Genomic DNA, 51,419 nt, shown 5'->3' with positions numbered 1-51,419 from the left:
TAGAGGTTGCGCTGGATGTGCTGGGCGAGGCCGTAGCAGTCGAACTCGTCCGGCCCGGCGGCACCGAGCCGGTAGCTCTTGCCGATGAGCCCTTCGAGGAAGGCAAGGCGATCGGTCATGCGAAACTACCCGCAGTGCCGAATGTCTTCCTGCGCCATCATCGAGAGCTTCTCGATCGACCTGGAGAGCTGCGCTTGGCCGCCCCGGATCGTATCGTCGACGAAAACTGTGAGCCGGGCGGTCTGGTCGTCGATAGTCGTCGTCATGCCATAGGCACGAGGGCCGATCTGAGCATGCGGGGTGATGATCTCCACAACCCGCAAAGTGCGCGTCGGGATTGCCTGGATCGCAGCTAAGACAGGAGCGGCCACCGGGGCGAGCCCCAGTAGCTTCAGGATGGATCGACGGTTCATGCTGCCTCCTACGCCCCGGCCGCCACCATCAGCGCCGGGAACCTGGCTTGGTCGTAGATCTCGCGGAGCACCCTGAGCCTCGTCGGATCGGCGATCGTCAGCGTGCCTTCGAGCCGGGACGCCTTGCGCTTCACGTTGCGCAGCAGGAGCTGGTAGGGCCCGTGCCCGACCGTGTCGGGATCGCTCTTCAGGTAGCCCCGGAAGATCACCCTGACGCTCTCGTTCAGCGCGGTGGCTGGCTGCAGGTAGCGGCCAACTTCCCGGTTCACGTTGTCGATCCAGATCCCCGCCTCGGCGCCGAGCTGCCCGATGCTCGGGTACTCGATGCCGAAGGGGATAGCCTTGAACGTCACCATCTCGCCGGCGTTCAGCGGCGCGTTGCCATCGAGCCGGAACTGCATGTCCTCCGTGTTCATCACAGCCCGGATCGGCGCCGGCGCGCCGTTCTCGACGAAGACGCTGTGGACGAACTCCAGGGTGACGAGCATGCGCTCGGTCACATCGACGGTCGCCGCAGCCTCTTCCCAGGCACGTGTGGCCGTGATCGGCATCAGAGATTGCGCACGTTGAGGGTGAACGACACGAGTGTCTTGGTGTCGGCGAAGGGCTTCTCGCTCACGCCGTTGGCGCCGTCCTTGATCTGGACCGTCCGCGGTTGGTGCGTGCGAGTGGTGGCGATCCAGACCGGCATCGTGAACTCGGCGGCCCCCTCCCCCAGCGTGTCGACGAGGAAGGATTGCCAGATCGCGAGCTGCTCCGGCGTGAAGAAGATCGCCATGTCCATCGCGGTGATCCGCAGCGTGAACTGCGGCCGCTGCCGGACCTTGCCCGACTGCATCTCGCTCCTGGCGAGCGGGAGCCCGAAGTTCGGGATCCCATAGTTGTCTCGCAGCCCCTCGTAGGGGAGGTTCGCCGGCCAGGTGATCGCCACGCTACTTCCCCACCAGCCGAGCGCCGCTGATCTGTTTCAGAGCGGTCCGGGTCGAGGGGCCGCCCATCAGGACGGCCGCCACCTTCTTGTCGATCATGACGTCGGTGCGGACGCCCTGTGGGCCGTTGGTTTGGGTCACCTCGGTCCGATCGCCAGCGTGGATGTGCAGTTCGGGCTTACCACCACCCACAACACCAGCCGTGGCAGCGGTGAGCCCGGCGATGGTCCTGGTTGCGCTTCTGCTCATGCGCTCGGTCAGCACGCGCTCACCGGCCTCCAGTACCGCGGGGAATTCCCTGCCCGTGAGGCCGGAATGGAAGCGCGGCGCCGAGCGGATGACCGAGACCGGCAGCCTGCGGCGGGCCACCCCATGAACGCCGACGATGCCACCCTCGTGGTGCATGGAGGCTGGCAGGAACGGACCGATCGCATCAGGCGCCTGACCGGCGAAGTTCGATCCGCCCGACAGGCCACCCGAGAACAGCGAGCTGATGTTGAAGCCGCCCTCTCCGAGCTTGGTGAAGATGTTCGTCAGCGCGGTCTGTAGCGGCTTGAAGGCGGCATCGAGCGCGAGATCAATGACCTTCTTTTTGAAGGTCGCCAGGGCGTCCGCCATCGTGGCGGTGCCGTTGGCGACGCTCTTCACAAGATCGGTGACCGCCGACGTCGCGCCGCTCGCCCACTCGGGTGCGGCCTTTTCTCGGATCTTCGCCTGGATCAGTTCGAGGTTGTTGGCGATCTCCGGGCTCTTCTCGGCCGCGGCGCGCACCGCTTCAAGATCCTGCGCGAGCTTGCGCGCCGGGAAGATCTCGTCGAGCGTGGTGCGGGCGAGCTTGCTACCCTCCAACACCTTCATCTTCTCATAGATCTGCTGCATCACCGGGGGTACGCCGGACAGGTCCCCCGATTTTGCAGCGTCGATGAACGCCTGGATGTTGTCCTTGGCGACCTTCGCACTCTGGGCGAACTGAACGGTCTTGCGATCGAAGTCCGAGAGCATCGCGATCTGAGCCTGCTGGTCCAGATCGGTGATCTTATCCTCAGTTTTTTCGGCGTCTGTCTTCTTCGGTTTTCCGCCTTTGCGTCCCTTTTTGTTATTCGCCGAGATCTGCTCCTGCAGCTTCTCCTGCTGCTCGAATTCGCGGGTGGCCTTGGCGATGTCGAGGCCGGGGTTGGACTGCTTCGCCTCCATGGCGGAGGCCAGGGCGGTCTTGCCGGCAGCCTGGAGACGGAGGTTCTGGGTCTTGGCCTGCAGCTCGGTCAGGGCTTTGTCGCCGGCCGCAGCCTGGTCCTCGATCTCTTTCGCATCGGCCGCCTTGATCGTGCCGATGCTGGTCGTCTTGACCGTGATGTTGATGGTGGCGGATTTTCCGTCGAGAGCGTCGACCTGCGCGCCTACATCGGCGATCGTCGCCGATGCCGTGAGCGCCTTTTGGTTTGCTTCGATTAAGCTATCAATCATCGGCCTGAAATTAGGCATCTTCTCGCGTAGTTCGAGCAGAGCCTGAGCGTATTCCTCTGCGCTCATTTTGCCATGTGAGAACTGAGCAACGACATCCTTAAGCTCTAATGGTACATAGACGCCGGAGAGCATGGTCGAAGCGTTCGCCCGGACGTTGGCGATGTCCTGCACCGCGGCCTGGAGCTGGTTGCGCAGCTCCTGCAACTCGGGGAAGTTGTAGCTCCCCTCCCCGATCTTCATCAGGCTGTCGCCGACGCTCTGGGCGTAGGTCTTGATCTCGTCGAGCTGACGTTTGGCGCGCTCGGGGTCCACGAAGTCGCCTCGCGAGAGCGGGCCGCCCTCGTCGGCGTCGTAGACGGCCTTGCGGCTGCGCAGCCGGCTTTCCAGATCGCGCTGCGCCGCCAGGGCATCGGCATTCGCCCGGACCTTCTTGGCAGCCTCCTCCTGAGCCGCGGCGAACCGCGCGACCTCGATAGCGCGCTCGGCATAGCGAGGATCCGCCTTCGCGGCTTCGAGCATCACGTCGGCGAGCTGCCGCGTGGCCTTGGCCGCACCTTCCGAGGCCGGGTCGAGCTGGCGCGCGTTTCGGGCCGCCTCTGCGAGATTGATCCCCAGGCGGGCAGCGGCGCGGTCGAGATCGTTCTCTGTGGTGCTGCCGCCCTCGACCCCATAGCCGGCCCGGCGCATCGCGTCGCTGGCGGCCGAGCCGAAGGCATCCAGTGCCTTGCTGCGCTGGTCGACGACGCCACGCAGGGCCTCCACCTGGAGCCGGTTGTCCTGCTGTTGCTCGACCGGGGAGCGACCCTCGCCGCGCTTGGTAAGGGTGTTCAGCTCTCTGGTGCGGTCGATGACCTTGCCGAGAGCATCAGCATGCTTCTCCGCAGCCGCGGCGGCGCGGGCCTGGTATAGCTCATAGCCGATGAAGCCGACCGATGCCGCGGTGATGGCTGCCCCGAGGGGACCGCCGAGCAGGTTGATCAGGCCGCCGAACGCCGCGCGGCCCACGTTCGCCGCGCTGCCGAGCGCCACCTGCAGCCTGCCGGCACGCCGCTCGGCGTTGTCGACTGCCTCCGCGGTCTGCGTGACAGAGGCCCGAGCCTGCTCCAGCGACCGAGCAGCTAGGACGGCGTCGGCTTCGGCAGCGGCCTGATTGCCGGCGGCAGAGTTCTCGACCGCGCGCCGCGTGGCGGCGACGCCGCGCTCGGAGAATGCGCGGGCCGTGGCGAAATCACGCTGGCGAGCCGTGAGGGCGGAGATCTCCTGGTCGACGGCGGCGAGGCGCTTCACCTTCTCCTGCTCGGACAGGACCAGGCTCGCGTTCGTCTCGGCGCGGCGCTTCTGAAGCACCTGCTGCTGCGCGACTGCCTCCGCCTGGGCAGCAGCCAGCTTCTTATCGGCTTCGATCGCCGCCTGCGCTGCCTTCTCGCGCGCTGCCGCACCCGTCTGGCGCAGGGTCTCCTCGCTGGCGTTGATCGTGGTCAGCTCGGTTGCGAGCTGGCCTGCGATGCGGTCGCGATCCGCGACGGCCGCCTTCAGGTCGGCGTTGAGGCTCTCGCGAAGCGCCTGGGTCTGGGCATCCTTGGCGAGCGAGGCACGGGCCTTGGTTCCGATCACCGCATCGATCGCGTCGCGGTCCTGCTGGAGCGCAGCGACGCGCCGAACAGCCTCGTCGTACTGAGGGGTGAGCGCAGTCCTGGCCTGCCGGGCAGCCGACAGCGCCTTGTACTCGGTCGCGGTCAGGGAGCCGGCGGCGAGGTCCGCGGCCTGGATCTTCTTCAGGTAGTCATCAGCCAGAACGTTGCGGGTCGCCAGCGCCTTGTCGAGGGCGATCTGAGCATCGACCTCCTTCTCGATCAAGCTCATCACCTGCGCGGCCGAGCGCGCCGGTGCGTCCTGGCCTGGAGGAGCGCCAATCCGGTCGCGCTCACGCTGCTGCAGGTTCACCTGCGCGGCTCGAACGGTCGCCTCGGCGGCCTCCAGCTTCCTCTCCGCGGTAGCCGCCGAGGCGAGCGCCTTCTCCCGGGCGGCGTTGTTCACCTGCCGGAGCTTGTCCTCGCGCGCCTCGATCTCGCGGCCGGCGGCGTTGAGCTGCTGCCCAAGACGGTCGCGCTCCGCCACCTGCTCGGCAAGGGCTTCGTTGTAGGCGTTGAGCGCCTCCTGTTTCCGGCGAGACGTCGAAGCCGCAGCCGGCCGCTGCGGGAGACCGGCGATCTGCGCTTGAATGTCCTCGACACGCTGCTGCGCCGCGGCGGCTTGGGGCTGCAGCAGACCGCGCCGGCCGATAGCTGCCTGATAAGCCTGCTCCTGCTTCTTGGTCAGCGCGCCGGTCGCCATCTCCGCCCGCAGAGCAGCGGACAGCCAATCGGCGGTACGGCTCTCGACAGCCGCATTTCGCTTCGCGAGGGCGGCCTCGGCAGCGGCCTCGGCGTTGATGGTAGCCTTGGATGCCGTAACTGCGGCAGCAGCAGCTTCGGCCCGACGCTTCTCGGCAGCACTGACCTTGTCGGTGGCACCAGCCAGGGCTGCGCGAGAGCCGACGAGATCCTTCTCGGCGGCTTCCAGAGCCTTGATTGTGTCGGGCTCGGCGAGCGCGAGCGCCGGCGCGGCTCGGGCCTCCGCGACCTTCTCTTGCGCCTTGAAGTAGCGGTTGAAGGCGGCTTGGCGCTCGAACCTGGCCTGGCGCTGCGCCTGCTGCGCGGCCAGGAGATCGGCCTGGCGCTCGGCGCTCACGGCTCGGATCGGCGAGACGGCGCGCTGGATCCCAGAGGCCAGGAAGCGAGAGGCGATCGGCCCGGACAGCGCCGCGACGGCAAGCAGCACGCTGTCGCCGATCGAGTTCATGTTGTTCGCGACGAACCCCAGGCCCTGGGTCAGCGCCTTCGTGGCGCCGATGCTCTTGTCCAGGTTCCCGAGGTAGTGCGTGAGGGCGTTGTCGATCTGCTGGATGCCGGCGGCGATCGTCGGCGTCGTCCGGGCGAAGACCTCGTCGACCTCCTTGCCCGCGTTCAGGATCGCCTTGAACACGCGATCGGCTGTCAGCTCGCCCTGGGAGCTCAGATCATTCAGCGCGCCGACGGCGACACCGAACTCGCGCGCGATGGCCTGGATCAGGACCGGGCTGTTCTCGGCGATGGAGCGCAGCTCGTCACCCTGCAGCCGGCCGGAGCCGAGCGCCTGGGTGAGCTGGGTCGCGATCGAGGCCGCTTCCTGGACGGTCGCGCCGCCGGAGACGAGCGCCTTCTGTGTGGTCTCGACGACCCGCAGGATCTGCGTCTGGCTGGCACCGAGCTGGGTCGAGGACAGCGTCAGGCGGCTGAAGAGGTTCGCCGTCGCCTCGTAGGAGGTGCGGGTCTTCTGCGCCGTGTCGAAGATCTGCTGGTCGACCTGCAATCGCGCTTGGGCGTCGGGGATGGTGGCGCGCAGCCGGTTCTGGATGTTCGTGTAGGTGTCGGCGTAGTTCTTCAGCGCATTGGCCGCGACGCCGCCGGCGAGGCCGCCGACCGCGGTGCCGAGCAGGGTGAAGGCGGACGACAGCGCCTTGACGCTGGCCTCCGCCCGCAGAGCCGAGAAGGCGACCGAGTTGATGGCCGAGTTCGACCGGCTCAGCGCTGAGAGCGAGGTGGCCGCCCGGTTCGAGGACTGGCCGATCTCGTCCATCGAGCGCGAGACGCGCGAACCCGCCTGCTCGGACTGCGAGGCGGCACCCCGCAGATCCGACTGGAAGCGCTCCACGCCGATCAGGCGCAGAGTGGCTTCGATGCTGGCGACCTGGGCAACCATCAGGATCTCAGTGTTTGACGATCTTCACGCCGTCGAAGCCGGAGAAGAAGGCCATGAGGTCGGCGGTGGTGGCGGGCTTGGGCTTCTCGGGGAAGCACTTCTCAAAGTCGGGGACCTGCGAGAACCCGGTGAGGCGAGCCGTCATCCATGCGAGCCGTTGCAGCTCGCGGGTTCGATAGTCGGACCGGGCCTGGGCCACGGCGTAGACCTCGGCGGGGGTCATGCCGAGGATCTCGTCGGTCAGGAGACCGCAGGCGTATCCGACCTGGACGGCTCGATCGATGAGCCCGCCATCTCCAGGTCCGGCAGAGGGTCCGGATCGGGATCGCGGTCAGCCGCCTCGCGGCGGTCCTCGACCAACTGCGCGTAGGAGCGGCCGGTGATCGCGAGGGCGATGGCGTCGATGATCTCCTGGGTGACGTCCTGCACGCCGAAGGGGAGATCGTCGTAGTCGACGCCCTTGTTGAGCGGTTTCCGACCGTCCGCCTGCTTCAGCCCCGAGCGCAGGCAGAAGACCATGCACTCGGAGGAATTTCCGATCAGGCGGTTCGTGATCTCGGTCGTGAACTGCTGACCGTACTTCTGCTCCAGCATGATCAGGTCGGCCGTGCGGTAGCGCAGGACGACCGGGTTATTCGCGTCCCCGAGGTACGGGAACGGAACCTTGTTTGTCGGGTCGGACATGGGTCACCGTCAGGTGCGGGCGTTCGCCTCGGTGATCACGTCGGACGACAGGCGGCCGGTGAACATGCGCTTGGCCGGGTCGCCGCCGGTGCCGTGCATGATGTCGTGGCCGAGCAGGGTGTAGTTGAACCGGAACTGCGATCCGGTGCCGGCCGGGGGCTGCACGATGATCTCGACCGTCGAGTTGCTGTCGTAGAGCGCCTTGAGCCCGGTCTGGCTCGTATCGTCGCCGAGGAAGAAGCAGGTGATGTCCATCGTCTGCCCGTCCTTCAGGCCGCCGATGTAGCGGACCGTATCGGACTTCAGCGGGGTGGCGGTCACCTCGTTACGCCGCTGCGACAGGTTGCCGAAGGTCTCGACCTCGTTCAGCTCAGTCCCGGTACCCGACGCGCCTACGGCCTTGTAGAGCACGATTGTGCCCGCGCCGATGTGGACCTTGTCCGGCATGTCTCTCTCCTGATGTGGGATGCGCGGGAGGCTGGATCGTCACCGCGGCGCCGCGCACGCCGGTGCGGAATGGGTCAGCGAGACCGGCCGAAGATCGATTGCGCGAGGGACCGGGCGGCCTCCTCGACGATCTCATCCTTGGTCTCTTCGTAGGCCGGCCGCATGAAGGGGGATGGCCGGGCACCGGGGTGCCACTGCCCGCCGTTGCGGTTCGGCTGATAATGCGGCGCGGTGCCGAGTTCGACGAGAACGCCGACGCTCCAGTGTTTCTTGCCCTTGATCGGACCGGCGGCACTTGTGTCCTTGGTCTTCTCGGCGATACCGAGCGCCCCACTGAGCTGACCGCTCTTGTTCGAGCCATTCGCAGCGAGGTGCGAGCGAGCTGCCTCGACGAAAGGCCCTAGGCCAGCGTGCCGAGCCTGCTTCTGCTCGGCTTGGGTCGGGTGCCGGGCGATCTCGCGCAGCAGACTGGCAAACTGATTGAACGAACCCATCAGGAGTACGTCACGTAATAATCGCTCATTCTCCTGAAGATCGACATGTCGTCGTTGGTGTCGCCGACGTCGGAGACGCCCTTCAGGAACACGCAACTCTTGCCGGCGAAAATGCCACGCCGGTTGCGCAGCGCTTCCTTCACCGCGACGGCGAGGTTCTCGACCTGCGTGGCCGAGCGCGCCCGCATCTCGATCGTCACCCGGGCCTGCGAGAGGTCGGTGGTGCGGGACACTCCCTCATAGCTCTCGTCGGTGACCTGATAGACGATGATGTCCGGCCACTTCGTGCCGCCGGAGATCGGCCCGATACGATCCTCGACGATCGCCGTCACCGTCGGCGAGGCCAGCAGCGCCTGGATGGTCGCGAAGGTAGCGCTCATCAGTTGCAGATCACTCGGACGGTCGAAGCCGTGCCGCTATCGGCCTGCCGGAAGGGTGTGCCCGAGAGGGCGAGCGTACCCTGCGAAACCTTCACTGCGACGGTCGCGCCCGAGAGGGTCTGCGAGGTGACGCCGCCGGTGACCATCTGCTGCACGCCGCTGATGGTGAGCCACCCCGGGATCACATCGACATCCGGCGCCGTGCTGCAGGTGGGCCACGTGAAGGTGGCGACGCCGGAAGTGTTGGCAGGTTGGGTGTAGCGCTCGACACGGCGAGGCGCGCCGGCGGCGCCGGTCGCTCCCTGCGCACCTGTGGCTCCCGTGGGGCCGTTCAGCCCTTGCGGGCCTTGCGGCCCCACGGCGCCGGTCGCGCCGCTGTTTCCCATCGGGCCGGCGGGGCCTTGGGCGCCGGTGGCCCCGGTCGGTCCAGCGGGGCCAGTGTCGCCCTTCCCGCCTGTGGCCCCGGCCGGACCAGGCACACCCTGAGATCCAGGGACACCCTGTGGTCCAGCGGGCCCCGCGGGACCGCGCTCGCCATTCTGTCCAGGCGGTCCAGCCTCTCCAGGAATTCCTCTCTCACCGGGTTCTCCTTTCGGCCCGGGAGGACCTTGCTCTCCACGAAGGCCGGGCAGCGCCGTGCCGGGCGGCCGAGCGAGCGCCGGTGCGGTCGAGAAAGCGAGAGCGAGCGCGATGCGTAGAAGGGCGCGCATCAGCCGCCATTCCCGTACATGATCTCGTACTCGCAGGTCATGCTGGAGAGGTCCGCGGGGTAGCCCGGGATCGCAACAAGCATGGTCGAGACGATGCGCTGTGAGCCGCTCGTGGGGTTCGCGGCGCTGCCGAGGGTCTCAGGGCCGCGGGTCATCCGGATGCCTGAGAAGCGATCGATGACCTCGGTCTTCGAGGTCACGCGATCGACGCCCGGGTAGCCGGTTGGTTCGGTCCTGAGCGGCTCCAGGGCGGAGACGGTCATGATCCGGACGTCAGCGCCTGCGCAAGGATTGAAGCCGCGGTAGGTCGTCGCCCCAGCGGGCTGCGTGTAGACGAATTGCTGCGGCGCCGTCGTCACCGGCATCATGAAGGAGTTGCGCACCTTCCGGGTGAAAGGCGCGCTCATCACCTGCAGCGGCGAAAGGAGACCGCCGCAGGGCACCACATTACGGCCCTCGCCGGTCGCGCAGTGGATCACCGTGCTGGACACGTTCTCCCGGTTAGGGCCGAGCCAGGGCATGTAGACCTGCGCGAACGCCGCCCCTCCGCCCAGCAGGCCGAGCGCGACGGCCCATGGAGCAAAGCGCTTCATGTCAGCCTCGAACGATGCATGTTGAGTTACCGCGCGCCTTCGCCGGCGACGCACTCAAGACGAACCTGCATGCGCAGGTCGTTGTCCGTAAGAACGGTCTTGATGTCCAAGATCTGCTGCGGGATGCCCATCACAATCCGCATGCCGGGCGTGACATCCTTCAGCTCCAGCCAGTCACCCTTGAGCACCTGAATGGTCTGGCTGTAGCGGGAGCCGGTCTCGAAATACTCGCCGCCGCGGCGGACGTCGATCGAGACCCATGCCTTGCGGAACAGAGCCCAGGTCTGCACGGGCTCGTTCGACACAGGATCGCGGGCCTCGGTGGAAGTCTGGATCTCCACCAGCGTGGAGGCGCGGCCGGCGGCGAGCGGCATCAGGAGTGGTCCGGCTCGATGCGGTAGCGACCAGCGAGGCTGCGAACCCCGAGCTGCACCTCACGGCTGACGTTGCTCACGCGCGGATCGGCGATCGTCGCCTCACGGTTCACGTACCAGTGGGCGGCCAGAAGCTTGATCGACTGCTTCAGCCCTTCCGGGATCGTAGCCGGATCCTCGTGCCCAGCCTTGAACCGGATGCGGTAGCGGCGCGGGTCTCGCGCGAAGGCTGGAGGTGAGACCAGCGACGGCTGCAGGCGCGCCAACATGCCGAAATCGCCGGAGTTGGTGAGGATGTAGGTCGCTGCGTCGATGTCCGCGTAGGTGTCGATGATCGCGTCCCGTCGGGCGAAACCGACCGTATCGCCCATGAAGGGCCGCACCGGCAGCTCGAACACGTCGACCAGCGTCTCGACGTAGACCTCGAACTCCTCCTCCAGGAGGCAGTAGCCGTTCGTCCACCCCTCTGGCCCGGACAGGTAGTCGTAGGCCGTCGCGATGTAGCTCTCGATCAGGTCGTTCTCCTCGTCGTGCATGACGCGCGCCTGCGCCTTCACCTCGGCGAGGGAGACGACGTCGAGCTTCTGGGCCCGCGTCAGAGGAGCGGAGATCCGGCGCAGGTCCATGACGCTCACTTCGTGAAGTAGCCCTTGCCGCCGGCCGGCGTGACCATCTTGTCGGGATGGCGACGCACGGTCTTCGGCCCGAGATCAGGGCGGTCCTGCGCGGGCGGCCGGCTTTCCGGCTTGCCGCCCTGCTCCTGCTTCTCGCCGGCCATCACGAGGTCGGCAGCGAGGACATGGAGACCGCGGATGTTGCGGGCTTGCGGCGGCTCCATTCGGTCTCGACGATCTGCTCCGCCTCCGCCTTCGTGTCGACGTTGCGGCCGGCGAGCTGGCTCGCGATCTTCATGAGCGGCAGGTGGTGCATGGTGCGCCAGTCGTCCGGGATGGCGATCTTGCTCAGCCGCTCGGCCTCGGTGTTGGTGGTGACGACCTTCTCGTCGGGCTTCACCGACTTGAGATTGCCGACCGGCTCGGCCCAACCCTCGTCGTGCAGGCGCTTGGCGACGTGCGGGTGATAGCCGGCCACGTCGCCGATGCTCTCGGTCGAGGTGTGCTTGATGTTCTTCATGGGCACCAGGCCGGTGCGCTCGTCTGCCAGCGCGGCGTAATCCTCGACCTTCATGTCCTTCGCCATCGTCGTGTTCTCTCACCTGTCAGGGAAAGCTCACCGGACTATTCCGGTGAGCATCGGCACCGTCAGAGGTTAGGGAGCGCCCCAGCGGACCTTGGTGAGGGTGGCGACGGCCTTCGACTGGTCGAGGGTGACGTCGTGCTCCATCTCGGCGAGGATCGCCATCATGTTCTGCTGCCACAGGAACACGGTGGTGCCATTGTCGTCGATCGTGGCCTCGGTCGAGGACTTCATGATCATGCCCTCCTCCTCGGCAAAGAGGACGTGACCGAAGTCGACGAGCGAGAGACTGCTCTCGTCGGTGGTGGTGCCGCCGTTCTCGGGGATCTGGTTCGAGACCAGGAACGAGATGCCCTTGAAGTTGCCCTGCGCCAGCTCCGGGTAGATCCGGTTGCCGTTGCCGTCCCGGAGGTTCGAGAGGTAGTGCCAAGTGCGGTAGGAGAAGATCCACCGCCACTTGTTGGTCATGACAATGTTGGCGCCGGTCATCGACAGGATCATGCGCGAGGCGATGCTGTCGATTTCGGCGACCGTGGGCGCCTTCACGTTGGCGAAGTAGCCGGTGGTCGAGGCGTCGAGGGTGGTGATGCCGCTCTTCTTGAAGATGCCGAGCGGGGTCGCGCCGGTGCCATTGCCGAAGTACATGGCGCTGTCCATCGTCAGGCCGAGCACCTGGCGAAGGTCGTTGCGCACGTAGGCTTCGATGTCGACGACCGGCCACTTCAGGGCCTCGTTCGTCAACAGGACGATGCCGGCGAGCTTGTAGGACGACATGTTGATGTCGTCGAACCCGGGCGTGCCGACCGGCTTTTTCGCACCCTCGCCGACATACGCGGCGGTGGCGGGGGAGGCACCACGCGGCTGCCGGAACTTGCCGCCGATCAGGCGGACCCGGCGGGGATTGCCTTCCAGGAACGTCGCCTGCGGCCGCAGCAGTTCGATCACCTCGGAGGTCACGGGCTGCGGCAGCAGCACGTTCGAGGAGATGCCCGAGGTGACGGTCTTCCGGCGCTGGATCGCGATCTGCTCGTCGGCGAAGTCGCCGAAACCTTCCGCCTTGAGCACGGAGATGGCGGTCGCCCGCTCCTTCGGGTCACCGTACTTGTTGATGAGCGCCGCCTTGGCGTCGGCGGCCACTGCGAGCAGGGTCTTCTGCTCCTTGGCGACGGTCTGCTTCGGCACCGCCCAGGTGCGGACGTCCGGGCCGCCGTTGTGGCCGATGCCCTCGATCGGATCGTTGGCGCCCTTGGAGGAGAGCCCCTCGATGCGCTCCTCCTCCTCGGCGTCCTTGATCAGGTCGAGCACCTGATTGCAGGTGGCGATCCCGGCCTTGTAGGCGGCGCGATCCTCGGCAGTGGCGCCATCGGCCGCGGCCTTTCCGCGAAGGGCCGCCAGCTTCATGCGGTCGGCCTTCAGCTTCTCGCGCAACTGCGCAAGGGTCATGTCACTTCTCCATGGGGAAAGGTGGCGGCGCCCGCACAGGGGAATGCCACCGGGGTGAACCGCCGTGTGCGGGCGGGTTACAGCGCGGCGTGAACCGCGATCTCGGCGTCGAGGGCGGCCAGGTCGGCATCGGCCTCGAACAGGTCATGGATGGCTTCGAGGGCTGGCAGATCCTTTGCGATCTGGTCGCGGACCTGCTCCTCGACGGTCTTCTGGGGCTCGGGCACCGGCGGCGCGGCAGGCTCCTCCGGCTTCAGGCCGAAGAACTTGGCGAGGCGCGTCAGAGCGCCTTCAGCTTTCTCGGCATGCTCACCCAGGGCGCGCAGGTCAGCGGTCGCCTGCGAGGTGTCGACACCGAGGGAAACGGTGTGCGATGTCTTGCCGCCGGCAGCGTCGCGATGGGCGTCCTCGAACGCCTTGCGCGGCATCAGGATACCGTTCTCCAGCTTCCAGGTGTCGAGCACCTCTTCGATGATCTCGCGGGAGAGCACGTCGCCGTCGGCAGCGGCCTTCGCCAATGCAGCCGGGTTCGCAGGGATCGAACACGGCGAGCATTCGTACAATTCTGCCGAATGGATGATGTACCCCGGATAGTAATATTCGCCCTTCATCTCATCGGGGACTTCCCGACGCTCGATCTCCTTCGGCATGAAGCCGATACTGCAGGCGACGAGGGAGCCGGCCGCCCAATGCGCTTCGAGGCGCTGAGCGTTCGGGTCGGCCATGGTGAGCGCCAGTTCGCCCTCGGTGCGCTTCGGGCGTCCGGTGAGGTTCTTCGCGAGGTTCTCCCACTTCCCGACCGGGAAGTCGCCGGAGCGGTGGGCCCACGGCGCGACCGGGTTCTTCTCGAACTCGGTGGTGTCGAGGCCCGCCTGGATGACGATGTCCCGATCTCGGTCCTCGACCTCCGCCGACATCACGAAGGCCATGCGGCCCGAGCCCTTGGTGTACTTGGCGCGCTTCTCGCTCTCGGCGTGAGCGGCCTTGAGCACCACGCCGTTGTCCCGGGCGAACTGCTTGCGCAGCAGGCCGTAGGCGCCCTTCGCGTGCAGGTACTCGTCAAGCGAGACGCGCTTCGTGGTCATGGTGTCCTCAGGAGAAGTTGTCGGCCGTGGTGCGCTGCTCGGCGCGGATCTCCTCGACCATCCGCAGCAGCGCGTTGGCGAAGGCTTCGGCTTCGGCGAGGGTGCGGGCGGAGCGCATGCCCAGCCGGCCCTCCCCCATGATGACGTGGATCATCTCCCTGACGCGCTCGGCGCGCAGGTGGATCTGGCCGTTGGTCATGGCTGTCCTCACGGGTTGTCGGCGACGAGCCTCAGGCCCTTTCCGGCGTTGTTGTCGGGGCTCTCGCCCTCGCCTGCGCCGGGCTGGGTGGCGTTCTGTCCGGATCCGGCCTGGACGACCTCACCGTTCGCATCGACCAGGCTCATGTTGACCGGCACGGTGCGGCGGTCGCCGCCCTTCTTCAGCGGGTTGAGCCGGAAGGGCATCAACTCTCGGAACTCGTCGAAGGTCAGCGCGCCCGACTGCATGCCGGTGGTCAGGAGCTTGTTCAGCGTCTCCGGATCCGCGGCCATCAGGGCGCCGCGGTCGAACTCGGGCTGGTAGGTGAACCACTCGCTCTCGGGCAGCACTGCGTTCCGCAGCTTCGCCTCGATGGTGCGGGCGGTGGGGATCAGGCAGTCGTTGGCATACTGCCGGTCCATCGCCGACATGTTGTTGTAGGCGACCGCCTCCAGGGCGAAGATCTTGTGCGGCGGGGTCTGCATAAGGCCGCAGATCCGCATCACCTGCTGGGTGAAGCTCTCCGCGGTGCTGTTGTCCTTGGCGTTGAAGGCGATGGACTTCGCGCTCAGACCCATCTCCAGCAGGATCGGGTCGCCGTAGGCGCTCGCCTTGCGCACCCGATTGGTGATCTGGCGCTTCAGGCGGTTGAAGGCCGCCTCGCCTGCATCGCCGGCGGGGAACCCTTCCTTCGTCTCGAAGACCAAGGTCTGCTTGCCGTCGTTGCCGAACAGCTTGGTCTGGTACTCGCCGATCGCGCTCAGCAGCTCGAAGATCGGATTGCCGAGGGTGAGGTTCGAGAGGCCGTTCACCCCGTCGAAGAGCCGGCCGCGCCAGTGGATCATGCGATCCTCGGGCACGATCAGGTAGGTGTCGCCGAGGACGGCGCGCTCGTACTCGGTCGCCGCCCAGATCTCGTAGAAGATGCGGCCGCGGGCGGTGATCCGCATCCGGCAACGGGCCGGCAGGAGCGGGATCAGGCCAGTCACCGTGCCGTCGGCGGAGATCTCCTTCAGGGCGTAGGCGTTCTGCGCCAGCTCCAGGTGCAGGACGACCATCCGCCAGAACTCGGACCACGTCATCGACGTGTCGTTCGGCTTGGTGGCGAGGAGCCGAGCGAAGTCGTGCTGGCCGGGCTCGACCATACCCCAGCCGCGTCCCTGGCGCCGCCAGAGCAGCATGTCGGCCTTGGAGATGTCCCGAGCCTTCACGTCCGCGCATTGGATCGCCAGGGCGAGGCCGGTCGCGTTGCTGCTCAGGAGGCCGCTCGCGCTGCCGAGACCGAGGAAGCCGAACTCCTCCCAGCCGTGGTCGAACTGCTGCCACTCCAGGGGGTTGCTCGGGCTCACCGGTGCCTGATGCACGAGCTGGCCGGCCTCGCCGGTCTTCTCGGTAGCGAAAAGCTCGAACTGCTCGGCCATCAGGCATCTTCCCCGAGCAGCCCGCGCTGCAGGTAGACGTTGGGGGCGGTCTTCTTCGTGCCGTCGAGGATGCCAGCCTCGTCGTGGAGGCGGGCTGCGTTCGCGAGGATCAGCGCGTCCATGCCATCGATCGACAGCTTGGAGCCCCGCTCTTCCTTCTTCGGCAGCACGTTGTCGTTGGCGTCCCAGAAACCGACCACGTTGCCGGCGCACCAGGCCGAGATCGGGTTGGCGTCGTGCTGGAGCCGGTCCGGGTTGCGGTGGCGAGCCACAAGGTCGTCGGTCGACCGGGTCAACTCCCGCGGGCTCTTCGAGACCCGGAAGGCCACGTGCCCCCGCTTCTCGACCGCGCCCATCAGGAAGTCGGCCTGCCAATTGTCGAACGAGAACCCCACCACGGTGTGGCCCTCGACCGTCGCGAGGATGTCGGCCAGGATCTGCTCGTGGTCGACGTGATCGCCCTTGGTGAGGGTCAAGTGTCCGTCGCGAGCCCAAGCCGAGAACATGTCGGCGAAGCGCTCATCCTTGAACCGGCTGCTCTTCTCCGGCAGCCAGTAGCGGATGTGGGCGAAAAGCTGGTCGCCGACCTTCGCGATGAAGGCGGCGGCGTTGAGATCCGAGTGCGAGGCGAGGTCGACGCCGACGTAGAGGGGGAAGCCCTTCAGGACGTCGAGGTTGAGCCGGGGGTCGCCGCACTTCCTCCAGTCCTCGGTCGAGAACAGTGTGCCGGCAGCCCTGACCCAGATATTGAGCCGGGTCCGGACGTACTCCTGGAGCTTCGCCTCCGAGATCCGCGCCTCGGCCTCCTCCTCCCCGATCGAGACCGGGTTGAGCGAGATGCCCCAGAGCGGGTTGAACTTCTCCAGGACCGACGGCGTGAACCGCTGATCCTCGTCGCCGGGCTCGGCCGCGTAGATGACGGTGAAGCGCCGTGGCGCGCGGATCTCGCCCTTCAGGACCCGCTGGTCGTCGCAGAAAGCCGCGTAGGCGGGCCCGAAGCTGTCCCGGCCTGCAGTGGAGATTGAGACCCACAACGGCGCCTTGCGGGCGCCCTGGGCGCTCTTCAGCACGCCGATGACAGCCTGGTCCTGAGCGTGCAGCTCTTCCGCCAGCACCACGTGGGGGTTCAGGCCGTCGAGGTTCTTCGCTCGGGAGGCCAGGAGCTGGAGCGTCGCCCCCGTGGCGCCGAACTCCATCGCCTCCTTGGTGTATGAGATCCGCAGGTGCGCCTGCAGCTCCGGCTCGGCGTCGACCGTCTGCCGGATCATCTTGTAGGGGACGTCGGCCTGCTTCTCCGAGCCGGCGGAGATGTAGCCCTCGGCACCCCTCTCCCCCTCAAAATTCAGGGCGTAGAGCACGATGCCGGTGGCGAGTGTGCTCTTCCCGTTCTTCCGAGGGACCCAGAGGTTGACCGTGCGCGTCCAGCGCCGGCCGGTCTCGCGCTCCCGGAACCCGAAGATCGCGCAGATCCACCAGCACTGCACCGGCTGGAGGAGGATCGTGCCGCCGTCGCCGCCCTTCACCTCGGGCAGCATCTCGATGAACCGGCAGGCGTCGATCGCGTGCTCGACCGAGAAGACCAGCTCGGAGCGAGGCTTCTTCGCCTCCTGCAGCATGTGCAGGTAGCGCTCGGCCGCCAGGATCTCGAACTCGCAGGTGGGGATCCGGCGGTTCACGACCGCCTGGCAGTACCACTCGGCGATGCGGGGATAGTCAGCGACCGGAGCGTCGTCGAAAGTGGTCTTGTTGAACGTCCTATCGGCGACGGTTCGGAAGACCAACGCGCGCGAACTTGTTGACGGACGCGCCCGCCGGCGCGGCGATCGGCTTGTCGAGCCCGCCGAGGTCAAGCCGCTTGAGCGAACGGATGAGGTTCTCAACGTGCGAGCCTTTCGGGGGCTTGCCCTGCAGAGCAGCGTCAGTCACGCCGTCGAACTGGACGATGTACGCGCAGAGGGCGGAGTGCTTGCCGACCGTCATCTGGCCGGCGTCGAAGACCATCCTGGCGAGCCGGTCGTATTCGGCCTTGGCCTCGTCGGTCTTCAGAGGGAACAGGCAGGCCGGGATCTCGCGATAGCCCGGCAAGGCCACGACCTTGGGGTCACCCGCGCCGACCTGCGCCAGGTTCTTGCGCTGGATAGCTGCCATGGCTTTCTCGAATTCTCACCGCTGTTGTGATCCGGGGTCCTAGGGTTCGCGATGACCGGATCGGGGCTTCGGACCTGCTACGACGCACGGCGTCGCTTCGGTCGCTCGCGGTGCTCCCCGCTGAATGGATGGCTTAGGGCTTGGAGCCGGCGCCGACGCGCGGCGTGCCGGTCGGCCCTGGATCGGGTCCAAGGGCGCCGAGCCGCTGCAGGCTGTGGGTCTGGAGCGCGAGGCACTCCTTCAGCCGGGCGGTGATGTCCCGGTTGTTGCGCAGCACGTCAAGCGCCTCGGGCCGCTGATCGCCGGCGAGCCGGGCGCACTTCGCCTCGATCTCGCCGATCAGCTCCTGCAGGTGCTCTTCGAGCTTCGCCCCGCCAGGATTGTCGGCGCTCATCAGGATGGTCATGACGATCAGTGCCTCGTGGTGCTGCCACCGGCGCGACGGACCATCTCCATGATGTCGTCCATCGGGTTGCCGGAGAGCTTGATGGCGAGGTTCTCCGCCCGGAAGCGGATGTCAGGCGGGCAGCAGGAGCAAGCCAGGATCGCCTGCATCATGCTGGAGAGGGCTCCACGCTGGGTCTCGGTCATGATCGCGTCCTCAGTCCCCGCCGCTACCGCCGCCGTCGGATCCGCTATCCGAAGAGCAGGAGAAGCCGCCGTCACCGTGTGAGTGGCAGGTCGCCGGAGCCGCATGGCCGCCGTAGAGCGGCGAGCCCGGGTAGGTCGGCGCGTCGTAGCTGGATCCACCTGCAGCGCGACGCCGATCCAGCTCCGCAGCCCGCTTGCTCTCCTCGCGCCAAACCACCGCTCCAGCGATCCCGATGGCGACTACGGCGGATAGGGCGAGTGGGACGACCTGATGCATGGATGCCCTGCTCGATTGACAGCCCTGGATGTGAGAACGAAACTGGAACGATCCTTCCCAGAGGCTCCCATGTCCCGCACTGCTGCACCGCGCCGGCCCGTCGCCGACACCTTCATGATCATGTTCCCGGACGAGTTCGCCGAGGACACCGACCGTTGCCACGAGCTGGTTGCCCACATGGAGGCCGCCTACCCAGGTCGCCGGTTCGAGGCTGTGCAGAGCCACAGCATCCAGCCCGTTAAAGGAGCGTCGCTTAGCTACCGCGAGCCTACGCTGGTCCCTTTGCTCGGGAGCGCCGGTGAGGATGCGGATCCCGCCGACTTCCGTGACAAGCCGAGCGCCGACACAATGGACGAGATGCGCGACACGCTACAGGCCTTCATCCGCGGCCCCGCAGCCCTGAACTGAACTGGTGAGAGAGGCAGGGCTCGAACCCGCCATGCGCAGAGGCGCCGGATTTACAGTCCGGTGGCCGTCCGCCCGGCCATCTCTCTCGTTGGCACCGGCCGTAGGTATCGAACCCACCTCACAGGCTTTGGAGACCTGTTTGCACCCTGTGTTGGCCGATCTCTGAAGCTGACAGCGCCCGTTGCTTGGCGGCCTGGAACAACCCTTCCAGCACCGGATCGTCAGCATGTCGTCCTACCCAAGCTAAAAACAGACCGCGCTTGTAGTTGCAGGCGTGGCATGACGGCTTGAGGTTGGACGGAGAATTGTTCTGTTTGTCGCCGTCTACATGGTCTACGACGAGCTTGTCGTCACCCTTCTTTACGTCCCATGATACCGGACGGTCGCACCAATAACAGTTGTGCCAGCCAGGGCCGATCTCATCGTAGAGTACGATCCTGTGCTCATAGGCACGGCCATGATCGCCGCTGGCAGGATGACCCTGGCGCCCTGAAACAATCACATACCCGTCGCTGCTCAGATAGCGCCTGGTGATGATCGGGTCGTCGTCTGTGCCGCGCCTTCTGACCCGTCCGTAGTGCTTTTCACAGAAGTTGGCGAAACCGCTTCGGACGGTGCTGTTACAACCAATTGTGCGGCATATGCCCCAGATCGGTCGATCAAGCCTCTCATTTGCCAAGGGCCGACCATTGTGTTTGCGCTGCCAATGCAGGTTGCACAGGCCGTGCCCCGAATGGGGCCTATCACAACCCTGAACGCTACATCCTTGTGTCGCCAGCTTTCGAGCCCCCAAGCTCGGATCGCCGTGGATGCTCCATCTGCGCCAGTGTGTGGAGCAAAGCCCTCGGGCTCGGAGCTGCTTCTCGCAGCCTTCGACAGAGCACATCTTGCCGCCGCGGTCATCAACCGCTACGCATTCGATAGCCATTCGGTCTCTCACCCAGACTGCTTGGTCAGAGCCGCCGAGGTGTTACGAGCACCAGAGCGGCTCGCTTGTTCTAGCAGATATTACCTGAATTTCCGAGGTCTTTCTTCCGGATCGTCGCACCACAGAGGTAGTAGGTGCGTCTGACCTGTATTCCTCGCATAAACTTCAAGTTGACCCTTGATATCATGATGAGGCCGGCACAAGCCGTGCCAGTTGGCCCGGTCGAAGATCTCCCCGCCGTCCACGATCGGGACCTTGTGGTCGACGACCGCTGCCGGCGTCAGTCTCCCCTGCTGCTCGCACCAGGCGCAGAACGGATGCTTCCTGCGATACCCGGTCGAGGCCCGATCCCAGGCTGCCGAGTAGCCTCGTTTCCGAGGGGAGATCCGCTTTGGCCGTGGTGCGAGCTGGAGAGGCGGGGCTCCCGACCGCGCCCTCATCGACCGAGGCATCTTCCCAGCTCCTCGGCGATCCGTCCGGCGCCCCGTCCCCGAGGCGCAATTCGTGGTGTGAGCAAATAGGTACTCGACACCGTGCGGAGTTGCAAACCAAAAAAACGCAATGTTTTTAGTGCTTTACGCGAGAAACTTCAGAGAAAGGTTTCAGTAAAAATGGATAAGGCTCGGCTATCGCGACAGGCTGCCGCATGCCATAAAACGGAGAGAGCCGCGCGGATCGCTACCGCGCGGCTCTTGCAGTGGTGGTCGTGGTTTCGGCTATGCGCTCTTCGGCAGCTCCAGGGTCCGCTGCTCGCCTCGGCCTATCGCCTGGACGAACAGGGTGCCGTTCTCACGCAGCAGCTTCTGAGCGCCTCGGATCGTGTACCCCTGCACGTACAGGAGGTGCTTGATCCCTCGCAGGAGGTCGACGTCCTCCGGGCGGTAGGATCGCCGGCCGCGGCCGCGCTGGATCGGCTGGACCTGGTCGAAGCGGGCCTCCCAGAAGCGGAGGACGTTCTGCGGCAGGTCGAGGGCGGCGGCGACCTCGCCGATCTTCCAGAGGGCGTCAGGAGGCTTGCTCACGGGGCCGATCCTCATCACCGGGAGGGTTCGCCTTGATCGCCTCCAGATCCCCGGCTGTGAGTGTGGACAGGGCAGCGAAGATCACCTTCGTGAGGTCGGCCGGACCGTCGATCCCGACGTCGCGATGATTATGCTTCCCGTCGTCAGCACCCCGATAGAGGTACGGACCCGGGTATCCCTCCTGGTATTGCCGGTCCATCTCCTTGATCGCGGCGAAGACGGCCTTGTCGAGCGGATCGGTCATGATGCTGCCTTCTGCCTATGGGCTCTCTCGGTCATGATGTGATGCTTTGCCACGCCGAGCAGGTAGTCGACGTAGGCTTCGCCCCTCCCCATGAGATCGAGATCGTCGATACTCAGCGTGACGTGGAGGGTCCCAGGCGATGCCATGCTGGTCCCATACCTCCGGACAGCGATCTCGCTCGGGGTCTGCTCACCGCGCTCCGCTCGGAGATCAGCCTCAAGCTCAGCGACGCGCTTGGCGAGCTGCCTGATCTCTTTCTTGAGGGCTTCCTCACTCATCCGTTCCTCCTTCAGCGGCCTTCCACGACGCGCGCGGCAGCCTCCCAGGCATCTTCACCCTCGGCGTACAGTTCATGCGCCCTGTCCTTCTCCTCGTCGGTCAGCGTGCGGTCTTCAAAGTTCTCCATGAAATCGAAGATCCACCTGAAGGTAGCCTCGAAGGCTTCACGCTCCTGCTTCATCAGCCGTTCCTCCGTGGGTGTGGCTTGCGGCGTGGTGGCGCCTTGAGGGGCTTTCGGCGGAGCCTGAAGCTGGATCGCCAGAAGCTCAACATGGAACCGCAGGACGGCCGCACGTAGCCGGTCTCAAGGTCGACCTTGCGTCGCATGATCAGGGGCGACCTAGCATTCAGGCGTGCGTTCCAACGCTGGAAATCGACATCGCCGATCACGGCTCACCTCCCGTCGGCGTCGCCGCCAGGTCGGCCCTTGTCGCGCGTGGGATCGCCGCCTTGGCATCGCGCTCCGCCTGTGCGGCTGCCTGATAGGCGAGCTTCGCTCGGCCCCACGCTTCGACAGCATCCCGGACGACCGGCGTATCGAGCGCAAGCTCGTCCAACTGGACCTTGGTTCGCGACCGGCGTCCCAGCACCTTCTCGCCTGGCACCCGCGGGGAAACCCAGGCGTGCTTCTCGCCCTCCAGGAGTGTGACGACGCCCATCGAGAACTCGCCGTAGTGAGACAGGACAATGACCTTCACATTGCCGACCCGGCGCGCTGCCGCATCTGCCGCGTTCAGCTTCGTCTTTAGGGCTGTGAGGGTCTTTGCCTCCAGCTCCATGCCCCAGCAGCGCCAGACGTCCTCGTTCTCGGCGTAGACGATCTGGTGGCCGTTGTGTTCGGTGGTGATCTGGCTCACGACCGGTCGTCTTCCATCAGGGGCTCGTCGCGCGGGACGAGGCGGCCGGTGGCGAGTTCGCGCTCGACATCCTGCAGGTGCTGGTCCTGCAGGCCAGAAGGCTGGTGGCCCGGGTCGAGGAGCGAGACCGCTCCGCCGCGGCGTGCGCGCTCGTACCCCTCCATGGTCTTCCGAAAGCGTCGCTCAATCGCCTCAGCGTCAACGCCCGCGGCGTCGACCCTCACTTCCGTCATCGGCACCATCGCTTTCAGCACGAAATCCAGCGCCGGCCGGATCTCGCCGAACGCAGCGATCGGATCCGGGTTCTGCACCATCTGGATCCGGTCGTAGACCACGAACCCGCCCTGCTGGCAGGCGCGCACCGTCATCTCCTTGGCGGCCATGTCTCACCTCGAATGTCGGGGAATGTGAGAAGGGCCGCCGGCGATCTCGGCGGCCCCCTGGTGACGAACCTATTCGGCGCTGGCCGATGGCTTTGGATCCGACAGCGGGGGCCCGAAGACCGTCGCCACGTCATCAATCACGCCGGAGATGGCGTTCGCCAGCTCCACCGAACTGCCCGAGCCGTAGTCTCTGAGCAGGTCGGCCATGACCACTCGCCATTTTCTGAGGGGCATCGTCACCGTGAGGGTGACGTTCACCTCATCGGGGTTCTCGACCTGCATCGAGACCTTCATGACTGCACCTCTCGGCCCTTGAGCGGCCGCTTCGAGCGCGGATGCACGTGCCTGGCGACGGCCTTCTCGCTCGGCGCCGACGGGCCCGCCTGCTGCACCCGGCGCAGGGTACGAACGTTGTCCGGCGAGGCCATCTTGAGCCGCGCCTGATCGGAGAGGCTGGTCTTCTTCACCGCACCAGCTCCTTGAGCGTCGCCGACGGAGAGAACCGGACGATCCGGGTCTCGGGGATCTGGCGCCGCTCGCCGCCCGTCATGGGGGTGCTGATCGTCCGCGGAGCGCGCGTCTGCCGGTAGAAGCGACCCACTCTCGGCCACAGCAGCTCGCCGCTGCCGTTCGCCATCTCGTTCTCGATCACATCGCGGAACGCTTCGAGCGCCGCCTCCGTGTCGCCCTTGCTCAGGCCCGATGCCGCCGACACCGCGGCCACCAACTCCGACTTCGTTCTCATCGCTCAGCCCTCGAAAGGGTGCCCCTGAGCCGAAACAGAAGATGACGAACAAATTCGGCAATGGCAAGCCCCTCTCGTCATCCTGGGATAGGCGCGCTGCCCCATGCGCTGCGGTGGACCGTGGCCCAGCGTTGCCTTTTTGAGTTCTGCGGAAATGACCAGCTGGGCCGGTCCCAGGGTAAGGTCTCGATCCCTTAATCAGACCCCGCCATCCCTTCTGCTTATACTTGATACTCTACACGCACACGAGCCTACGTATACGCGCACGCGCCCGAGCTATCCCCGCGCCTACTGGCGAGCGAGCGTGGTTTCTGTCGTTGACTGACGAATTTCTTTGGCAAACGACTTGACGAACAAATTCGTCATGTCCTAGTGTGTGTTCACGGCAAGAGCGCCGACCACAGGCGAGGCAACCGCGCCTCCCGCAGGAGCGCACCAGGATCGGCGATCGCGCCGACCATCAGTGCGCTCCACGCCAGCCAATCAGGGGCCACAGCTATGACGCAACCTGTCTCTCGTCCTGTTCGTGTCGTGCTCAACCCGCGGGGCCGGTATGTGGTCCAGGAGGCGGACGGCTCGATCGTCCCATTCAACCGGGACGGCTACCAGAGTGTCTCGTCTCTGTCCGGCTCGGTACGGCGTAGCGGCTACAGCCTGGCTGTCATCGATCGTATCGGCGCCGTGGAATTCGACGCAACGCTGGCGTTCGGCCACGTCCACAGCACCACACGTCAGGACACGATGGCTCGCATGAGCGAGTATGAGGCGTCTCGTGTGGCGGCGCCTGTCGTGGCCAAACACGCTCCAGCGGCCCCCTGCTACCACTGCCGCGGTACCGGCGAGGACACAGGCGCGGACGGCCGGATCATCGACTGCCGCGACTGCGGCGGCACTGGCGAGGAAGAGACCTTCCTTCCGGAGGAAGATGACGATGCGCCCACGCCTCTCCCGTGCCATCTCATCCCCACACCGAACGGCCGGTTTGCCTTCGTGGGTCGTGTGCCGGCCGATCTCGCCTGCGAGGCATCCGATCCGCGCTATATCGAGGACGCTCGCCAGTGCGGCCCTGCCATCGCCGCTCGCATCGCCGCACGCGAGGGCGGAACGTTCCAGATCCTGTCATGGGAAAGCGAGGCGGACGCCTACGCCTATGCGGCGGGGCTCGGATATGACGTGCCGCGATCGGCCGTTCCGGCCCTGCCTCCGGTGATCGATGACAGCCCGGCCCATCCGGCCCCGGTGCCGACCACGGCCACGGATGATGTGCGCCCGGTTGTTGCAGCAGCCGAGCCTGTTTCGTCCGCCAGGTTTCGCCCAGCCGCCGTCTCGTTCGGGTTGTTTCTCCTCGCCGTCCTGGCAACGGCGGCTTTCGTGACTTCGTGGGGGCGGGTCGCATCGGCCCATGCCGGTGCGCTCCGGTGTGATCGACTTGCCTCTCAGGGTGCCCACGCTTGGCAGGTCGAGGCGGCGCGTCTCACGGCGATGACAGGATCGCGTCACACGGTTGGGTCGCTGTCGGCTTCTTGCGCGTCTCGATGATCCGGCGGGGCTGCGCCCCGCTACCCCGCCTTCCGTTTCTCAATCCCGCCTTTGGCAATCACGCCAGCCTTTCAGGAACTCCGATCATGCCCGCTCGCATCCCCGCCGACATCGTTGCCGATGCCACGTCCCACGGCCTCACCATTCAGCGCACCGAGGGCGGGCTTGTGTTCCTCACCCCGGGCGGCTGTCCTATCGACAAGCCGTGTGCCAACTCGGCTGCGGCCCGGCGCTTCCTCGGGGCGTGCAAGCTCAACCCTCAGACCGTGCGGGACGTGGCCGCTCGCATTGATCGTGAGGCCGAGGAAGCGGCAGGCAAGGCAGCCGAGCCCGTCGCCAGCACTCTGCCCCCCGTTCACTCCGATGCGTCGCGGTTCACTGTGTGGCAGTTCCGGAGCACGGACGGCACCACCAAGACCGTCGCTCGCTATGCCGAACCCGACGATATGCAGGTGCAACACGAGTACCAAACCGTTCTGTGGCAGGGTCCGGCGCTGTCGAGGGAAGACGCCTTGCGCCGAGCCGGCATCAATCCCGCTTCGGCCCGTGTCCGGTTCGCTCCCGTGTCCCGCCAGTCCGGCGGTTATGACATCATCGACCGGGACAACAGCGCGATCCACGTGGACGGGAACGGCGCTCGCCATTGGTTTGGCGATCTGCACTTTGCGGAGAAGGCGTGCGCGGCGTTGAACGCTGGCAAGCCGTGCCCTTCCATGTCCGAGATGTGCGAGGCGCCGGCCGCAGGATCGCGGTTCGAGTTGGCGCCGGATGCACACCCGTCGTTCCCGGTGCGCACTGGCGTGATTGAGGCGACGGGCGTTCCGCAACTTCGCGGCGATGCTGAAACGGTTCGCGTTCGGTTTGATGGCGAGCCCGGAGCCCGATTTGTTCGTCCCGACGCTATCGTGCCGGCCGCTTCTGTGGCCGCAGTGCCGGCCCGCCCGACGCACGTCGATATCATCCCGACGATGGAAGGGTTCATCCTGCGCGCCCACGGCGAGCTTGCCCGTGACGCCACGGGCCGCACGCTCCGCTTTGAGGACGCGCAGGACGCAGAGGCGTACGGCCGCCCTTCTCTTTCCCGTGCTGCGCGCCGGGCGGCTGTCTTTCGGCCGTCCTGCGGGCTGCATGAGGCCCATTGGGAGTTTGTGATGTCCAACACCCCCGTCACCCGCGTCGGGCTGAAGCTCGATGCCAGCGCTATGGCAGTGCTGTTCGCCGAGCCGGAAGCTAGGGCGGAGCTGCAGCGCGCCGTCGTCGCCGAGTTCTGCAAGCAGCTCTGGCCGACCTACCTCGACGACGACGCACGCAAGCAGCTCACCAGCTTGCTCGAAGCTGCCAAGCCCGAGCTGCTGGCCATCGTTCGGGACGAGAAACAGCTCGGGCTACTGGTCAGCCAGCGCATAGAAAGCATGAAGGCGAACCTGCGCGGCCAGGTAAAGCTCGGCCAGGTCAGCGACGAACTGGCGACCGCCGTTGATGCTCGCATCCGGCGCGTGATCGAGGATCGGGTCAACGAGCGCCTCGGCACCGTGACGGAGATAACCGATCGGGTTGTCGATCGCGCCGTTGCGGCTGTCCAAGACAGCCTGGATCGCCGGGTCGACGCGGCGGTCGGTGCTCGCGTCGCTCAGGAAGTCGAAGCGCGCATCCGGAGAATGAGAGAGGCCCTGTAAGCCACCGCCTGACCTTCACCCCTGGCAATCACGCCAACCTGTGAGGAACTGAGATGACGACGAAATCCGTTCGGCTGCTCCCGTGCCCATTCTGCGGCTCGCCAGCCGAGTACCAGGGATGGCATGGCGGAGCACCCACCAAGGTGATGGTGTCGTGCTCCGACGAGACGTGCGCCGTTAGGCCGGAGGTGACCGGCGAGACCCTGGAAGAGGGCGCGGAGGCATGGAACCGTCGGGACGCTGTGACCGGCGACATGCTGGCGGCCCTCCGACAGGCTTACCTGTCGCTGGAATGCCGGCCCGAGCTGCGACGCACGGCTGGGATCGTCGCATCGGCAATCGAGAAGGCAGAGGGAAGATTATGACCAAACGCAAAATCGGTATAGAACCCGAAATCCTCCGTGATCTTCTTGATAGGGCGTTGATTGCCGACGACGTCGGCCTAAAGCGCTGTTCTGGCGGGCGCATCATTCGCGACGGCTACATCTGCCCGCACTGCGGCAAAGACCCTACGCGGGTGATCGAACAAGGAGGAAGGCGCTTCCGTGAGTGTGGGGCGCCGAAGGACAAGAACCTGAAACGCTCGATGGTGGAGGAGGCCGATGGGTACTTTGGCCCGGAGTGCTGAACCCTGCCCTCCCCTCACCCCTGTCGAACGGTCGTCCCTGACCATGTGGGGCACCTATCTGGCGAGCCTGTCCGGCGATTTCTCGGGTGAGGATTACGACCTCACCCTTGCGGAGGGTATCGACAAAATCCGCCGGCGCGGGCTCATTGGGGAGCGCGTGGCGGCGGTGCTCGCCGAGGTTTTCGACTTACTGGTTTAATCTAGAGGATCAGACGATGACCGACTATAGCGATGCCATTACCTGTGCCCGCCTGGTGCTGACCCGAACCCCTATGGACCCAAGCTTGGGCGCCTATCGTTACGACGGTGCCCTCCTACGCATGTCTCGCAACGGCTCAGTTAGCCTAGTCGAGCGCGGCTATTCGGGCGCCCGCATGATCCCGTTAGAAGAGCGTTACCATGTCGCCCTCGCCGCCCCGCTTGGTGATGCGGAGGCCCGAGCCTGCGTCATTGATCTCGTGCGGTTGCGAGCCGATCTTGAGGAAGGTGGCTGCCTCTCGGTCCTGCTGGATCGCATGGCAGAGGGTCACACGGCGGGCCGCGAGCGCGGAACTCTGACGGAGGATGCGGAAGAGGCATACGCCGAATTCGTCGAGATATGCGCCACCCGTTACCTCGATGACCGCTTCACCGTCTTAGATGTCACCGATTGGTTGGTGGATGGGGGCGGCCTCGGGGCGTTGAACCTCTCGGCAACATCGAGCGAGGCAGAGATCGCCGCTGCGGCCGAAGTGGTCCTAGAGGGCGCCCATCGCGACGGCATCGTGCTCATCGGCACTCCTCTGGAGGCCCTTCGCGCCCTCGTGGAGGAGGCGAGAAGCGAGTGTATAGAGGATGCTGATGCAGAATGAGTTCAGGCGTCTACCATGACCGCACCAACGAAAAGGCCCGCCAAGAATTGATTGGCGGGCCTCATCCCCGCCAGTGCAGGGAACGATCATTGGTGTGAACCGCGGCCGCGTATCGTACCGGTTCATCCCCGCTGATGCAGGGAACTTGACTGAGCCCGAGCCCGAGCCCGCGTCAAGGACGGTTCAACCCCGCGCTGCGGGGTGCGCCAAGAGAAAACCACAAGTGCCGATCAGGGGCAATCCCCATCAACACACGGAGGCCAGCACATGAACGCGCCGCCCGATCTCGAAGCGCCGGCGATCCGGAGGGCTTACAACGCCTGGAAGGCTGGCGCCGGCCTGAAGGACGACGACATCAAGCGCCTGGTCACCGCCGCCGGGCTGGACGTGTCCAGCAACCGAGTGCGAAATTTCGGCCGCGCCAGCGACCGCGGGATAACGATCTCGGCTGAAGAGTTGGCGCGACTGATTTCTGCGTGGGCCGAGGAGCAGCAAACTGCACGCACGTCTAAAGCCTGATGCGACCCGAAGGGCGCACTGTCGCGGCGCGCCCTCTTCGACCTGCCGGAGGATCTGAGATGACCGATTTGATTTTCAGCGAGCGGGCTCTCGTGAATGAGCGCGTCAGGCTCGGAGATGAGAAAGAGGCGGCGGTTCAGATCGGGGTCTTGGCCGCCTCATTTCTCAAAGATCTATGTATGGATAATGGCTGGGAACTATACACAAGCCAAGGCGACAAAATCCTAGTCATTCAGCATGCCGATAGCGAGGAAGAGGCTGCGGAGGCGGCCGAAGATGCGGATAGCGTTATCCGTCAAGCCATAGAGCAGTATTCGGAGTGATGCGACCCGAGGGGCGCGCCGCCACGGTGCGCCTTTCCAGCCGCCTCATGCGGAACCGGGCGCCTCGCCGGACAGGGGCAGGGATCAATCATGGCGAACCATCCGAACCGCTCGCGTGGGCCTTACACCGCTGAACTCTCCGGCGCGTCCTGGGCCCGCGGCCCTCAACTCGAATGCGGGACGATCCGCGAAGCGCGAGCCTGGGCCGAGGAGTACGGGACGACGGCCGACCGCTGCACGATCACGGACAAGACCGGCAGCGTGGTCGCCATCCACGCCCGGGACACATCGGGCGACGGAACGCGCTGGTATCGCGCTGCTGTCTGACCGCCCTCACCTCACCATACGGCAATCGCGCCGACCACGTAGGAGACACTATGGAATTGCACCTGATGCCACGCCGGTACGTCCACGATCCGATCCCGCCGCGCGAGCTGGCGAACCTGCTCAACCGTGCCGGCATGACGGCCCGGCAGCTCTCGCGCGTCAGCGGCTCCGATGAGCGCAGGGTCATGCGCTGGCTGTCCGGTGAGCAGGAAGACCCGCCGTTGTGGGTGGCGTCGCTCCTGGTCGCCCTGTCGGTCCCAACTGCCCGAGATGCCGTGAAGGCGTTCGTGGATGCCAGGGTGCGCGACACCCGAAATGATGGGGGTGACGCATGACGCTGCCGTACATCCAGGATCCGAGCGTCAACGGGTGCGCGGCAGCCCTCATCAGCGAGGCGATGCGCGCGATCGAGGTTCGGGTCGTGTCGCATGGCGTCCCCTTCTTTCAAGCCCGTGCGGAGGTTCTCCAAGGCCGAGCCGATGAGTGGGTGAGGCTCTACGGCCGAGAGACGGCGGATCTCGCGAGCAAGGGGGTTCACGCGATCTCGCAGAGAGAGATGATCTCGCGGGATGGGAAACGCCGGATGCGGGATAGCGCGGCGAACCTCACACTGTGGTCGCTGGAGCGCCAAGGGGGTTGGAGGAACAGCCGGCTCAATCGGTGGCATGCTCGTCGGTTCGGCGTGGCGCTGTACGGGCTTGCCGTGATCGCTGGCGGGCTTCTCGTCTCGCCGGATCCGTCAGAGGCTCGGGATCATTCTCGCCAGCGTGCGGCCTGTTCTGAGGCTCGGGGACATGAAGCGCATGATCGGCGGTGCTGGCGGTTCGATGCCGGCGAGCGATCGGGACGAGATGCTGGTGATCGAGCGAGCCGGGCGGATTGGGAGCGCCCGGCAAGCTGGGAAGATTGAGCAGCACTACCTGTTGCTGCTTTATAATCTCAAAGATCCGTTTCAACAAATTCTCGATCAAATCGTTTCGGCGTCAAAACGGTTATCTTGGCGTTTGGTAGCATAGAACCTACAGCCTTAGCAACCATTTCGCGAAATTCTGTCTTTGAAGCATAACCTAGAATGACCTTCGTAACCGAGGTTGCGTCATATTTGAAAAGATGTATATCTTCATCTGCCGCCTTGATTATTTTCTGGGCGTCATTTTGATTGCCGAAAATCCGCCACTCGTCCTCATAACTCCATTTCTTTGTTTTAGAAGCGATCATTCCATAGGGATTTTCAAAAAATTCTTCGACCATGACGTCAGAATATGCCACCTTATAGAGCGGCTTAGCGTTCGGCAAGTATTCAAATGGTAGTATTTTCTTTGATGTATCAAATTCAATGACAAATCCCCTTCCTTGTTCTGCATAGTGTGGCCACATAACTGAATTGTGACTATCTTCCGTTAGGGACAAAACCAGCATTCGCTTACCCATATTCTCCAAAAAATCAGTTATGTGTTCATCTGAATTAGCATACGGTGTAAATAGCTGATCAAAGTAGTTCTTCACCATTCCAGATATAAATTCCTCATAGTTTGGCCCAAGACCTGATCTAACTTTATCCAAAATCATTTTTCGATTGGCCAACGGGTCTATTCTAAGTTTTTGAGCAAAATTAAGAACGATGAGATCGTGCACCCTCTCTAAAATGATAGGGTTACTTTTGAACGCAGCCGACATGCCCGGACCTACAAATTTTTTGAAATTCCTTCTTACTTCAAAGATGTCGTTTGTCCCTATCAGGGGCGTCAATCTTATCATTCCGTTTTGCAGTACGTCAATTCTTTCAGTGCTGAGGTATTTGTATAGTTTGGCGGGCGGGTTGGGTCTGTTATCTAGCTTCTTGATGGTTTCGAAGAAATTCTTAGCGATCTCGTCTTCGGTCATGTGATCCTACTGCAAAAATCACTGCGCTTTCTATGCTAAGTTAATGAAATGCGCAAGTCAAATGTCGTTAACCCCAACTGGTACATGCCAGCGCGAGGGAGTAGGTACTAGTTGAGTTGCCTTGACCACGAACGACTGCGCATATGCGAGGGAGAGGGGTCTGGAAGAGGAGCCAAGGCATCTAGAAATCCACAGTATCCTCGCGCAAACGAAAGTGCTCCTCCCAGTAGGCCGGAAGGAGCACGAGATGAGAAGGCCGACGACGTAGCTCAGGCGAGGCGCAGGCGGCCCTGCCCGCGGCGCTCCGCCACGCACTGCATGATAGTCGCCTTGCCACCAGCAGTGAGCCACTCCCGGCAGGTGACCCGGTCGAAAATGTAGGCCCGGGAGGCGCCGAGCACCTTCTCGCGCACCGCGACGTTGTGCTGAGCGTGGTAGCGGCGGAGACGGTCGGAGACGATCCGGGCGAGGCCGCGGAGGCCCGTCTGGTTGTCGACGCCAGCCATGCGGATCACCTCGCCGGCGGTGACCCCCTCAATCTCGCCGGGCGAGTGCTTGCGCACCTCGATCGCGACGAGGCCGGGAAGCACCATCTCGCGGAAGACGGTGAGCTGCGCGTTCACCGCCTTGTCCACGAACCCGAGGACGGTAGGCATGTGGATGTCGACCGGGCCAACAACCGGCAGTTCCGTGGGGCCGGCGTGCAGCCGCTCCATGTGGCCCCGCACGACGGTGTTGCACCACATGTGGAACTCGGGGCTCAGGTACTTGGCGTAGGCCATGGCGACCTGCCAGTGAGCCCATGTGCCTCCGCCCTTGCCCCGCTTGGCTTCCAGAACCTGACTGGCGGGCAGGTTATGAGAGATGGTGGCAGCCTCGATGAAGGCTTGCCCCTCCTTGCGGGCCCAATTGAAGGGCTCCCGGTTGGGAGGCGACCCCGCCGCTCGCCACATGTCCGTGAGCGAGAGCATCTCGCCCCGATCATGGATCGTAACGGACTGGTAGCTAAGCCGTGCGAATGGTGTCGCAGGCCCGGCATGGCCTGTGGTAAAAACCGTGGTTGTCACTTGGGCTGCCTTTCTTGGCTCGGTGGCGAAGAGGCGGCGGGGGCTGCTTTTCCAGGGCTGGGCCCCGCCGCCGACCTCTTCGAATTCCTTCATACGACATTCCGGTCTCTTTTGCTTAACGACCTCCTTCGGGGTGAACGGCGATCCGCGTGCCAATCTGGATAGGCGCTACACGTTAGAGATCGGCAAACGATGCCGGGTGCGCCTGGAGGATAGTTTGCCGAGCAAGAGGGGCGCCAGCGAGTTATCCACAGGCATCTCGGGAAACCGACCACGCTCCACCGAATTCGCATCAGGCGGCGCTCAGCCGCTCGTTCATCGCCTCGACCGCCCGATGGGTGGTGGCGAACCCGTAGTGCCTGGCGACCCCATCCACGGCCGCGAGGAAGAGCGTGGCGAGGGTGCGCTCGTCTCCCATGCCGAGATCCCGCATGGCGGTAAACCGGCGGCGCTCGAAGACGCGGAAGTAGAGGATGGCCTGGGCGACATCCCCGATCCTAGCTGCGAGCCTCGACATCTCCATCAGGGCATCGGCTCGGTCGTCCGGCACGCCCGGGAGGGACTTCGACACGTCCACCCCCCTCTCGAAACGGGGGTTCGGCAATAGGCCGGCATGGGCTCGGTGGCACAGCTCGTCGAAGGTCTCCATCGCCTTGATCCTGGTGGGCGTCCGGTCCTTCGGGTTCTGGATCAGGGCTTCGTACCCCGCGAGGGAGGCGCGCTTGCGAGAGACGCCGCGGGCGGAATTGGTCACCAGCTCGCGCTGGCCGGCAGCGGTCCTCGCATCCGCGTCGACGCCGGCGGCGCGAAGATCCTTGGCCCTCGCCGCATCCGCGCGGTCCAGCATCCGCTGTCGCCGGGCCTCGGCGCGCTCTCGCCTCTCGCGCTCCTGATCGGTCTCGTCGGCCACCTTCGCCGCCGCCATGGCGAGTTCGAGGGTCTTGGCGGCGCTCACCATCCGGGCGGTTCGGGCTCGGCTAGCGCTCTGAGCATAGCGCTCCACGAATTGAGCGTGGCGGATGGCAAGATCCTTCGCACGCTCGGCAAGCTCGATTTCTCGCTTAGCCTTCTGATCGTTGCCCTTCTGGATTGCGCGCACACCAGCCCTTTGGTGGCGCTCAACCGACCGGAGGTTCTTTTCGGCGAGGGCCGCCGCACGCTCGACGCGCAGATCAAGGGTCTGGGGCATCAGTCGTTCACCATCTCGGGCATGAAGATGTGGAAGCCGGCCTCTTTCGTGCCTGTATAGAATGCGATTTCGGCCGCGCGTAGGGCTTTGAATGCGTCGTGGAACTTCTTGTTGATCTTGTTTTGATCAGCCTCGCCCGGCATCGTGTCGTTGCCGAACGCTCGCGTTGCGACATCGAGGGGGACCAAGCGAGCGTTGACCGGGATCTCACGGTTCGCCCGGCGCTGCTCCGGTGAGACCGGGACGCTCTTGTGCATCGAGAGCGTGCGGAGCAGGCCGTAGAGGATCGTGGCTTCAGCCGGCAGGCGCGGCTTCTTCGCGACCTTCTGCCGGGTCTCCTCAGGGCTGATCTCCCGGGGCGGCGGCTTGTCGAGAAACAGCATCAGCTCAGCGTCGAAACCCATGTCGACCGGCCCGCGCGAGCCGTGTCGCTGCTTGGCGACGATCACCTCGGCAAGTCCGGTGATGCGCGCCATCTCGCGCTCCCAAGCAGCGAACTCCTCGGTGCCCTCCGCCGGCCTGCGCTGCTCAAGGTAGTAGTCCTCCCGGTAGACGAAGAGCACCACGTCGGCATCCTGCTCGATCGAGCCGCTCTCCCTCAAATCTGAGAGCATCGGTCGGCGGTCGCGGCGCTCGGCACTCTCCACCTGGCGGCCGACCTGCGCGAGGGCGATGACCGGGACGCGAAGCTCCTTCGCCAGCTCCTTCAGGCCGTTCGAGACCTCGGTCACCTCCTGCGTGCGGCCGTCCTTCCTGCGCTCGTCCCCCTTCACGAGCTGTAGGTAGTCGATGACCAGCAGCTCCAGGCCGCGGCGCTTCTTCAGGTCTCTGGCCTTGGCGGCGAGCCGGGTGATCGAGATGCCGCCGGTCTCGTCGATGTCGAGGGGTATGTCGCGCAGCTCGCGCGCCTTCAGGATGATGCTCTCGAACTCGGGCGTGCTGATCTTGCGCTTCTTCACCCGGTGGGCGGCGACCCCGGTCTCGGCCGCCACGGCGCGATCAAAGAGCTGCGCCTTGCCCATCTCCAGGCTGAAGAAACCGACCACGCCGGTGCGCTGGCCGTTCTGGCGCTTGCGCTGCAGGCCCTTGGCGACATTGACGGCGATGTTCAGACCGAGGGCCGTCTTCCCGATGCCGGGCCTGCCACCGATGATGATCAGGTCGGGGGCCTCCAAGCCTCCGATCTTCTCGTCGAGCCCCTCGTAGCCCGTCGAGAGGCCGCGGAGCTGTCCGCCGGCTTGCCAGTCCTGCTGCATGCTCTGGATGGCGGTCTCAGCCACATCGCCGAAGGACTGGAACTCGGATCGCTCGGCCGAGAGAGCCGGGCGTAGTTCCTCCAGAGCCGCCTCCACGTGCGCGAAGACTTGCTCCGCGGTGGTCTCTGGGCACAGGTCGTAGGCGGTAGCGGTCAGTTCCATGGTGACGGAGATCAGCCGGCGGCGCATCGCCAAGTCGCGCACAATCCGGGCGTAGTCGGCCGCCTGCGACAGCGGCACGCCGGCCGTCGCGAGGGCGGACAGGTACTCGCCGACGGTCATACCCCCGAGATCACCGTCGCCGAGGTAGGTCTTGAGGGTGAGCGGCGTTGCGGCGCGGCCTGCCTCACAGAGTTTCGAGACCACACCCCAGACCCGCCGGTGCAACTCGTCGAAGAAGTGCTCCTGCTCCACGATCCGGACGACACGACCATAGGCTCGGTTGTCGATCAGGACGGCGCCGATCAGCGCCTGCTCGGTGTCGATGTCGGCCGGCAGCGTGCGGAGCGCGAGATGATCCAGTTCCTGCATGCGGGTCATGACAGGGCTCGGTACTCGTCCCAGATCGGAGATGCGATGGAGGACATCAGCGCGGCGTGGGCAGCGATTTCCTCGGCAGAGAACTGACGCGGTGGCCGAGGCGTCCGCTGCACAGGCTCAGGGGTCTCGGCGGGGGGTAGGTCGAGAAGCAGGCGCATCTCGAACTGCGGCGGCGCGAGGAGTTGAGGGTAGACCTCGGCGAGAAGCTGGGCATCGAGGAGCGCGCCGTGGAGGGTTCGGCGGGACGTGTCGACCTTGAACCGCTCCAGCACCGCGTCGAGGGTGTGCCTGATCCCCTTCCCGGGCGTGCGCTTGCGGGAGAGGCGGACGGTGTCGACGAAGCGATCCTCGGCGATGGGCGGCCTGCCGGCGATGACCAGCTCGGCGTTCAGGAATTCGCGCTCGAACGAGGCGTTGTGCGCCACCACCGGCGCGTCGCCGATGAACGCCAGCATGTCGTCGGCGATCTCCTCGAACAGCGGCATGCGGTTGAGGAATGCCTCTGAAATGCCGTGGATCGCAAATGCCTCGGGCGGCATGCCCCGGTCCGGGTTCACGTAGGCATGGAAAGTTCGGCCGGTCGGGCGGCGGTCGATGACCTCGACGAGACCGACCTCGCAGAGCCGATGGCCGGCTGGCACGCCGAGCCCCGTGGTTTCGGTGTCGCCCACGATCTCGCGGAGGGTCATGCCGCCCTCGCAGTTCTGGCCTCGGTCGGTGTTCGCCCGGCGAGCCTCCGCAAAGCGTAGGCGGCCCAGCTCGGGTCCTTCTCGAACCAGGAGGACAGCCGCGTCTCGCTAACATGCGGGTGGGCCGCGCGGCATGCGGCGAGGGCGGCATACCGGGCCGTGAGGATGTCGGCCTGGGTGCTACGGCCCAGGATGTCGTCGACGGTTACCCCGTACTCGGCGGCAGCGCTCGCCATGATCTGCCGATAGGTGAAGGCCATCACGCGATCTCCCGGCGAGCCAGGCGCACACCGATCCCCTTGAGCTGGATCAGGTCGACCCCGATCTCCTTTAGCTCTCGGGCCCAGGCGGTCAGGCCGGCAGAGACGAACTTCACATCGGTCCATCTGCCAGCCCGCTGCATGCGGTCGAGGCCATAGAGCTGGCCGTCCGCGAGGATGGCGAGGGTCCGGCCGATCTGCGGGGATGTGCGCCACTGGCCGGTCGGCCCGATGACCATGGGTCCTTGCACGGTGATGACGCGGTCGACCGGCAGCTCCGGCGCGGCGGCTGGCTCGGGCTTCTCTTCGAGGGCGAGAGGGATCTGCGTCGAAGCGGCAACCGGCTTCGGCGGCGGTTCACGCTTCGGCTTCGTGATGGGGATGATGGGCTCGCGTTTTGGCAACTCGTCGACCGGGAGTGGGTCGTCATCCGGCGCCGGAACGGGATCAACGGCCGGTAGGACGGCCTCCTCCGCTCCGGACGCCGTGACGAATTCCTCCGATTGCGCGGGTACACATGAGCCACCCAGGGCCGCGCGTTCATCGGAGGCTCCCCGGACTTGCACCGGCTGCCCTTCGTCCTGGGCTGCAGGCGGTTTACCCCCCTGGGTGGCAGCTTGTAGCGCGGCGCTCTTGGCGCGGCGCGCATCTCCTTGCTTCACGCGCTCGTCGCCTCGGGCGCGGAATTCCTTGAGGATCTTGTGAGGCCGATCCGAATGCAGACCGCACCGTTCGGCGATCTCACGCTGAAGCAGATCGGTCTCCGCGTAGAGGCGGAGAACCTCCTGGCGGCGCTCCTGGTAGGCTTCGAGGCGCATCTCGTTTCGGGAGTGGGGCACCGGCGCATTCCGGACTGCCTCCCGGATCGTCTCGATCGTCGATGTCGGGGTCTCGGCCGGCGCGTCGGGGTCGAACAACCCGCGGGCCATCGTGATGAGCCGCGCCTGCGACTGTTGCAGGTTGATCTGCGCATCGTGGAGCCGGATCTGGGCTTCGCAGATCTCGGCGAGCACCGCGACGACGTCGTTGGCGAGGGCTCGGCGGCTGATGGGAGCAGGCTCGTGCTGGGACACGGCGGTTCTCGCAGGGTGTGAGGATCAGGATGGGCGCCGGAGGCTGCTTGGGACGTGGCAGGGCCCGTAGGTGGTGCCGTCGACGTCGCCCCAGGCCGGGATCGCCGGGCGGCCGCATTCGCAGCAGAGCGGGATTTCCGGACCTGGGGCGGTGCGGGCGGCCTGAGCGAGTTCGGCCTTCTGCCGCTCCCGCTCAGACCAGTCGCCAACCGACTGGAAGCGTTGGCGCTTGAGCATGGGTCAGGCCGCGCGCCGGCGGGCCGCCTTCGTCCGCTGCTGGCCGAGCCCCATGCTCCGCGCCAGTTCGGACCGGGCGGCCGAGTAGCTCGTGCAGACCATCGGGTAGTCGACGGGCAGGCCGAACTTCTGGCGGTACTCGTCCGGCGTCATGCCGCGGGTGGTGAGATGCCGCTTCAGGCTCTTGTAGACCTTGCCGTCCAGGAAGCTGGTGATGCCGTCCGGCGTGATCGACTTCTTGATCTCGGACGGCGTGCGCTTGGTGTCGATCACCGGCTCCGGTGGCGGCGCGCCGACCTTCTTCAGGCAGTCCTCCATGGTCTGGAAGATCTCCGGCACGTTCTCGATCGGCACGTGATGGTTCGAAAGGTAAGCCATCACGAGATCGGCGACGATCGAGGCGTTGAGGACGGGCGACTTGTCGCCGGTCTCGGCAGGGTTGGCTTCGGTCATGATGCTCTCCCGGGATAGAGCGGTGGAGTTCAGGCCGTCTGGCCGAACAGGGTCAGCTCACGCGGTCGGGCTCGGCCCCAGATCGCGGAGGCATAGGCGTGGTTCGCGACGGCGTCGGCGCGGTCATCGTCGCGAGAATTCTTCGGGATGAGGGTGAGGGCCTGACAGCGCTCGATCACCGCCTTCTTGCCCTCCTCGCGCCCGCCCCAGGATCGCTTGCCGGTGAAGAACTTCAGCACCGCCTGGCGGTCGACGCCCTCGCACTGGATCTCGTAGAGGCCGCACATGCACTCGATGACACCGGCAAGCCGGTGCTGAAGCGAAAGCGAAGCGGCGTTCTGTGGCTGTCCGGTGCGCTTGCAGAGCGAGAACCAAACGTGCGGGTCCATCGGCTTCTCGAAGATGACGAGTTGGGGGCGCTCGACCCGCCACGTGCCGCGCAGGTGCGCCGCCATGTTGAGGCAGGCATGTGCGAGATCCTGACCGGGCTGCTTGAGGACGATCGCCCCTGACTGCGGGGTCTCACCGGCCGGGCCGAGGGCCCAACCACACCGCGTCGCGGGATCGAGAGCATGGATCAGCATGAGGTGCTCCGCCGTCGATCTCGCGGCGCGGTGGCGAGCGGTCAGCTCGCGATGCGGTAGTCGCCATGGTTGGTGGCGCCGGGCAGCGGGTCGTTCGCGTGCAGAGGCGCGGCCGGCGGATCGTCAAGGTCGCCGAGATCGTCGTCGATGTCGGGCGCCGCGGCGGCCGGCGGCGGATCGTCCGGTGCGTCGGTGTTCGCGGCCTTCGGCTTGCGACCGCGACCGGGCTTCGCCGACTTGGCGATCTGCTCCTTCAGGACCGCGTCCGCCTCGGCGGTGCCCTCGCGGATCTCGTCGGCCGGGGTGCGCTCGACCTTCGCCTTGCGGCCGCCCTTGCCCTTCTCCTTCCTCGCCTCGGCGGCGGCGAGGTTCTTGGTGAAGACCTTCTCGGCCTCGTCGAGCGGGATGCCGGGCGTCGGGGCGGGCTCGGGCGCCGTCTCGGTGGCGGCCTTCTGCGCGCGGGCCGGATCGAACTGCTCCTGGCCCTGGCGCTCGCCGGCGGCGCCGCGGTCGAACACGCTGCCGTTGTCCTGCTCGGAGGGCTTTCCCGGCTGCGAGTGGAAGAGGTCGAACTGCACCTCGCAGCCGGCATCCTCCAGCATCAGGCGGACCTGCGCGACGATCGCCTCGCGCTCGCCGGGCCGCGCCTTGAGCATCGCATCGCGGATCTTCACCGCCATGGGGTGATGGCCGAACACCTCGCGCATCCGCTTCTGATGCGCCGACATCTTCCCGGACACGCCGTGGCTCTCGGTGACCAGGGCATCGCGCTCCTGGAACAGCTCCAGACGCTTCTCCTTGTCCTCCGGGAAGCGCTCGACCGCGGCACTGGCGCGGTTCTGCGCGGCCCGGTCCTCCTTCTCCTGGGTACGGCGAGCCTTCTCAGCCTCGCTCAATCGCTTACGTCCTACCATGGCGCGTCTCCTTAGCTGCGCGTCTGCGGTTCGGTCTGTTCGCCCCAGGCCCGTGCCTTGCGGGCTCGCTCCATCCAGCGCGTGGACTGCTCCATCCTCCGATCGGCCCACCAGAAGCAGACCGAGATCAGGACAGCGGCGACGGATCGGCGAAGGCCGGCGGTGTGCGGCATGGGGGAACTCCAGGAACGCGGGCGCGGCCGGGGAGCCGCGCAGTTAGCGGTTGGCGAGGGCTTCTCGGCGCGCCTTGAGCGCAGCCATCTCGGCGTCGAGGCGAGCGAGTTCGGCGTCCTGACCGGCGGCGGTCAGCCACTGCGGGGCGCGGTCGCCCATGGCAGCGGCCAGGAACTCGGGGCCGTAGGCGCCGACGAGGTAGATCAGGGTCACGCCGCTCGGCATCGATACGCGATCGAGGATCTTCTGGATCGTCTCTGCCTTGAGGTTCGTCTCGGCGGCGGCAAATTCGGCGGTCTTGAACGGGTGCCGGGAGCGCAGGAACGCGACGATGCGCTCGGCGACGGTCGTCCGATCGACACCGGACAACTGTCCGGGCTTCGAGGATGCATGTCGCACGGTAATCTCCGATGGTGTGGACATCGAAGAGGCCGACGCTCGCTGGGAACGAGCCGAGGTCGAGGAGACCGGCCAGGAGCTGCTGGGAACAGATCCGAGGCCCGACACGGCAACCGAAGCAGAGGAGGCCATGAGCGTCACGCTCCAGCCGGAGAAACAGCAGAAGGAAGACGATCAGACGGCACGGGAGGCGTCGGAACCGCCCCCGGTTGCCCCTTGAGCCAGAGTTCCAGACGAGCGATCTTCTCGACGGTGACGTTCTCGCCGCGCCGTAACCGGCCGATGAAGTCGCTGTCCTTAAGCGCCTGCCGGCTGATGCCGCTGTCCGATCCGCCGTGTCTCGCGCGATGGTCGTCGACCATGCGGATCACGATGTCACGGAGCGCGTCGGCGTAGGTTCGAGCGGTGTGGGTCATGGGGTCATGATGACGAATAAATCCGTCAGCGACAACCCGGTGCCGGCATATTTTTCATCGCCGGCCCTGCCGCCGCTAAAAATCATGCCAGGAGCGTTGCCGAACGAATTTGGTAATGTGGCGCCGATGACCGACGCGACGAAAAGCCACTCTGACGAAAGCAAAGCCGCCGACGAACTCTCGCCGGTCGTGCGCCGCATCCTTGAACTAATTGATAAAAGCGGTTTGTCAGGCCGAGATATATCAAAGAAGATCGGCAAGTCTCCCACCTATCTTACTACCCTGACGGGCGGAAAGACGAAAGTCCCAGGGACTAAAGCGCTTATCGCTCTTTCCAATTTCTTTAATGAAGACTTGTTCCGCCTCGTCCCAAATGGCGATCGTGTGGACGATCCCGATTTCGATCCGCAAAGCCCTCTTGTGGTACGAAACGAGAACGGACAGCCTGCGTTCGTATCGAGAGGGGGCACAACCTCTCGGCATGACGACGGGGCTCTTTCAGTGGTCGGGATCGTGGAAGCGGGTGCTTGGCGTGAGCGCGACGAGTTCGGCGACATCACCGACGAGGTGGTTCCTCTCGTGAGGGATCCACGGTTTCCGAACGCGCGCCAGGAAGCGCATCTCGTGCGGGGCGACAGCATGGACCAGGCCGGCCTTCTCGACGGTGGCTACATCAGGATGATCGCGTATGACGACGTCCCGCTGTCATTGCGGCCGGGCACGATCGTCGTCCTGGAGAGAGCCTCGTCGGATCACAGCACCTTCGAGCGAACGGTGAAGCAGGTCGAGTTCGTGAACGGCGAGTACCACTTCCGTCCGCGCTCCTCGAACCCCCGTCACAAGCCGATCGTGCTGCCGCAGGACGTCGATCTGTTCGACGAGACCAGTGAGGTTCGCGTCCTCGGTTTCGTCACCGCCTTCATCAACCCGATCCCCTACTGAGGTTTTCGCGATGCGCCAGGCCATGCCGCTGATCGCCGCCTGCGCCCTCGTGTGCGCTCCCCTCACCGCCTCCGCCGAAGTCGATCTCGACAAGGCCACGTGCGCGAAGCTCGCCGACACGTTCGACCGGGCCAACGCCTCGAACCGGGTCTTCTTCGAGCAGCTCGATAAGACGCCGCTGATGCCGCTCCGCCAGAGGATGACCGGTCAAGACGCTGAGGTCGCGAACCGCGCGCTCGCGCTCAAGGGTGAGCTGGTCGAGAAAGCGGGTGCGTTTCAACGTGCCTTCGAGGATCTCTCGGCCCGTCTGCGTGATTGCGGCCGGCAATAGCGCTACATCCTGAAACGTAGAGGGTGTTATGCTTAAATAACAACCGTCGTATCAGTGCTATATCCTGAAACTCCATCCCATCGGAAACCCCTTTTTATTTTTTTGTTTGATCTTTTATCGGTTATGTCGCTGCGCTCATAACATGTACTGGTACTAGCTCTAGCTGGATGAAGGTGTCTGCCCACGGTAGCGCCCGCGAGAGAGGTTGAGTAAAGACCCGCAGGCCCTCAACGCAATCTCACGGCCACTACCGTCGGCAAGGGAGCCTTCGCTCTGCCTGCCAGCCACATCACCACCAGGGTGTGGCCTGGGCTTCTTGAGGGACTGGTGGTCCCCGGCTCCTGGGCGTGCTTGTTCACGGTGCCCTGCGAGTTTGGAGCCTCGCGTCCTGGTACTCGCGCTGTCCATCCACAGGCTTTCACCTGGATGGCCGCCCCCAGCGTCAACCCCGCCGAGCGGATTTCAGCCCAGGGCACTTGCCGTCCCTGAACCCTGCCGACCGGATTTTTGCACTGGATGCACTTACGGACTGGAACAGAACGAGCACAGATGCTATTGTTCAGTTACCAGTCGGGGAGCACACGCCTATGCACCAGCCCGATTGACGAGGCCCGTGGGATTGCCGTCCCCGGGCCTCACCCTTTTGTGGCACCGTCTGCCTGACTGCGCAAGGCGTCACGAAATCGGGGTGCGTGACAGATATTTTCGTCGTTTGGGTTGACGGTGACGACGATATTCGCCTAGCCTACGTGCATCGACGCATTCCCAGGGCGATCGAGGCACTCATGAACACTCCGCCGACGACGGTCCTCGCGCCGTCCACACCGACCATTCCGGACGGCTTCTCGCATGTGCTGTCGTCGCTCGACGCCATGCAGCTCCAGCTCGGCCCCCGCCAGACCAGCGCCGTCTGCGCCTACATGGCCGAGATCCTCTTCCACCACATCAGCGACCTGCAGAACGGCGTACCGGCCCGAGTGGCGCACTACGCCGAGCGCGGGCTCACGGTCGACGACCTCGACCAGATGGGCTTGTGGCTCGCCAGCCGGGCTCAGGCGCTGTCATCGCGAGGGCTGCACTGATGAACGAGCGCATCAACACGGCATTTCTGGAGGAGTGCCTTGCGAAGGAGAAGGCGGAGGCAGACAATCTCGTCGCCTCGGGCGATCTCGATGCTCGCATCGCTGTCTTCGCCTTCGAGACCCAGGCGACGATCTATCGGCAGACCGCCGTCGCAGTGAACGCCGGCGCGTCGGACGACGATGTCTATTCGGCGCGTATCAACCTGATCGCAAATCTGGTTCACAGCGTCGCCACCGACACTTGCAGCGGTGAAAACCCCGATGCTGGGTATGCCATCGAGATCCTGCAGCAGGTCGCCAGTGGCGTGCTGCAGCGTATCCGGCACCAAGGCAATGCCATCGCGCTCGACCGGTCGGGACAGCGCTGATGGCTGACAAGTCGAAGACGAGCCAGCCGCGGCCGCTCGGCTCATATCGCGGCGCTCGGCGCAACGCTGTCCGCCAGGCCGCTCAGCGGCTCAACGCCATCCGCGTGATCGAGAACAAGGCGACCCAGCGTCCCTACACCCCGGTCAAGCGGTTCATGCAGACCCGCGAGGCGGCTCGTCGCCTGCGGCAGAAGGAGAAGCTGTCATGATCAGTGGAATGGATCTCGGTGAGATGCTGGAGGCTGCTAGCCGCGGTCGATCGCGCGGTGAGCGCAATCACCGCGCCACGTCTCCGGAAGTGCTGTGCGTCACGCTCAAGGAGATCGAGCAGCGCTACCGCATCGGCTGTCAGTTCAAGCCGGGCGACCTCGTCACCCCGCGCCCCGGCTACACTTACGACGGCGAAGGCGCCCCGCATGTCGTGCTGGATGTACTCGCCAAGCCCGTGATGCAGCTCGATCTCGACGACCCGTCGAAGACTGCTTCCAACAGCTACGGTCGGCGCATCGACATGCGCGTGGCCTGCGAGCACGCCGGCATCATCGCCGGTTTCTGGGTCGAAAGCTGGTGCTTTGAGAAGTACACCGGCCCAATCGCCGAGATGCATCCCGGCGCCTGATTTTCGAGTTCCGAGGCTGACGATCTCACCAGCCTCGTAAACCGCACGGCGCGGTACGCCGTATCTTCCTTTCACAATCGAAAGCTTACCGATGAACGCCATGGCTCCCGTCCAGAAGGCGACCGACTGGTCGTCGATCGACGTCCCCGTGAAGCACGAGGGCAAGCAGATCGCGCTGCCCAACGATCCCGCCCCGATGGACTACAGCCGAGCGGGGTCGTCAGCTCAGTGAGAAAATCCTCGAAGAAGTCGAGGACTGACCGTCGATCGGCCTCGGCCGCTCAGCCGCGCCGGCCCGCCGCGTCATGCGGGCCACCCCTCCCCCTTTCATTGAGAGCAGGACCGGCAGATGGCTGCTGTCACGAAGCACGACGAGACCGCAATCGGCCTGCTCCTGGCCGGTTCGCATCTAGCCCGGCTCGATCCGATCGACTGCCAAAACCTGATCGCCGAGCACGGCATCCGGCCGGCCGATCTCAAGGAAGGCTTCTCCTGGCTTCAGGCCAGGATCGAGGCATTCAACGTCCGATCCGGCTGGGTCTGGGCGGAGCGCTCGGCGAAGGCTCACCGGATCGCCATGCAAGCCGCGGCGCTGACCATGGTGTCGACGCCGTTGGCCGCCGCCGAGGCGGTTGGGTGTGGCCCGACGATGTCCGAGCGGATCGTGGGCGTCGTTGTCATCTGGACCGTCATCGTGCTGACCATGGTGGTGCTCTCGGCCGTCGTCTTCCGCACGGGCTCACGGTCATGACCGAGACCAGGAGCGGCAAGAACGCCGCCCGCCCCTCATCCGTCGCCCGGAACGGCTACGGATGGTGGCAGTCAGCAGTTGCGGCGGTTGCTGCTGGCGAGAAGATCCCTGACGTGCCCGAGCGCGGCATGGCAATGTTCGGTCGCTACGCCTCTCGCTTGAAGCGAAACGGTCCGCTGATCGCGACCGCTATCTATCCAGCAAAAGACGGCTCCGGCATCTGGGTCAAATTCGGCCACAACGATCCATTCAAACTGGATACAGCCGACAAAGAGGAAGATTTCTGCGAAGGCAAATTTGCTTGGTTCGCCCGCAATCCTGTCAGCAATGCAAGCTACAAGACTTGGATGGAAACCGGCGAGTGGCCGAACCAGGCGCCGCAGGTCTCGGATCGGGTGCAGTCGAATGCTCCGCCCGAGGTGATGCTCCGCGAGACCCTCGACGAGTTGACCCGAGAGTTCGACGCCTGGATCGCGAGCGTCGGCGAGATCCGCACCAAGGACGACGGCGACAAGGCGGCCGACTTCAAGGGACGGTTCTCCGAGATCGCCAAGGAGGCCGAGGAGCTTCGCGAGGAGCAGAAGCGGCCGCACGTCGAGGCGGGCCGGAAGGTCGATGGGACTTGGAAGCCGATTGTCGATGACGGCAAGGCCGCCGCCAAGCGCGCCGCCGCAGCCGCGCAGAGCTGGCTGACCTTCGATCGAGCCCGGAAGCTCCGTGAGGCTGCCGAGGCCGTGGAAGCCGGCCAGGCCGTCAAGACCGAGGATCTGACGAGCCGCGCCGGCACGCGGGGCCGGCAGGTCTCCCTGCGCACCACGCAGCAGTTCACAATCACCGATCGCGCCGCCATGGCTCGGTACTTCAACATCGACGATCGCTTCCTGGAGAACGGACCGGTGATGGTCGCCGTCGGGAAGATCGCCCTCGCCCACATCGAGGCCGGCATCGCCGTGCCCGGCGCCGAGATGCGCGCCGTCACCTCCGCCGCATGAGGCGCGCCATGACAAAGGATGAGATCCGCAAGCTGTTCGCCACGCACAGCGTGCCGCTCGGGCAGAAGGACGTCTGGGAAGTTCAGGGCACGCCGGTGATCAAGCACGCCGCCCTGGAGCGCCTCTCGGCAGCCCTGAAGCTGCAGTGGTCCGAGCCGGTCGTCGTCCGGGCCGACCGCGATGAGGCGGTCATGCTGGTCAAGGCGCGGCGCCCCGACGGCATCGAGGAGTGGAGCTTCGGCGAAGCCCTGGTCGGCGTGAACTACCGCGTCTCGGGCAAGCAGGCCGCCTACGTCTGGGCCATGTGTGAGAAGCGCGGGAAGGACCGCGTCATCATCAAGCTCGCCGGCCTGCACGGCGCCTACTCGGACGAGGAGAGTGAGAACCTCAAGGAGGGGAAGGCCGACGCGAACGACAACGCCGCGCCCGAGCCCGAAGAGCCTCCGCAAGCTCGTGGCGATCGGCAGGGCGCCGCAGACCCTGCCGAGGCGCTGAAGCAGCGCATCAACGCCTGCGCGGCGATCAACACCGTCACCGACCTGATGCTCGCGCCCGAGACGCAAGCCGCTCTGAACGCGATGGCGCCAGGCCCGCGCGACGAGGTGCGCGAGCATGCCAAGGCCCGTCTCGTCGCTCTCGGCTGGCCGGCCCGTTCGCGCGGCCGCCGCCGGCCGGACGAACCCGATGACCCCGATACCGCCGGCGATCCGCCTGCGGTTCAGGGCGCCGAGGATGAGGTTTCACGTGCCCCTGAGCCTGATACCTCGGCGCCCACTTCTTCCGACGAGCCGGATCCGTTCGGTGACCTCGACGACAGCCTGGATGGTCCCGTGCCGTTCAACGCCGGCGCCTTCCTGCGCGATGCGGAGCGGCGGTTCGCCGAGGCACGCACCTTCGCCGAGATCGACGAGATCGTGGACGCGACGCACGAGGACAGCCTGCACCTCGACGCGGTCGAGATCGAGATCCTGGATGGCTATCGCGACGCGGCGCGCGAGCGGCTGCACGGCGAGGTGAAGAAGATCGAGCCGGCGCCGACCGATCCCTATGCCATCCCGGAGAAGTTCAAGGGCGGCGGCCACTACCAGATCTGGTTCCGAGATGCGGTGACGGCAGCGAGCACCGATGCCGACATCCGGAAGGTGCATGCGGCCTGGAACGCCACCAGCAGTCACCGCAAGGAGTTGGTCGCTGCCGGGCAGCTCGTCCAGGTCGACATCACCGGCCTGACCGACGCCTTCAAGGCGAAGCGAGCTTCCATCGCAGGCGCGACCGACCAGATCGCTGCCTACTCGGCCTTCCTCGCCGAGGGGCTCTCCAAGGCAATGACACGAGACGAGGCGGACGCTTTCTGGCGATCGACCGTCGCTCAGCGTGATGGCGCCGGTGCCTCCGAGGAGGTGCGGGCGCAGTGGAAGCGGTCCTGGCTAGACCGCAAAGCCGGCCTCGCAGCGTAGGAGCGCGCCATGCCTCGCAGGTCGAAGCCGCTCCCTCCTGTCGAGGAAATTCAGCGGTGCTTGGAGTACGATGCGCTAACTGGATTATTGCGGTGGAAAGATCGCCCAGAGCTTAAGCCAAATGACAGGGCGCGTCTCACCGGAACTGTGGCCGGACACGCCAATTCGGGCGGCCATATCCAAATCATGATCTCTGGCGAGTTGTTTCTCGCCCATAGACTGATCTGGAAGCTAGTGACGGGAAATGAACCTGACGACGAAATAGACCATAAAAATTCGATAGGTTCCGACAATCGATGGGATAATCTCCGCCAGGCAACCAGTGCCCAGAGTACGATGAACAGCAGAAGGAGGAGCAATAATAAATCCGGATACAAGGGCGTTTACTGGAATAAAAAATCACGGAAATGGGAAACATCAATCAGAATGGGTGGTAAATGTTACTACCTTGGTGGCTTTGATGACCCAAAAGATGCCCACGAGGCGTACGTAGAAGCCGCCAAACGGCTTCACGGAGAGTTCGCGAGGGTTGCATAATATGGCTCGCCAGTCAGCAGATCGCCCGAGTGTTTTTCTCCGCGTTACGACAGTCGGATTGGTGCCATGCTCTGCGTACGACGCCGAGCAGATCGCCCGGTTCGGCATGGGCAGCACGGTCGAGGCCATCCTGCACGAGCCCCAGAGCGAGAAGCAGGCCCGGCTCCTCTGGAGGATCGTCGGCATCGTCGCCGACAACACTGACGACTACCCGAACGCCGACGCTCTCATGCTGGCCCTAAAGATCCGGCTCGCGCATGCGGACAGCGTGAGCTTGCTGGGCGGCGGCCTTCACCTCAACCCGCGCTCGCTGAAGGAACTCGACCGGGAGGGCCTGAGCCGCTTCTTCGATCGGGCGATGGAGGTGATCTCCAGCGAAGTGATCCCGGGGCTCGACATCAAGAAGCTCGTCAAGGACGGGCTGATCAGCATCGGAGAGCGGTGATGAGACGCCGTGCCGTTCCGATGAAGGTCCAGCGTGACGCCGCTCTGGATCTCTGCGCCGAGTTGATGCGCAAGCTCGGGATGATCCCGGTCGAGGTCGAGACGGTCGAGTGGCAGCTCGATCACAACCCGGCCCTGGCGCTCCGGCCAATCGACCCGGTGACCGGCGAGCACCAGCCGCACCAGCACTCCCGCAAGCACCTCGTCTGGATGACGAAGGCTGCGCACCGGGAGAAGACCACCGGCCGGCGCGGCACATCCGATCTCAGCCTCCGCGACGGCGACCAGGGCAAGATCGCGAAGGTCGATCGGCTGCAGGAGCAGCAGGCCGAGTTCCGCGAGCGGCTCCTCGCGAAGGGTGAGCCCCGAGATCAGCCCGAGCGCAGCGAGAAGCGCTCGACCAAGTGGCCCAAGCGCCCATTCTCAAAGAAGGAGAACCGCCGTGTCTGATGAGACCGACTTGGCAGAGAACGACCTGCCTCAGACCTACCAGAGCCGGGTCGGCACTTGGGTCGAAGCCTGCTTCGGGAAGGACGTCGCCCTCGACCGTGCGGAGCGGTCGCGGCGCTTTCTCGAAGAAGCACTCGAACTCGTCCAGGCCAGCGTGATGACCTGCGAGGAGGCCCACCTGCTCGTCGACTACGTCTTCGGCCGAGAGTGCGGGGAGGCGTCGAAAGAGGTGGGCGGCGTGATGAATACGCTCGCTGCCTTCTGCAACGCTCACGACATCGGCATGCTGAAGGAGGCCGAGACCGAGCTGGCTCGTTGCTGGGAGATCCTCCCGCAGATCCGGGCGAAGTGGGAGCGCAAACCGAAGACCGGGCCGCTGCCCGGGTCAAGCGAGCCGGCCAAACGCGAGCGCGTCAGACACCTGAAGACGGGTGGTGTGTACGAGGTGCTGGCGCGCGGCGTCATGCTCCAGACCAGCCTCGGCATGACCGACGAGGAGACGGTCGTCATCTACCGTGGGGAGGACGGCCGCTGGTGGGCACGCGAAGAGGCCGAGTTCGACGACGGCCGGTTCGCGCTAGTGGGTGCGCCTGATGCATGACACCAACGACGGCACGGCCATCACCGCCGCCGACATTCGCCGCGCCTGGCCGCATATGCGCGAGACCTGCGGCCTTGTTGCCACCTCCGCCTGCCGGGACGAGCTGATCCGCCAGGCCATCCGGCAGGCGCGGGCTCGGGAAGCAGGCGAGAAAGTCCCACCGCCGGCTCGGCCTCTTAGAGCCGCACTCCTGTCGCGAGAGGGTGAGCAGTCATGAGCGCTGTCATCTCTGCCTGCGGGCTCTACCGCTACCGGCTTGAGCGGGTGATAGAGGGCGCGCTGCAGGCGGCGCCGTCCATCGCATGGATCATGGTCAACCCGAGTACGGCCGACGCCGCGAAGGACGACCAGACCATCAAGAAGGTACGAGGGTTCTCTCGGCTGGCCGGTGCTGGCCGCATCGTGGTCGGAAACCTATTCGCCTTCCGGTCGAAAGATGTCCGGCTGCTGCGGGACGCGAGCGACCCGATCGGCCCCGAGAACGACACGCACCTTCGGGCGATCATCCAAGGATCGGAGATCGTCGTGGTGGCGTGGGGCTCGTTGGGCAAGCTGCCCCGTAGCCTGCGGGAGCGGTGGCGCGACGTCGTCCGGATCGCCGACGGCAAGACCCTGATGTGCATCGGCATCGCCAAAGACGGCCACCCCCTGCACCCGCAGATGGAGGGCTACGCCAACGTCTTGCGGCCATGGCTGACACCTGCCGGCCGGACCATCCACCAACCCCAAGGAGATGCAAATGCGCATCCCAGAGATCGCCGATCGGCTTCGAGCCCTCGCACTCCAGCACCGCCTGCCTGAGCTGCAGGATCTCGCCGCCCACTTGGGCCGGCGACCGGCGTTTCGGCGAGGCAGGGTAACGTCGGTATCTATGACACCGGCGCTCTCCGAGCAGATCCGCCAGTACGCTGCGGAGCACGAGGATGCCTCACAGGCGGAGATCGGCCGGCACTTCGGCGTGAACCCGGGTCGCGTCTCGGAGGCCATCCACGGGAAGCGGCTATGACCGCGAAGCTCCTCTCGTCGGCAGAGGCCGCGGAGCAACTCGGCATCTGCACCCGCACTCTGGCGCGCCACGTAGCCCTCGGCGAAATCGCCTACATCCCCATGGGTACGGGCTTGCAGAAGCCTCGGCGGATGTTCCACCCTGACGACCTCACGGCGTTCGTCGAGGATCGGAGGAAGCGGGAATGTCCACCTACCGACCAGAGGGCCGGCCGTACTATCTCTACGATTTCTCGATCCAAGGTCATCGATTTCACGGTTCCACTCGCTGCTCGAACAAGCGAGAAGCAGACGCATTCGAGAAAGGCGAGCGCAAAAGGCGAGCCGAGGAGCTTAAAGAAGCCGCCGCGCTAGGGCGCCAGCCTCTCAGCTTTGGCGATGCGGCCACGAGATATTGGGAGGAGGTCGGCCAATTTGCCAAGACCAAGGTCGACATCTGGCGGCACATTGGATGGCTGCAGACCGAGATCGGCAACACGAGGCGGCTTTCAGCCATCAACGGCTCGGTCGTCGCCACCCTGGTCGCCAAGCGTCGGGCGCAGACTGGCCGTGGCGATAAGCCGGTCACGCCTGCAACCGTCAACCGCACCATGGAGGTGTTGCGCTCGATCCTGATGCGCGCCTCAAAGGTGTGGGACGAGCCTGTCGCTGCGATCGAGTGGAAACGTCACCGTCTCAAGGAGCCGCAGGAGCGGGTGCGTGAGCTGCGCGCCGACGAGGAGACGGCCCTCTTCAAGGCCCTGCGGCCGGACTACCATCCCATCGTGCGCTTCGCCCTGCTCACCGGCTGCCGCCTGGCCGAGTGCGTGGACCTCCGGTGGGAGCACGTCGATTGGGGTGGCCGGCAGATCTGGATCCTGGGCAAGGGCGACAAGCTCGCCGCGATCCCGTTATCGCCGAGCGTCCGGAAACTGCTGTGGCCGCTCCGGGAGCAGCACAAGGAAGCCGTCTTCACCTACGAGGCGCTCCGCGGCCGCGACAAGGGCGAGCGCCGGCCGATCACCTACGAGGGGCTGAAGACCGTGTTCACGCGCGACGTGAAGCCGGCGATCCCGGGCTACCGCTTCCACGACAACCGGCACACGGCCGCGACGCGGGTGCTGCGGGTCTCCGGCAACCTGAAGATCGCGAAGGAGCTGCTGCGCCACTCCAGCATCACCACGACGGCGAAGTACGCCCACGTGATGCAGAGCGACGTGATGGAGGCGATGGAGAAGGCAGCGCGATCGGGCGCGTCGGCATCAACTCCCGACGAAATCCACGACGGCGCAGATAGCGAGAAGAAGAAAGCCTGATTTTCCAGGTACTTCCTGATTTCGACCTGACGGTCCCAAACCAGATGCGCTA

At 65.3% G+C, this 51,419-nt stretch carries 74 protein-coding genes, 1 tRNA gene and 2 pseudogenes (1 of these 77 running past the window's edge); 29 read left to right on the top strand and 48 right to left on the bottom strand.

From position 1 onward, the window contains the following. From VP06_RS14730 to VP06_RS14620, 24 genes are all read right to left on the bottom strand, one after another. On the bottom strand, window positions 1-119 hold the beginning of the coding sequence (locus VP06_RS14730) for an NlpC/P60 family protein (RefSeq protein WP_082167398.1). The gene continues 385 nt to the left of window position 1, outside the view; the window shows 119 of its 504 coding nt (coding positions 1-119); its start codon is at window positions 117-119; its stop codon lies off the left edge, out of view. Window positions 120-125: 6 nt separating this feature from the next. Next, window positions 126-413 (bottom strand): hypothetical protein, encoded by a 288-nt coding sequence (locus VP06_RS14725; protein ID WP_048464526.1) that lies wholly within the window; start codon window positions 411-413, stop codon window positions 126-128. Between the two features lie 8 nt (window positions 414-421). After that, window positions 422-964: a DUF1833 family protein gene (locus VP06_RS14720; protein ID WP_048464525.1), complete on the bottom strand. Its 543-nt coding sequence runs from the start codon at window positions 962-964 to the stop codon at window positions 422-424. Further along, window positions 964-1,344 carry a hypothetical protein gene (locus VP06_RS14715; protein WP_048464524.1) on the bottom strand — a complete coding sequence of 127 codons (381 nt, stop codon included), beginning with the start codon at window positions 1,342-1,344 and terminating at the stop codon, window positions 964-966. The genes VP06_RS14720 and VP06_RS14715 overlap by 1 nt, the downstream gene beginning before the upstream one ends. A 1-nt stretch (window position 1,345) precedes the next feature. Continuing rightward, window positions 1,346-6,586: a tape measure protein gene (locus VP06_RS14710; RefSeq protein ID WP_048464523.1), complete on the bottom strand. Its 5,241-nt coding sequence runs from the start codon at window positions 6,584-6,586 to the stop codon at window positions 1,346-1,348. A gap of 7 nt (window positions 6,587-6,593) precedes the next feature. Then, window positions 6,594-6,809: a hypothetical protein gene (locus tag VP06_RS14705; RefSeq protein WP_048464522.1), complete on the bottom strand. Its 216-nt coding sequence runs from the start codon at window positions 6,807-6,809 to the stop codon at window positions 6,594-6,596. Window positions 6,810-6,826: 17 nt separating this feature from the next. Then, entirely contained in the window at window positions 6,827-7,270 is a 444-nt protein-coding gene (locus VP06_RS14700; RefSeq protein WP_048464521.1) for a hypothetical protein, read from the bottom strand. 9 nt (window positions 7,271-7,279) lie between these two features. After that, window positions 7,280-7,717 carry a hypothetical protein gene (locus VP06_RS14695; RefSeq protein WP_048464520.1) on the bottom strand — a complete coding sequence of 146 codons (438 nt, stop codon included), beginning with the start codon at window positions 7,715-7,717 and terminating at the stop codon, window positions 7,280-7,282. A 74-nt stretch (window positions 7,718-7,791) separates the two neighbouring features. Beyond that, on the bottom strand, window positions 7,792-8,211 hold the full coding sequence (locus VP06_RS14690; RefSeq protein ID WP_048464519.1) for a hypothetical protein: 420 nt from the start codon (window positions 8,209-8,211) through the stop codon (window positions 7,792-7,794). After that, the gene (gene gp17, locus VP06_RS14685; protein ID WP_048464518.1) at window positions 8,211-8,591 is read right to left on the bottom strand and encodes a tail completion protein gp17; all 381 of its coding nucleotides are present in this window, start codon (window positions 8,589-8,591) and stop codon (window positions 8,211-8,213) included. Before gp17 ends, VP06_RS14690 begins: the two co-directional genes overlap by 1 nt. Beyond that, window positions 8,591-8,977 carry a hypothetical protein gene (locus VP06_RS38600; RefSeq protein ID WP_280950213.1) on the bottom strand — a complete coding sequence of 129 codons (387 nt, stop codon included), beginning with the start codon at window positions 8,975-8,977 and terminating at the stop codon, window positions 8,591-8,593. Before VP06_RS38600 ends, gp17 begins: the two co-directional genes overlap by 1 nt. Window positions 8,978-9,300: 323 nt before the next feature. Continuing rightward, window positions 9,301-9,894 (bottom strand): hypothetical protein, encoded by a 594-nt coding sequence (locus VP06_RS14675; protein ID WP_048464516.1) that lies wholly within the window; start codon window positions 9,892-9,894, stop codon window positions 9,301-9,303. A 26-nt stretch (window positions 9,895-9,920) separates the two neighbouring features. Beyond that, entirely contained in the window at window positions 9,921-10,268 is a 348-nt protein-coding gene (locus tag VP06_RS14670) for a phage head completion protein (protein ID WP_048464515.1), read from the bottom strand. Further along, complete coding sequence (locus VP06_RS14665; protein ID WP_048464514.1) at window positions 10,268-10,894, bottom strand: head-tail connector protein; 627 nt, start codon at window positions 10,892-10,894, stop codon at window positions 10,268-10,270. The genes VP06_RS14670 and VP06_RS14665 overlap by 1 nt, the downstream gene beginning before the upstream one ends. A gap of 5 nt (window positions 10,895-10,899) precedes the next feature. Continuing rightward, the gene (locus VP06_RS36370; protein WP_156295617.1) at window positions 10,900-11,046 is read right to left on the bottom strand and encodes a hypothetical protein; all 147 of its coding nucleotides are present in this window, start codon (window positions 11,044-11,046) and stop codon (window positions 10,900-10,902) included. Next, window positions 11,046-11,468, bottom strand: coding sequence for a hypothetical protein (locus VP06_RS14660; RefSeq protein WP_048464513.1), 423 nt, complete (start codon window positions 11,466-11,468; stop codon window positions 11,046-11,048). The genes VP06_RS36370 and VP06_RS14660 overlap by 1 nt, the downstream gene beginning before the upstream one ends. 69 nt (window positions 11,469-11,537) lie before the next feature. Then, window positions 11,538-12,908, bottom strand: coding sequence for a phage major capsid protein (locus VP06_RS14655; protein WP_048464512.1), 1,371 nt, complete (start codon window positions 12,906-12,908; stop codon window positions 11,538-11,540). Window positions 12,909-12,985: 77 nt separating this feature from the next. After that, a complete protein-coding gene (locus VP06_RS14650) occupies window positions 12,986-13,993 on the bottom strand; it encodes an HK97 family phage prohead protease (RefSeq protein ID WP_048464511.1) in 1,008 nt (335 codons plus the stop codon). A 7-nt stretch (window positions 13,994-14,000) separates the two neighbouring features. Then, on the bottom strand, window positions 14,001-14,192 hold the full coding sequence (locus VP06_RS14645; RefSeq protein WP_048464510.1) for a hypothetical protein: 192 nt from the start codon (window positions 14,190-14,192) through the stop codon (window positions 14,001-14,003). A gap of 8 nt (window positions 14,193-14,200) precedes the next feature. Continuing rightward, window positions 14,201-15,613, bottom strand: coding sequence for a phage portal protein (locus tag VP06_RS14640; protein ID WP_053081808.1), 1,413 nt, complete (start codon window positions 15,611-15,613; stop codon window positions 14,201-14,203). Continuing rightward, window positions 15,613-17,394 (bottom strand): terminase large subunit, encoded by a 1,782-nt coding sequence (locus tag VP06_RS14635; protein ID WP_048464509.1) that lies wholly within the window; start codon window positions 17,392-17,394, stop codon window positions 15,613-15,615. Before VP06_RS14635 ends, VP06_RS14640 begins: the two co-directional genes overlap by 1 nt. Next, window positions 17,369-17,761: a hypothetical protein gene (locus tag VP06_RS14630; protein WP_048464508.1), complete on the bottom strand. Its 393-nt coding sequence runs from the start codon at window positions 17,759-17,761 to the stop codon at window positions 17,369-17,371. Before VP06_RS14630 ends, VP06_RS14635 begins: the two co-directional genes overlap by 26 nt. A 133-nt stretch (window positions 17,762-17,894) precedes the next feature. Continuing rightward, the gene (locus VP06_RS14625; protein WP_048464507.1) at window positions 17,895-18,167 is read right to left on the bottom strand and encodes a hypothetical protein; all 273 of its coding nucleotides are present in this window, start codon (window positions 18,165-18,167) and stop codon (window positions 17,895-17,897) included. Between the two features lie 5 nt (window positions 18,168-18,172). After that, entirely contained in the window at window positions 18,173-18,352 is a 180-nt protein-coding gene (locus tag VP06_RS14620; RefSeq protein WP_048464506.1) for a hypothetical protein, read from the bottom strand. 346 nt (window positions 18,353-18,698) lie between these two features. Between VP06_RS14620 and VP06_RS14615 the strand changes: the two genes are divergently transcribed. Continuing rightward, a complete protein-coding gene (locus VP06_RS14615) occupies window positions 18,699-19,037 on the top strand; it encodes a hypothetical protein (protein ID WP_048464505.1) in 339 nt (112 codons plus the stop codon). 2 nt (window positions 19,038-19,039) lie between these two features. On the opposite strand, the gene VP06_RS14610 is transcribed toward VP06_RS14615, so the two are convergent. The 11 genes and pseudogenes from VP06_RS14610 to VP06_RS14575 form a co-directional block, all read right to left on the bottom strand. Then, a tRNA-Tyr gene (locus VP06_RS14610) sits at window positions 19,040-19,124 on the bottom strand. Window positions 19,125-19,155: 31 nt separating this feature from the next. Then, on the bottom strand, window positions 19,156-19,965 hold the full coding sequence (locus VP06_RS35005; RefSeq protein ID WP_082167396.1) for an HNH endonuclease: 810 nt from the start codon (window positions 19,963-19,965) through the stop codon (window positions 19,156-19,158). Between the two features lie 734 nt (window positions 19,966-20,699). Continuing rightward, a pseudogene (locus tag VP06_RS14605) lies at window positions 20,700-20,987 on the bottom strand (MerR family transcriptional regulator); the annotation flags it as partial. Further along, the gene (locus VP06_RS14600; RefSeq protein ID WP_048464504.1) at window positions 20,971-21,231 is read right to left on the bottom strand and encodes a hypothetical protein; all 261 of its coding nucleotides are present in this window, start codon (window positions 21,229-21,231) and stop codon (window positions 20,971-20,973) included. The pseudogene VP06_RS14605 and the gene VP06_RS14600, both read right to left, overlap by 17 nt. Further along, window positions 21,228-21,509, bottom strand: coding sequence for a hypothetical protein (locus tag VP06_RS14595; RefSeq protein WP_048464503.1), 282 nt, complete (start codon window positions 21,507-21,509; stop codon window positions 21,228-21,230). The genes VP06_RS14600 and VP06_RS14595 overlap by 4 nt, the downstream gene beginning before the upstream one ends. A gap of 11 nt (window positions 21,510-21,520) precedes the next feature. After that, window positions 21,521-21,691: a hypothetical protein gene (locus tag VP06_RS36360; RefSeq protein ID WP_156295614.1), complete on the bottom strand. Its 171-nt coding sequence runs from the start codon at window positions 21,689-21,691 to the stop codon at window positions 21,521-21,523. Between the two features lie 205 nt (window positions 21,692-21,896). Beyond that, entirely contained in the window at window positions 21,897-22,367 is a 471-nt protein-coding gene (locus tag VP06_RS14590) for a hypothetical protein (RefSeq protein WP_048464502.1), read from the bottom strand. Then, window positions 22,364-22,750, bottom strand: coding sequence for a hypothetical protein (locus tag VP06_RS14585; protein WP_048464501.1), 387 nt, complete (start codon window positions 22,748-22,750; stop codon window positions 22,364-22,366). The genes VP06_RS14590 and VP06_RS14585 overlap by 4 nt, the downstream gene beginning before the upstream one ends. Before the next feature lie 69 nt (window positions 22,751-22,819). Next, window positions 22,820-23,044: a hypothetical protein gene (locus VP06_RS14580; protein WP_048464500.1), complete on the bottom strand. Its 225-nt coding sequence runs from the start codon at window positions 23,042-23,044 to the stop codon at window positions 22,820-22,822. After that, on the bottom strand, window positions 23,041-23,217 hold the full coding sequence (locus tag VP06_RS36355; protein ID WP_156295613.1) for a hypothetical protein: 177 nt from the start codon (window positions 23,215-23,217) through the stop codon (window positions 23,041-23,043). Before VP06_RS36355 ends, VP06_RS14580 begins: the two co-directional genes overlap by 4 nt. Further along, a complete protein-coding gene (locus tag VP06_RS14575; RefSeq protein ID WP_053081803.1) occupies window positions 23,214-23,477 on the bottom strand; it encodes an HU family DNA-binding protein in 264 nt (87 codons plus the stop codon). The genes VP06_RS36355 and VP06_RS14575 overlap by 4 nt, the downstream gene beginning before the upstream one ends. 573 nt (window positions 23,478-24,050) lie before the next feature. Here VP06_RS14575 and VP06_RS14570 point away from each other — a divergent pair. The 10 genes from VP06_RS14570 to VP06_RS14535 all read left to right on the top strand — a co-directional run bounded on the left by VP06_RS14570 (window position 24,051) and on the right by VP06_RS14535 (window position 29,693). Further along, window positions 24,051-25,034 (top strand): hypothetical protein, encoded by a 984-nt coding sequence (locus VP06_RS14570; protein WP_156295612.1) that lies wholly within the window; start codon window positions 24,051-24,053, stop codon window positions 25,032-25,034. An 86-nt stretch (window positions 25,035-25,120) separates the two neighbouring features. Then, window positions 25,121-26,710 (top strand): DUF445 domain-containing protein, encoded by a 1,590-nt coding sequence (locus VP06_RS14565; protein WP_048464497.1) that lies wholly within the window; start codon window positions 25,121-25,123, stop codon window positions 26,708-26,710. 53 nt (window positions 26,711-26,763) lie between these two features. Continuing rightward, on the top strand, window positions 26,764-27,075 hold the full coding sequence (locus VP06_RS14560; RefSeq protein ID WP_082167395.1) for a Lar family restriction alleviation protein: 312 nt from the start codon (window positions 26,764-26,766) through the stop codon (window positions 27,073-27,075). After that, window positions 27,072-27,338, top strand: a complete 267-nt coding sequence (locus tag VP06_RS36350) for a hypothetical protein (protein ID WP_156295611.1) — start codon at window positions 27,072-27,074, stop codon at window positions 27,336-27,338. The genes VP06_RS14560 and VP06_RS36350 overlap by 4 nt, the downstream gene beginning before the upstream one ends. A 43-nt stretch (window positions 27,339-27,381) precedes the next feature. Further along, window positions 27,382-27,537, top strand: a complete 156-nt coding sequence (locus VP06_RS36345; protein WP_156295610.1) for a hypothetical protein — start codon at window positions 27,382-27,384, stop codon at window positions 27,535-27,537. Between the two features lie 16 nt (window positions 27,538-27,553). After that, entirely contained in the window at window positions 27,554-28,189 is a 636-nt protein-coding gene (locus VP06_RS14555) for a hypothetical protein (RefSeq protein WP_048464495.1), read from the top strand. 267 nt (window positions 28,190-28,456) lie between these two features. Further along, window positions 28,457-28,708, top strand: coding sequence for a hypothetical protein (locus VP06_RS14550; protein ID WP_048464494.1), 252 nt, complete (start codon window positions 28,457-28,459; stop codon window positions 28,706-28,708). A gap of 59 nt (window positions 28,709-28,767) precedes the next feature. Further along, window positions 28,768-29,031 (top strand): hypothetical protein, encoded by a 264-nt coding sequence (locus VP06_RS14545; RefSeq protein WP_048464493.1) that lies wholly within the window; start codon window positions 28,768-28,770, stop codon window positions 29,029-29,031. Window positions 29,032-29,121: 90 nt separating this feature from the next. After that, window positions 29,122-29,358 carry a hypothetical protein gene (locus VP06_RS14540; protein ID WP_048464492.1) on the top strand — a complete coding sequence of 79 codons (237 nt, stop codon included), beginning with the start codon at window positions 29,122-29,124 and terminating at the stop codon, window positions 29,356-29,358. A 50-nt stretch (window positions 29,359-29,408) separates the two neighbouring features. Beyond that, a complete protein-coding gene (locus VP06_RS14535; protein WP_048464491.1) occupies window positions 29,409-29,693 on the top strand; it encodes a hypothetical protein in 285 nt (94 codons plus the stop codon). Between the two features lie 604 nt (window positions 29,694-30,297). Here VP06_RS14535 and VP06_RS35000 read toward each other — a convergent pair. The 3 genes from VP06_RS35000 to VP06_RS14520 all read right to left on the bottom strand — a co-directional run bounded on the left by VP06_RS35000 (window position 30,298) and on the right by VP06_RS14520 (window position 33,267). Next, window positions 30,298-31,242, bottom strand: a complete 945-nt coding sequence (locus tag VP06_RS35000) for a DUF2971 domain-containing protein (protein WP_082167394.1) — start codon at window positions 31,240-31,242, stop codon at window positions 30,298-30,300. 269 nt (window positions 31,243-31,511) lie between these two features. Further along, on the bottom strand, window positions 31,512-32,402 hold the full coding sequence (locus VP06_RS33760; protein ID WP_082167393.1) for a KilA-N domain-containing protein: 891 nt from the start codon (window positions 32,400-32,402) through the stop codon (window positions 31,512-31,514). A gap of 199 nt (window positions 32,403-32,601) precedes the next feature. Beyond that, complete coding sequence (locus VP06_RS14520; protein ID WP_156295609.1) at window positions 32,602-33,267, bottom strand: hypothetical protein; 666 nt, start codon at window positions 33,265-33,267, stop codon at window positions 32,602-32,604. Between the two features lie 54 nt (window positions 33,268-33,321). Here VP06_RS14520 and VP06_RS36340 point away from each other — a divergent pair, with 54 nt between their 5' ends. Beyond that, on the top strand, window positions 33,322-33,558 hold the full coding sequence (locus VP06_RS36340; protein ID WP_156295608.1) for a hypothetical protein: 237 nt from the start codon (window positions 33,322-33,324) through the stop codon (window positions 33,556-33,558). Here the strand turns inward: VP06_RS36340 and dnaB are convergent. The 10 genes from dnaB to VP06_RS36330 all read right to left on the bottom strand — a co-directional run bounded on the left by dnaB (window position 33,498) and on the right by VP06_RS36330 (window position 40,493). Next, window positions 33,498-35,294: a replicative DNA helicase gene (gene dnaB / locus VP06_RS14515; RefSeq protein WP_053081798.1), complete on the bottom strand. Its 1,797-nt coding sequence runs from the start codon at window positions 35,292-35,294 to the stop codon at window positions 33,498-33,500. The genes VP06_RS36340 and dnaB overlap by 61 nt on opposite strands. Continuing rightward, complete coding sequence (dnaQ, locus tag VP06_RS14510; RefSeq protein ID WP_048464489.1) at window positions 35,291-35,983, bottom strand: DNA polymerase III subunit epsilon; 693 nt, start codon at window positions 35,981-35,983, stop codon at window positions 35,291-35,293. Before dnaQ ends, dnaB begins: the two co-directional genes overlap by 4 nt. Then, window positions 35,980-36,243 carry a hypothetical protein gene (locus tag VP06_RS14505; protein ID WP_048464488.1) on the bottom strand — a complete coding sequence of 88 codons (264 nt, stop codon included), beginning with the start codon at window positions 36,241-36,243 and terminating at the stop codon, window positions 35,980-35,982. The genes dnaQ and VP06_RS14505 overlap by 4 nt, the downstream gene beginning before the upstream one ends. Continuing rightward, a complete protein-coding gene (locus VP06_RS37200; RefSeq protein ID WP_048464487.1) occupies window positions 36,243-37,316 on the bottom strand; it encodes a hypothetical protein in 1,074 nt (357 codons plus the stop codon). Before VP06_RS37200 ends, VP06_RS14505 begins: the two co-directional genes overlap by 1 nt. A gap of 24 nt (window positions 37,317-37,340) precedes the next feature. Beyond that, a complete protein-coding gene (locus VP06_RS36335; RefSeq protein WP_156295607.1) occupies window positions 37,341-37,553 on the bottom strand; it encodes a hypothetical protein in 213 nt (70 codons plus the stop codon). Window positions 37,554-37,556: 3 nt separating this feature from the next. Next, window positions 37,557-38,006 carry a Ros/MucR family transcriptional regulator gene (locus tag VP06_RS14495; protein WP_048464486.1) on the bottom strand — a complete coding sequence of 150 codons (450 nt, stop codon included), beginning with the start codon at window positions 38,004-38,006 and terminating at the stop codon, window positions 37,557-37,559. 29 nt (window positions 38,007-38,035) lie between these two features. Next, window positions 38,036-38,590, bottom strand: coding sequence for a hypothetical protein (locus tag VP06_RS14490; RefSeq protein WP_048464485.1), 555 nt, complete (start codon window positions 38,588-38,590; stop codon window positions 38,036-38,038). A 41-nt stretch (window positions 38,591-38,631) separates the two neighbouring features. Continuing rightward, the gene (locus VP06_RS14485) at window positions 38,632-39,504 is read right to left on the bottom strand and encodes a hypothetical protein (RefSeq protein WP_156295606.1); all 873 of its coding nucleotides are present in this window, start codon (window positions 39,502-39,504) and stop codon (window positions 38,632-38,634) included. 216 nt (window positions 39,505-39,720) lie between these two features. Beyond that, window positions 39,721-40,077, bottom strand: a complete 357-nt coding sequence (locus VP06_RS14480; protein WP_156295605.1) for a hypothetical protein — start codon at window positions 40,075-40,077, stop codon at window positions 39,721-39,723. 137 nt (window positions 40,078-40,214) lie between these two features. Further along, window positions 40,215-40,493, bottom strand: a complete 279-nt coding sequence (locus VP06_RS36330) for a hypothetical protein (RefSeq protein ID WP_156295604.1) — start codon at window positions 40,491-40,493, stop codon at window positions 40,215-40,217. A gap of 6 nt (window positions 40,494-40,499) precedes the next feature. Here VP06_RS36330 and VP06_RS36325 point away from each other — a divergent pair, with 6 nt between their 5' ends. From VP06_RS36325 to VP06_RS34085, 17 genes and pseudogenes are all read left to right on the top strand, one after another. Then, complete coding sequence (locus VP06_RS36325; protein WP_156295603.1) at window positions 40,500-41,435, top strand: S24 family peptidase; 936 nt, start codon at window positions 40,500-40,502, stop codon at window positions 41,433-41,435. A 10-nt stretch (window positions 41,436-41,445) separates the two neighbouring features. Further along, entirely contained in the window at window positions 41,446-41,766 is a 321-nt protein-coding gene (locus tag VP06_RS14465; RefSeq protein ID WP_048464480.1) for a hypothetical protein, read from the top strand. 785 nt (window positions 41,767-42,551) lie between these two features. Further along, on the top strand, window positions 42,552-42,848 hold the full coding sequence (locus VP06_RS14460) for a hypothetical protein (protein WP_156295602.1): 297 nt from the start codon (window positions 42,552-42,554) through the stop codon (window positions 42,846-42,848). Next, window positions 42,848-43,216: a hypothetical protein gene (locus VP06_RS14455; protein WP_048464478.1), complete on the top strand. Its 369-nt coding sequence runs from the start codon at window positions 42,848-42,850 to the stop codon at window positions 43,214-43,216. The genes VP06_RS14460 and VP06_RS14455 overlap by 1 nt, the downstream gene beginning before the upstream one ends. Further along, window positions 43,216-43,425 carry a hypothetical protein gene (locus VP06_RS14450; protein ID WP_048464477.1) on the top strand — a complete coding sequence of 70 codons (210 nt, stop codon included), beginning with the start codon at window positions 43,216-43,218 and terminating at the stop codon, window positions 43,423-43,425. The genes VP06_RS14455 and VP06_RS14450 overlap by 1 nt, the downstream gene beginning before the upstream one ends. Then, window positions 43,422-43,835 carry a hypothetical protein gene (locus VP06_RS14445; protein ID WP_048464476.1) on the top strand — a complete coding sequence of 138 codons (414 nt, stop codon included), beginning with the start codon at window positions 43,422-43,424 and terminating at the stop codon, window positions 43,833-43,835. Before VP06_RS14450 ends, VP06_RS14445 begins: the two co-directional genes overlap by 4 nt. A 100-nt stretch (window positions 43,836-43,935) precedes the next feature. After that, the gene (locus VP06_RS38595) at window positions 43,936-44,067 is read left to right on the top strand and encodes a hypothetical protein (RefSeq protein ID WP_280950211.1); all 132 of its coding nucleotides are present in this window, start codon (window positions 43,936-43,938) and stop codon (window positions 44,065-44,067) included. A gap of 117 nt (window positions 44,068-44,184) precedes the next feature. Continuing rightward, window positions 44,185-44,586 carry a hypothetical protein gene (locus tag VP06_RS14440; RefSeq protein ID WP_048464475.1) on the top strand — a complete coding sequence of 134 codons (402 nt, stop codon included), beginning with the start codon at window positions 44,185-44,187 and terminating at the stop codon, window positions 44,584-44,586. Further along, the gene (locus VP06_RS14435) at window positions 44,583-45,578 is read left to right on the top strand and encodes a hypothetical protein (RefSeq protein ID WP_156295601.1); all 996 of its coding nucleotides are present in this window, start codon (window positions 44,583-44,585) and stop codon (window positions 45,576-45,578) included. Before VP06_RS14440 ends, VP06_RS14435 begins: the two co-directional genes overlap by 4 nt. Window positions 45,579-45,586: 8 nt before the next feature. Then, window positions 45,587-47,035, top strand: a complete 1,449-nt coding sequence (locus VP06_RS37195; RefSeq protein WP_063928394.1) for a hypothetical protein — start codon at window positions 45,587-45,589, stop codon at window positions 47,033-47,035. A 60-nt stretch (window positions 47,036-47,095) separates the two neighbouring features. Further along, window positions 47,096-47,572, top strand: a complete 477-nt coding sequence (locus tag VP06_RS34980) for an HNH endonuclease (protein WP_197093210.1) — start codon at window positions 47,096-47,098, stop codon at window positions 47,570-47,572. A gap of 61 nt (window positions 47,573-47,633) precedes the next feature. Further along, complete coding sequence (locus VP06_RS14425) at window positions 47,634-48,017, top strand: hypothetical protein (protein ID WP_156295600.1); 384 nt, start codon at window positions 47,634-47,636, stop codon at window positions 48,015-48,017. Continuing rightward, window positions 48,017-48,466: a hypothetical protein gene (locus tag VP06_RS14420; protein ID WP_048464472.1), complete on the top strand. Its 450-nt coding sequence runs from the start codon at window positions 48,017-48,019 to the stop codon at window positions 48,464-48,466. The genes VP06_RS14425 and VP06_RS14420 overlap by 1 nt, the downstream gene beginning before the upstream one ends. Then, the gene (locus VP06_RS37190) at window positions 48,459-49,067 is read left to right on the top strand and encodes a hypothetical protein (RefSeq protein WP_063928393.1); all 609 of its coding nucleotides are present in this window, start codon (window positions 48,459-48,461) and stop codon (window positions 49,065-49,067) included. Before VP06_RS14420 ends, VP06_RS37190 begins: the two co-directional genes overlap by 8 nt. A 213-nt stretch (window positions 49,068-49,280) precedes the next feature. After that, window positions 49,281-49,868 carry a DUF1643 domain-containing protein gene (locus VP06_RS34970; protein WP_082167388.1) on the top strand — a complete coding sequence of 196 codons (588 nt, stop codon included), beginning with the start codon at window positions 49,281-49,283 and terminating at the stop codon, window positions 49,866-49,868. A gap of 201 nt (window positions 49,869-50,069) precedes the next feature. Beyond that, window positions 50,070-50,237 (top strand): annotated as a pseudogene (locus VP06_RS38995) (helix-turn-helix domain-containing protein); the annotation flags it as partial. 20 nt (window positions 50,238-50,257) lie between these two features. Beyond that, a complete protein-coding gene (locus VP06_RS34085) occupies window positions 50,258-51,367 on the top strand; it encodes a tyrosine-type recombinase/integrase (RefSeq protein WP_048464470.1) in 1,110 nt (369 codons plus the stop codon). The last annotated feature ends 52 nt before the right edge of the window (window positions 51,368-51,419 follow it).

The sequence above is a fragment of the Methylobacterium aquaticum genome, from assembly GCF_001043915.1.
In the GTDB taxonomy this organism is placed as follows: Bacteria; Pseudomonadota; Alphaproteobacteria; order Rhizobiales; family Beijerinckiaceae; genus Methylobacterium; species Methylobacterium aquaticum.
The sequence above is the reverse complement of the archived record's forward strand: the minus strand, read 5'-3'. Positions and strand labels throughout refer to the sequence as shown.

Coding starts and splice junctions, on each gene's coding strand:
- VP06_RS14725 (WP_048464526.1), bottom strand. CDS start 413: ATGAACCGTCGATCCATCCTGAAGCTACTGGGGCTCGCCCCGGTGGCC.
- VP06_RS14720 (WP_048464525.1), bottom strand. CDS start 964: ATGCCGATCACGGCCACACGTGCCTGGGAAGAGGCTGCGGCGACCGTC.
- VP06_RS14710 (WP_048464523.1), bottom strand. CDS start 6,586: ATGGTTGCCCAGGTCGCCAGCATCGAAGCCACTCTGCGCCTGATCGGC.
- VP06_RS14705 (WP_048464522.1), bottom strand. CDS start 6,809: ATGACCCCCGCCGAGGTCTACGCCGTGGCCCAGGCCCGGTCCGACTAT.
- VP06_RS14700 (WP_048464521.1), bottom strand. CDS start 7,270: ATGTCCGACCCGACAAACAAGGTTCCGTTCCCGTACCTCGGGGACGCG.
- VP06_RS14695 (WP_048464520.1), bottom strand. CDS start 7,717: ATGCCGGACAAGGTCCACATCGGCGCGGGCACAATCGTGCTCTACAAG.
- VP06_RS14690 (WP_048464519.1), bottom strand. CDS start 8,211: ATGGGTTCGTTCAATCAGTTTGCCAGTCTGCTGCGCGAGATCGCCCGG.
- gp17 (WP_048464518.1), bottom strand. CDS start 8,591: ATGAGCGCTACCTTCGCGACCATCCAGGCGCTGCTGGCCTCGCCGACG.
- VP06_RS38600 (WP_280950213.1), bottom strand. CDS start 8,977: ATGGGAAACAGCGGCGCGACCGGCGCCGTGGGGCCGCAAGGCCCGCAA.
- VP06_RS14675 (WP_048464516.1), bottom strand. CDS start 9,894: ATGAAGCGCTTTGCTCCATGGGCCGTCGCGCTCGGCCTGCTGGGCGGA.
- VP06_RS14670 (WP_048464515.1), bottom strand. CDS start 10,268: ATGCCGCTCGCCGCCGGCCGCGCCTCCACGCTGGTGGAGATCCAGACT.
- VP06_RS14665 (WP_048464514.1), bottom strand. CDS start 10,894: ATGGACCTGCGCCGGATCTCCGCTCCTCTGACGCGGGCCCAGAAGCTC.
- VP06_RS36370 (WP_156295617.1), bottom strand. CDS start 11,046: ATGGCCGGCGAGAAGCAGGAGCAGGGCGGCAAGCCGGAAAGCCGGCCG.
- VP06_RS14660 (WP_048464513.1), bottom strand. CDS start 11,468: ATGGCGAAGGACATGAAGGTCGAGGATTACGCCGCGCTGGCAGACGAG.
- VP06_RS14655 (WP_048464512.1), bottom strand. CDS start 12,908: ATGACCCTTGCGCAGTTGCGCGAGAAGCTGAAGGCCGACCGCATGAAG.
- VP06_RS14650 (WP_048464511.1), bottom strand. CDS start 13,993: ATGACCACGAAGCGCGTCTCGCTTGACGAGTACCTGCACGCGAAGGGC.
- VP06_RS14645 (WP_048464510.1), bottom strand. CDS start 14,192: ATGACCAACGGCCAGATCCACCTGCGCGCCGAGCGCGTCAGGGAGATG.
- VP06_RS14640 (WP_053081808.1), bottom strand. CDS start 15,613: ATGGCCGAGCAGTTCGAGCTTTTCGCTACCGAGAAGACCGGCGAGGCC.
- VP06_RS14630 (WP_048464508.1), bottom strand. CDS start 17,761: ATGGCAGCTATCCAGCGCAAGAACCTGGCGCAGGTCGGCGCGGGTGAC.
- VP06_RS14625 (WP_048464507.1), bottom strand. CDS start 18,167: ATGACCATCCTGATGAGCGCCGACAATCCTGGCGGGGCGAAGCTCGAA.
- VP06_RS14620 (WP_048464506.1), bottom strand. CDS start 18,352: ATGACCGAGACCCAGCGTGGAGCCCTCTCCAGCATGATGCAGGCGATC.
- VP06_RS14615 (WP_048464505.1), top strand. CDS start 18,699: ATGTCCCGCACTGCTGCACCGCGCCGGCCCGTCGCCGACACCTTCATG.
- VP06_RS35005 (WP_082167396.1), bottom strand. CDS start 19,965: ATGGCTATCGAATGCGTAGCGGTTGATGACCGCGGCGGCAAGATGTGC.
- VP06_RS14600 (WP_048464504.1), bottom strand. CDS start 21,231: ATGACCGATCCGCTCGACAAGGCCGTCTTCGCCGCGATCAAGGAGATG.
- VP06_RS14595 (WP_048464503.1), bottom strand. CDS start 21,509: ATGAGTGAGGAAGCCCTCAAGAAAGAGATCAGGCAGCTCGCCAAGCGC.
- VP06_RS36360 (WP_156295614.1), bottom strand. CDS start 21,691: ATGAAGCAGGAGCGTGAAGCCTTCGAGGCTACCTTCAGGTGGATCTTC.
- VP06_RS14585 (WP_048464501.1), bottom strand. CDS start 22,750: ATGGCCGCCAAGGAGATGACGGTGCGCGCCTGCCAGCAGGGCGGGTTC.
- VP06_RS14580 (WP_048464500.1), bottom strand. CDS start 23,044: ATGAAGGTCTCGATGCAGGTCGAGAACCCCGATGAGGTGAACGTCACC.
- VP06_RS14565 (WP_048464497.1), top strand. CDS start 25,121: ATGCCCGCTCGCATCCCCGCCGACATCGTTGCCGATGCCACGTCCCAC.
- VP06_RS14560 (WP_082167395.1), top strand. CDS start 26,764: ATGACGACGAAATCCGTTCGGCTGCTCCCGTGCCCATTCTGCGGCTCG.
- VP06_RS36350 (WP_156295611.1), top strand. CDS start 27,072: ATGACCAAACGCAAAATCGGTATAGAACCCGAAATCCTCCGTGATCTT.
- VP06_RS36345 (WP_156295610.1), top strand. CDS start 27,382: ATGTGGGGCACCTATCTGGCGAGCCTGTCCGGCGATTTCTCGGGTGAG.
- VP06_RS14555 (WP_048464495.1), top strand. CDS start 27,554: ATGACCGACTATAGCGATGCCATTACCTGTGCCCGCCTGGTGCTGACC.
- VP06_RS14550 (WP_048464494.1), top strand. CDS start 28,457: ATGAACGCGCCGCCCGATCTCGAAGCGCCGGCGATCCGGAGGGCTTAC.
- VP06_RS14545 (WP_048464493.1), top strand. CDS start 28,768: ATGACCGATTTGATTTTCAGCGAGCGGGCTCTCGTGAATGAGCGCGTC.
- VP06_RS14540 (WP_048464492.1), top strand. CDS start 29,122: ATGGCGAACCATCCGAACCGCTCGCGTGGGCCTTACACCGCTGAACTC.
- VP06_RS14535 (WP_048464491.1), top strand. CDS start 29,409: ATGGAATTGCACCTGATGCCACGCCGGTACGTCCACGATCCGATCCCG.
- VP06_RS35000 (WP_082167394.1), bottom strand. CDS start 31,242: ATGACCGAAGACGAGATCGCTAAGAATTTCTTCGAAACCATCAAGAAG.
- VP06_RS33760 (WP_082167393.1), bottom strand. CDS start 32,402: ATGAAGGAATTCGAAGAGGTCGGCGGCGGGGCCCAGCCCTGGAAAAGC.
- VP06_RS14520 (WP_156295609.1), bottom strand. CDS start 33,267: ATGGTGAGCGCCGCCAAGACCCTCGAACTCGCCATGGCGGCGGCGAAG.
- dnaB (WP_053081798.1), bottom strand. CDS start 35,294: ATGACCCGCATGCAGGAACTGGATCATCTCGCGCTCCGCACGCTGCCG.
- dnaQ (WP_048464489.1), bottom strand. CDS start 35,983: ATGACCCTCCGCGAGATCGTGGGCGACACCGAAACCACGGGGCTCGGC.
- VP06_RS14505 (WP_048464488.1), bottom strand. CDS start 36,243: ATGGCCTTCACCTATCGGCAGATCATGGCGAGCGCTGCCGCCGAGTAC.
- VP06_RS36335 (WP_156295607.1), bottom strand. CDS start 37,553: ATGCTCAAGCGCCAACGCTTCCAGTCGGTTGGCGACTGGTCTGAGCGG.
- VP06_RS14495 (WP_048464486.1), bottom strand. CDS start 38,006: ATGACCGAAGCCAACCCTGCCGAGACCGGCGACAAGTCGCCCGTCCTC.
- VP06_RS14490 (WP_048464485.1), bottom strand. CDS start 38,590: ATGCTGATCCATGCTCTCGATCCCGCGACGCGGTGTGGTTGGGCCCTC.
- VP06_RS14485 (WP_156295606.1), bottom strand. CDS start 39,504: ATGGTAGGACGTAAGCGATTGAGCGAGGCTGAGAAGGCTCGCCGTACC.
- VP06_RS36330 (WP_156295604.1), bottom strand. CDS start 40,493: ATGACCCACACCGCTCGAACCTACGCCGACGCGCTCCGTGACATCGTG.
- VP06_RS36325 (WP_156295603.1), top strand. CDS start 40,500: ATGATGACGAATAAATCCGTCAGCGACAACCCGGTGCCGGCATATTTT.
- VP06_RS14465 (WP_048464480.1), top strand. CDS start 41,446: ATGCGCCAGGCCATGCCGCTGATCGCCGCCTGCGCCCTCGTGTGCGCT.
- VP06_RS14460 (WP_156295602.1), top strand. CDS start 42,552: ATGAACACTCCGCCGACGACGGTCCTCGCGCCGTCCACACCGACCATT.
- VP06_RS14455 (WP_048464478.1), top strand. CDS start 42,848: ATGAACGAGCGCATCAACACGGCATTTCTGGAGGAGTGCCTTGCGAAG.
- VP06_RS14450 (WP_048464477.1), top strand. CDS start 43,216: ATGGCTGACAAGTCGAAGACGAGCCAGCCGCGGCCGCTCGGCTCATAT.
- VP06_RS14445 (WP_048464476.1), top strand. CDS start 43,422: ATGATCAGTGGAATGGATCTCGGTGAGATGCTGGAGGCTGCTAGCCGC.
- VP06_RS38595 (WP_280950211.1), top strand. CDS start 43,936: ATGGCTCCCGTCCAGAAGGCGACCGACTGGTCGTCGATCGACGTCCCC.
- VP06_RS14440 (WP_048464475.1), top strand. CDS start 44,185: ATGGCTGCTGTCACGAAGCACGACGAGACCGCAATCGGCCTGCTCCTG.
- VP06_RS14435 (WP_156295601.1), top strand. CDS start 44,583: ATGACCGAGACCAGGAGCGGCAAGAACGCCGCCCGCCCCTCATCCGTC.
- VP06_RS37195 (WP_063928394.1), top strand. CDS start 45,587: ATGACAAAGGATGAGATCCGCAAGCTGTTCGCCACGCACAGCGTGCCG.
- VP06_RS14420 (WP_048464472.1), top strand. CDS start 48,017: ATGAGACGCCGTGCCGTTCCGATGAAGGTCCAGCGTGACGCCGCTCTG.
- VP06_RS34970 (WP_082167388.1), top strand. CDS start 49,281: ATGAGCGCTGTCATCTCTGCCTGCGGGCTCTACCGCTACCGGCTTGAG.
- VP06_RS34085 (WP_048464470.1), top strand. CDS start 50,258: ATGTCCACCTACCGACCAGAGGGCCGGCCGTACTATCTCTACGATTTC.